Origin of the sequence: Variovorax paradoxus, from assembly GCF_030815855.1 — a bacterium.
GTDB classification, from domain to species: domain Bacteria; phylum Pseudomonadota; class Gammaproteobacteria; order Burkholderiales; family Burkholderiaceae_C; genus Variovorax; species Variovorax paradoxus_M.
In genome coordinates this window covers 4,825,084-4,879,636 of the sequence record NZ_JAUSXG010000001.1, presented here as the reverse complement: position 1 = coordinate 4,879,636, position 54,553 = coordinate 4,825,084, and the positions used below count along the sequence as shown (strand labels likewise).

The window sequence follows — 54,553 nt, the reverse complement described above, 5'->3', positions numbered from 1 at the left end:
GCGGCCATCCTGCGCGGCGGCTCGGAAGCCATCGAGTCGAACAAGGCACTGGCGCTGCTGGTGTCCGAGGCGCTGGCCGAAGCCGGCCTGCCGGTGGATGCAGTGCAGCTGGTGCAGACCACCGACCGCGAGGCCGTGGGCCAGCTCATTGCGATGCCCGAGTTCGTGGACGTGATCATTCCGCGCGGCGGCAAGGGCCTGATCGAGCGCATCAGCCGCGACGCCAAGGTGCCGGTCATCAAGCACCTCGACGGCAACTGCCACGTCTACGTCGACGACACGGCCGAGTTCGAGATGGCGCTGCGCATCGTCGACAACGCCAAGACCCAGAAATACAGCCCCTGCAACGCGGCCGAAGGCCTGCTGGTGTCGGCGACGGTGGCGGAAGACTTCCTGCCCCGCATCGCGGCCATCTTCGCGGCCAAGGGCGTGGAAATGCGCTGCGACCCGGTCGCAGCCCGCATCCTGCGCGCGGACGATGCCGCCGGTTCCAACGCAAGAATCGTCGATGCGGTGGAGTCCGACTGGTCCGAGGAATACCTGGCCGCGGTGATCAGCATCAAGGTGGTCGAGGGCGTCGACGAGGCCATTGCCCACATCAACCGCTACTCGAGCCACCACACCGACGCGATCGTCACGCGCGACCATGTGCATGCGCAGCGTTTCCTGCGCGAGGTCGATTCGGCGAGCGTCATGGTCAATGCGAGCACACGCTTCGCGGACGGTTTCGAGTTCGGCCTGGGGGCCGAGATCGGCATCAGCACCGACAAATTCCATGCCCGCGGGCCGGTCGGCATCGAAGGGCTGACTTCGCTGAAGTACGTGGTGCTCGGGCAGGGCGAAGTCCGCAGCTGAGGCCCGGAAGGCGGACGGACTGAACCAAGTCCGTTGTACGTAGTCTTGTCATTGGGGCGGCCACCCCCAAATCCTACAATTCCGCTCTACCTTTCAAGTACAAAACCAACAAGGCCGCCGCATGGTTCCGCATCTCGTCACCGCCCTGACCGGCCCGATCAACGAACTGGAGCAGCGGGTACTCGACTCCACGCCCGCCATCGAGCGCTGGTTCCGGCTCGAATGGATGGAGCACACGCCGCCGTTCTACAGCGCGGTCGACATCCGCAACGCAGGCTTCAAGCTGGCGCCGGTCGACACCAATCTTTTCCCGGGCGGCTGGAACAATCTCACCAAGGAGATGCTGCCGCTGGCGGTGCAGGCCGCGCAGGCCGCCATCGAGAAGATCTGTCCGGAAGCGCGCAACCTGCTCGTCATTCCCGAGAACCACTCGAAGAACACCTTCTATCTCGCGAACGTCGCCCAACTGGTGCGCATCTTCCACATGGCGGGACTCAACGTGCGCGTCGGGTCGATCGATCCGGCCATCAAGTCGACCAAGAAGATCGCGTTGCCCAACGGGGACACCGTGACCCTGGAGCCCGTGGTGCGCAGCAAGCGCCGCCTCGGGCTCAAGAATTTCGACCCCTGCACCATCCTGCTCAACAACGAGCTCTCGGCCGGCACGCCGGGCATCCTGGAAGACCTGCACGAACAGTACCTGCTGCCGCCGCTGCATGCCGGCTGGTCGGTGCGGCGCAAGAGCAATCACCTGCACAGCTACGAAGAGCTGTCCAAGCGCTTCGGCAAGCTGCTGGGCATCGACCCCTGGCTGATCAACCCCATCTATGCGCGCGCCGAGGGCGTCGATTTTGCCGAGGACCGCGGCATCGACGTGCTGACCAGCCACGTCGATGCGGTGCTCACCAAGGTGCGCCGCAAGTACAAGGAATACGGCATCAACGAGAAGCCCTTCGTGATCGTCAAGGGCCATACCGGCAGCGACGGCCCGGGCGTGATCACGGTGCACGACGCCAAGGAAGTCGAAGGCCTCGTCGGCAAGTCGCGGGGCGCCGCGAGCAGCAAGGTCGCTGCGGGACGGGAACTGCGCGAGCCCGGCGAGGTGATCGTCCAGGAAGGCGTGCTGACCAACGAGCGGGTGCACAACGGCGTGGCCGAACCGGTGGTCTACATGATGGACCGCTATGTGGTGGGCGGCTTCTACCGCGTGCATGCCGAGCGCAACCCCGACGAGAACCTGAAGTCCCCGGGCGCGAGCTTCGTGCCGCTGGCTTTTTCCGAAAGCGCGCATCTGCCGCAGCCCGGCGCCAAGCCCGGCGCGAGCGCGCCCAACCGCTTCTACATGTACGGCGTGGTGGGCCGGCTGGCCATGGTGGCGGCCAGTTATGAGATGGAAGCCACGGATCCGGACGCCGAAATCTACGAATGATTTTCCGCGGCGGCTTGCGGCGGCGGCGGTCGGCGGCAAAATAGCGGCCCCACAGCAAAGGAAACAAAAGGGCGGAGGGATGCGCGCGGCGGCCGGAAATAATTCCACCGCGGCAGCATTTCGGTGCGTGTGACCTCCGGTTACGCGCTTGCAGCCTGCCTTTTTTCCCATCGACTTCGTGTCACCTCCCAAAGCCTCTTCTTCCGCCGCCCTGATCATCGGCGCCGTCGGTGTCGTCTACGGCGACATCGGCACCAGCGTGCTGTACGCCGTCAAGGAAGTGTTCGGCCACGGCCACCTGCCTTTCACCATCGAGAACGTCTACGGCATCCTGTCGATGTTCTTCTGGACGCTCACCGTCATCGTGTCGATCAAGTACGTGGTGCTGGTGCTGCGTGCCGACAACGAAGGCGAGGGCGGCCTGGTCGCCATGCTCGCGCTGGCGTCGCGCGCGGTGGCCGACAAGCCCAAGCTGCGCAACGTGCTGCTGCTGGTGGGCATCTTCGGCACGTCGCTCTTCTATGGCGATGGCGTCATCACGCCCGCCATTTCGGTGCTTTCCGCGGTCGAAGGCCTCGAAGTGGTGTCGCCCCACTTCAAGCACTATGTGATACCGGTCACCCTGGTGGTGCTGTTCTGCCTCTTCGTGGTGCAAAAGCGCGGCACGGCGGGCATCGGCAAGTTCTTCGGACCGATCACGCTGGTGTGGTTCCTGGCCATTGCGGTGCTCGGCGTGTCGCAGATCATTCACCACCCCGAAATCCTCAAGTCGCTGAACCCGTGGTTCGCGCTCAAGTTCATGTGGGACAACCCGGGCACGGCCTTCATCCTGCTGGGGGCCACGGTGCTGTGCGTGACAGGCGCCGAAGCGCTCTACGCCGACCTGGGCCACTTCGGCAAGCGGCCGATCCGCGTGGCGTGGTTCACGGTCGTGATGCCGGCATTGACGCTGAACTACTTCGGCCAGGGCGCACTGCTGCTCGAGAACCCCGAGGCCGTGAAGAACCCCTTCTTCATGATGGCGCCCGAGTGGGCGCTCATTCCTCTGGTGCTGCTGGCCACGGCGGCCACGGTCATCGCGTCCCAGGCGCTCATCACCGGCGCTTTCAGCGTCACGCGCCAGGTCATCCAGCTCGGCTACCTGCCGCGCCTGAACATCGAGCACACGAGCGTGCGCACGGCGGGGCAAATCTACATTCCGCTGGTCAACTGGGGCCTGTTCGCGGCCATCGTGCTCGCGGTCGTGATGTTCCGTTCGTCGAGCAGCCTGGCCGCGGCCTACGGCATCGCGGTGACCACCGACATGCTCATCACCACGGTGCTGACCTTCTTCGTGATCCGCTATGCATGGAAGCTGCCGCTGGCACTGTGCATCGCATCGACCGCGGTCTTCTTCGTGGTCGACTTCCTGTTCTTCGCGTCGAACCTGCTCAAGCTGTTCGAGGGCGGCTGGTTCCCGCTGGTGATCGGCGGCGCCGTGTTCACCTTGATGATCACGTGGAAGGAAGGCCGCCGCCTGATGGGCGAGGTGCAGCGCGCCGACGCGATCGAGCTGAAGGCCTTTCTGGACTCCGTGTTCGAAAGCCCGCCCGCGCGCGTGGAAGGCACGGCGGTGTTCCTTACCGCCGAGCCCGGCGTGGTGCCCAACGCGCTGCTGCACAACCTGAAGCACAACAAGGTGCTGCACGAACAGAACATGTTCGTCACGGTGCGCAACCACGAGGTGCCCTGGATCCCGATGGACAAGCGCATCGAGATCGATGCGCTCGGCCACCATTGCTGGCAGGTCATCGTGCACTACGGCTTCAAGAACGACGTCGACCTGCCGCGCGCGCTCGATCACGCGCGCCTGCGCGGTTGTCAACTCGAGCCGATGGCGACGAGCTATTTCCTCTCGCGCGACGTCGTCATTCCCACGCTGGGCAGCGGCATGGCGCCGTGGCGCGAGAAGCTGTTCGCGCAGCTGCACCACAACGCGAGCGGTGCCGCCGCGTTCCTGGGGCTGCCGAACAATGCGGTGGTGGAGCTGGGCTCGAAGATCGAGATCTGAGAAGACGTGAATGAACCTGCTGCGCGCCCCGATCTCGCATCTGCGGTCCTCACCGTACGCAAGTACGGTTCCGGTCCTCGACGCGAGCTCGGGGCGCTCGCGACGGTTCCTTCACGCCTTCTGAGGGTTCCGGCGGCGCTGCTCATGCGAAGTCCGCGGGGCGATCGGCGGCGAGTTGCTGCATGTGCGAAGCGATCGCGCCCGGGGTGGTGAACCAGATCTCCCCGCGGTCGCGTGCACGCGCCAGGTGCGCCAGCGCCGTTCGCAAATGGCGCAACCGGTATGGCTGACCCACGATGTACGGATGCAGCGCAAGCCCCATCACCAGCGGCTGTGCGCGCGACTGGCCGAGCATTTCGTCGAAGTTGTCGACGATCATCGCGCTGAAGTCCTTGGCATCCATCAAGCGGCCCACGATCATCGGAATGTCGTTGAGCTCCTGCGGATAGGGCACCGACCAGATCGAGCCGCCGCCGCGCGTGCGCATGCGCACCGGCTGGTCGTCGTGGCACCAGTTGAGCGTGTAGCCGTAGCCGGTTTCGGCCAGCAGATCGGGCGTCACGGCGCTTTCCGAAATCCACGGCGACAGCCATCCGGCGGGCGACTGGCCGCTCTCCCGCAGCATGCGCTCGCGGCAGCGCACCAGCAGCGCGCGCTCGTGCGCTTCGTCCCAGCCGCCCTGGCGTTCCGCGTTGCTGTGGCCGTGGCCGATGAGTTCGTCGCCGCGCGCCACGCAGGCTTGCACCAACTCCGGGCAATGGTCGTAGAGCGCCGTATTGATGAGCGCACCGGTGGGCAGCGCCAATGTGTCGAACAGTTCGAGGCAGCGCCACGCGCCCACGCGGTTGCCGTATTCGCGCCAGCCGTGATTCAGTACGTCGGGCTGCGGCGAGGCCGGGCCGATGCAGGCGCCCAGCCCGTCGCCGAACGCAAAGTGCTCGATGTTGAAGCCGAGGTACACGGCCAGCCGCGCCCCGTTCGGCCACGCGTAGCCGGGCCGCCGCGTGATCGGGCTGTAGCCGAAGCGGCCGTGCGAGGGCAGCAGTTCGGGCCAGCGTGCCGTCATATGCAGAGCCTCACAGTACCGCCAGCCCGGCGCGCACCAGCAGCCATTCGGCGCTGTCGTTCCACACGTCCATCTGCACGATGAGCCCGCGGCTCACCACGTAGCGGTCGACATAGCGGTTGCCTTCGAAGGCCGTGCCGTCGGGCCAGGCGCCGTAGAGCGTGCCGAGGCTGTAGACCACCGTTTCGACGGGCGTGCCGCCGGCCACGGTTTCGGTGTGTTCGATCTTCTTCTTCACCCAGGCATAGCGCTTCGCATTGAAGGCCGAGGTGTCGCCGGGTGCCTGCATGGCGCGGTTGCCGGTGAAGCGGATGCGGATGCCGGAGGCGGTGAAGCGAGACGCCGAATCCGGGTCCGGAATCATCACCAGGCGAAGGAATTCATCGACGATTTCGGCGGGTGTGGCAGGGCCAGGCGATGTGGGCGCGTCGGGCGAAGCAAGCAGGTCCATGGGGTTCTCCAGCAGGAGGCCATGCGGTGCATGGCGGGGGGATGACGATGTCGTAGCAATTCCTGCGCCGAATCGGCGGCGCTGGAACTCCGCGGCCCCGGCACAATCGCCCGATGCGTTTCTTCAAGGATCTGAGCCTTTCCGCCTTCACGGCGGGCTTCGTCGCGGTGCTCGTGGGCTTCACGAGTTCGGTGGCCATCGTGTTCCAGGCCGCGCAGGCTTTCGGCGCCACGCCCGAGATCGCGGCCTCGTGGATGTGGGCGCTGGGCATCGGGATGGGCCTGCCATCCATCGTGCTGTCTCTGTGGTGGCGCAAGCCGGTGATGATCGCCTGGAGCACGCCGGGCGCCGCCGTGCTGGCCGTGGCGGCCGGCACCTATGGCATGGGCGAGGCGGTAGGCGCCTTCATCGTCTGCGCCGCGCTGATCGTGCTCGCGGGGGCCACGGGGTGGTTCGAGCGTGTGATGAACAGGATTCCGATGGCCATCGCTTCGGCCCTGCTCGCGGGTGTGCTCGCGCGCTTCGGGCTCGATGCATTCAGCGCGGCGAAAACAGCGTTGCCGCTGGTGCTGCTGATGCTCGGCGTCTACCTGGTCGCGAAGCGGATGCTGCCGCGCTATGCGGTGCCTCTCACGCTGCTGGCCGCCGTGGCCTTCGTGGCGGCACGCGGTGAGCTGAGCGGGGCGGCGGTGCAGTTCTCGCTCACATGGCCGGTGTTCACCATGCCGGTGTTCAGCTGGCAGGCCATCGTGAGCCTGGCCCTGCCGCTTTTCATCGTCACCATGGCCTCGCAGAACCTGCCGGGCGTGGCGACGATCCGCGCGGCCGGCTACGGCGATCTGCCGGTCAGCAAGCTCATCACGATCACCGGGCTTGCGACGCTGGTGCTCGCGCCCTTCGGTGCCTTTGCGCTGAACCTGGGCGCGATCAGCGCCGCCATCTGCATGGGCCGCGAGGCGCATGAAGACCCGACTCGGCGCTACACGGCGGCCGCAAGCTGCGGCGCCATCTACGTGGTGATCGCGTTCTTCGGCGCGGCGGTCACCGGGCTGCTCACGGCGTTTCCGAAGGAGCTGGTGGCCGCCATTGCCGGCCTGGCACTGCTGGGCACCATCGGCAGCGGACTGGCTGGCGCGGTGCGCGACGAGCCGCACCGCGAGGCCGCGGTCATCACCTTCCTGGTCACGCTCTCGGGCGTGGCCATCCTCGGCATCGGCTCGGCCTTCTGGGGCGTGGTGGCCGGCGCGCTGGCACTCGCGGTGCAGCAGGCCGGGCGCACGAAGACAAAGGCCTCCACCGGCAAGGACATCGCCGCTTCCGGCAACATCGCGCCAGACAGCAGCAACATGGCGGCCGCACCCGGCGCCGGAAAGACTCCCTGATGAAAAACATCCTCTTCGTCGCCGACCCGCTCGATCATTTCAAGATCTACAAGGACACCACCTTCTCGATGATGCGCGAGGCGCAGCGCCGCGGCTATCGCATTGCAGCCTGCCTGCCGCAGGACATCCAGTGGGTGTCCGGCGGACGGGTCACGGCCAACGTGCAGCAGATCACGCTCACCGGAGACAGCAAGGCCTGGTACCGCGAGGACATCCGCGAATCGAAGGCGCTGAAGGACTTCGACGCGGTGCTGATGCGCAAGGACCCGCCGTTCGATGCCGAGTACATCTACGCCACGCACCTGCTCGAACAGGCCGAGCGCGAAGGCGCGCGCGTGGTGAACACGCCGCGCGCGCTGCGCGACCATCCCGAGAAGCTCGCGATCATGGAGTTTCCGCAGTTCGTCACGCCCACGCTGGTCACCCGCAGCGCGCAGGCCGTGCGCGACTTCCATGCCGAGCACGGCGACATCATCCTGAAGCCGCTCGACGGCATGGGCGGCATGGGCATCTTCCGCGTGAAGCAGGATGCGCTGAACCTCGGCTCCATCGTCGAGACGCTCAACAAGGACGGCGCCGAAACCATCATGGTGCAGCGCTTCGTGCCGGAGGTCGTGCAGGGCGACAAGCGCATCCTGATCATCGCAGGCGAACCGGCGCCCTTCGTGCTGGCGCGCATTCCGCAAGGCACCGAGGTGCGCGGCAACCTGGCGGCCGGCGGCAAGGGCGTGGCGCAGCCGCTCACACCGCGCAACCGCGAGATCGCCGAGGCCATCGGCCGCGTGCTCGCGCCGCGCGGGCTGCTCTTGATCGGGCTCGACGTGATCGGCGACTCCGTGACCGAGATCAACGTGACCAGCCCGACCTGCTTTCAGGAGATCACCGAGCAGACCGGTTTCGACGTGCCGGCGATGTTCGTCGATGCGCTCGAAGCGCACCTCGCAGCGCCGGCCCGCTGAGGCAGGCCGGCCCGGCATCGGCCGGCCGCGCCGTCAGAAATCGATCGTGCCGCTGACCACGAAGGTGCGCGGTGCGCCCTGCACGAGGTAGTTCGATCCCGGGAAGCCGCCCGCCGACGCCCAATACGATTTGTTGAACAGGTTGTCGATACGCCCGCGCAGCGTCAGCAGCCGCCCGTTGCCGATGTCGACCAGGTAGCGCGCGCCGATGTCGACACGGTTCCACGAGGGCACGACCTGCGTGTTGGCCGCGTTGGCGTATTGCTTCGAGGTGTGCATCAGGCGTGCATTGAGCGCCAGGCCGCGCACGCCCGGCACATCCCATTCGGCGCCGAGATTGAACTGCGTCTTCGGCACCCCGATCGCGTCGCGGCCGTCGGTCGCACCGCCCGGCGTGCGGCGCTGTTCGGCGTCGAGCAGCGTCAGGCCGCCGAGCAGGCGCAGGCCCTTCATGGGCTCGCCGTACACCGAGAACTCGAGGCCCCGGTTGCGCTGCTCGCCGTAGGTGCCGTAGGTCTGGTTCTGGACATAAGGCAGCGGCTGACCGGTGGTGAAGAACGCGATGCCGCCGCCGAGATTGCCGCCGTCGTACTTGATGCCGATTTCCTTCTGCTTCGACGCGTAGGGCGCGAGCACCTGGCCGGCGTTGACGACGCGCTGCCCGCCGGAGGTGGAGGTCGGCGCCACGTCGCCCTTGGTCAGCCCCTCGATGTAGTTCGCATAGAGCGAGAGGTTCGGCGTGGCCTTGAACACGATGCCGGCCACCGGCGTGGTCTTCGACTTGTCGTAGCGGCTGGTCTCGGCGCCGGTGTTGTAGTCGTAGCTGATCTGCTCGATCGACTGGCGCCGCGCGCCGAGGGTGACGAGCACGCGGTCCTCCGCAAAAGACAAGGTGTCCGCAATGGCGAAGCTGCCGGTCTTGACGTCGCCCACGCGAAGCGGGCTGTCCAGCCTGCCGCCCGTGAAGAGATTGGCCGGTGGCGCGAACGACGCGGTGGGCGCGTAAAGGTTGGAAGCAATCACGCTGCCCGACATGGCATAGGCGTTGCGCTCCTCGGCGTCGTAGCGCGCGGCCGAGGCGGTGAGCGTGTGCCGCACCGGCCCGGTCGCGAACTTTGCGCGCAGGCCGATCTCGCCGGTGGCGATCCGGTCCTTGCGCGCATTGTCGAAGCGCGAAGAGAGGCTGTTGCTGAAGGCGTCGCTCAGCGTCAGGGTGGCCAGCGCATTCGCCTCGCTGCTGCGGCGCATGCCGCCCGCCGCCCAGGCGGTCAGGTTGTCGGTGATGTCGACTTCGCCGCGCACGGTGGCGAAGGTGTCGCGTTCGTTCGAGTAGGTCCAGGGCTGTGCATAGTTGCGCTTGGCGTCGGGTGCGCGCGGAATCGGCAGGTCGCCGGCCGGCGTCACGTTCGGGCGGCCACCATCGAGCTGGTGGCCCTGGTAGCCGAGGTCGGCCGAGATCCGGACGTTGCGGTTGCGCCAGTCGAAGCCCAGGCCCAGCGCGCTCAGTTCGCGCTTCTCGTTGTCGATGCCGGTGCCGCCGTCGCGGCGCGCGGCATTGAGGCGGATGCCCGTGCTCTGGTCGGGGCCGAAGCGGCGTGCGATGTCGGCCGAGACGAAGCCCTGGCCGCCCGTTTGCACACCGAAGCCGACGCGCGTGAGCGGCTCGCCCGGCGCCCGCTTGGGCAGGAGGTTGATCGCGCCGCCGATGCCGCTTCCGCCCGGCGCCGCGCCGTTCAGGAAGGTGTTGGCGCCGCGGAAGACTTCCACGCGCTCGAAGAATTCCGAAGCGATGTACTGGCGCGGCAGCATGCCGTAGAGGCCGTTGTACGAGATGTCGTCCGAGTACACGGGGAAGCCTCGCACCATGTACAGCTCCTGGAAATTGCCGAAGCCGCGCGCCTGCCGCACCGAGGGGTCGTTGCGCAGCACGTCGGCCACGCTCTGCGCCTGCTGGTCCTGGATCAGTTCGTTGGTGTAGCTGGTGATCGAGAAGGGCGTGTCCATCACGTCCTGGTTGCCCAGAATGCCGGCCCGCCCGCCGCGCGCCACCTGGCCACCGGCATAAGGCTTGGTCAGGCCCTCGGCCGAGGCATCGGCGCTGGCCTCGACGGTCACGGTGGCCAGCGTGCCGCCAGAGGCGGCGGCCGGCGTGGCGGCAGCGGGTTCGGCCGCGGTGCTCTGGGCAAGGGCTGCTGCGGCGTGAAGGGCGAGCAGCGAGGCGGCCACGGTCGGGCGAAGGCGAAGAAACGGAGCAACGGACATGGGCGGTTCGATCTGAAATACAAATGAGAACCGTTATTATTCGATAGCAGGCCGCGCGGTTTCGGTACTTTCTTGCGCTGTTGTGGAAAAGTGTCGGAGGAAAGTTGTCAGCAGCCCAGGCCTGTCTCGCACCGCCGTAAAGAAGTGCCTGAATGCCGGCAACGCTGCGAATCGGTCATTCGCGCGCCCGGGCCCCCTACGTCAACGGCCGGCAGCAACGAAGATCCGTAATGACCGCCGCGGCTGCCCAATAACTCACAGGGGAGACAGCACCCAGGGGCTCTTTTCATCAGTCATGAGATCTTCGGCGATGCCGATAATTCCACCTAGCGTCATATTCTGACCTGCCCAACTGGCCCGCCCGATGATGTAGCTCTTTGCAAACTGCGGCCAAGAGGAAAAATGCGAGCCCAGTTCTCCGTCGACATGCGCAAGAATGCGGTTTAACTCATCCTGCCCAATGTATTTGCAGTCCAGTGACATCCTTGCAACAGTGACGAGGCGGCCGAGATCCCAGGCCAGTATTCCAGCGCTGTAATCCTTTGGGAGATACGAGCCATTGACTTTGTCTTCGAGAAGGCGAAACACGGATCGCAGATTCTCCAGCATCTCCATCGCGCTCTCCAGAGCCGAGAAAACGAGTTCCTTTTCCTCGCTCGGCTCCTGTGCGGCCACCTGCATGCGCACCGTTTCCGGGGAGCCGTATCGGCCGCTGGCTACCAATGCATCGAGAACCTCTTGGCGCCCCTCTCCTGAAGCACCATCGCTGTAAACCCGAAAAACAATGTCGTAAAAAAAGCGGTGGCCGTAGCGCCCGAGTGACTCCAGAGTTTCAGCAGCTTCCTGAGGCGAGCCTATACACCAGTTCGAGCCGAGCCCCTCGACGAGAGCATCATTGGACAGCCCGGTTGTGTAGCTGTCGCAGTACGCCATGATCTGCTCGGAGTTGATAAGCCCAGCTTTAAGTGCTCGCTGCGCGACCGGATCCAGCGCCGGCCCACTGGGGCAATTCCTGTATTTTTTTCCAGAAACTATCTGGAATAATTTCTTCAAAAATCCCATGGACTATATTTGTTTGAAGGCGGCGTTGACGGCGCGAAGCTTGAGTGCACTCACCAGCGTATCGAAGTCCGAGTCTTTCGCCATGTGAATGGCATCGAACTCATGCTTTTTGGTTCCCATCGACGGCGAACTGATTTCTATTGTCTTCTCTGCGCTCGAGGTTTGGGTTTCCGGAATATCCGTGACGGTGATTTTGTCGATCGCGTCATAATTCACAGTGGTCAATACGCCGGAAAATTTCTTGACGGTCGTGAAGGACATGCTCTTTTCATCGAGAACAATGCTCGCTCCCTGGCTATTGGCCGCGCGCTTCTTGAAAAGCATTGCAACCGTGAGATACGAGACATAAGCCCCCATCAAAATGAGCGCGCCATTGGCCACGCCTGTCGGCAGATGAAGATGCAGGGTTCCTATTTTCAGGTCGGCAATCGGATAAAAAATTGCAGCAATGATAATTGCCGGGCCAATAAGCCCGAAAACGCACTCGAGAATCGAGTATTCCATTTTATAATTGATGGCCTGCATGTAATATATTCCTTTAGTCTTGTTTTGGCCGGGCGGTTGGCCCGGTAGGGAGTCGGTGCTGCAAAAATCGCCCACCTGCGCGGGCATCGTAACAAAACGCGTCAGGATTCCGGCCGTACCTCCAACACGCCGAGCTTCGCGAGGAGGCGACCGGAGGACGTGCCCCAGCCCCCTTCGTTGAGCGGACATGCTCTGGGAGAGGCTTCCCCCGCCTCCAATGCCGCCCACGTCAAAGCCAGAGAATGGTTGAATTTTTCAGCTCTTTCCCGTTCAATGACAGCAAGACAATTCGTGCGCACTACGTGCATCGCGATAGCGGTGAGCTCAAGTCTGGCTGCGTGCGGCTCACGCAATTCCCAGCCGCCTGAGCCAATGCCACCCGCGCCTGCTGCCTACGCCACGGTGATACTGCCGCCGGTCGTGTACGGGTATTACCAAGGCCGCCAGATGTCTGAATCCGATGACGCGTGCGGCGTGCCGGACCTGTTGCGTCTGGCGCTTCAAGATCAGTTGAAAGCGCGGTATGAAGCTGTGCTCCCCGTACGGGACTCCGGCAGGAAGGCCGCCCCTTTGCTGAAGATCGAAATCATGGACACGGTGACCGCCAGCGCCGGCGGCCCCACGATCGTGGTCGCCCATGCGGTGCTTGAACGACCGGGACTGCCGGCTGCGCAATTCAAAGGCCTGCGCCAAGTTCACACCCGATACTCTGAGATCACTGCGGAGACCACCGAATGCAGCGCAATGGACGCAGTGATTCAGGGGTTGGGCGCGGACATTGCGAAATGGATGGGCGAGCCGGTGGACGGCGTGTCTCTGGTGAACGGAGAGTGAGCCCCGTGTGGAAGCTCTGGTGTCTGATCAGCGCTGCGGCGCTGTAGCGCTCGCCGATGGGCTTGATGAACCGCATCGCCGGTAGGTCTGGTGACCGAACGGTCTACTAACCGTTCAGTACGAGCGACCCCTGCGGATATTGCCCGCACATGAAATCGACGAACGCCCGAACCTTCGGCGCGGGAAGTCGCCTGGATGTATGCAGGACCCAGAGCGCGGGCTCCACGCCCGACACCAGGCCCCACTGAACCAGTTCTCCGCGCGTCAGCTGGTTCCATGCGATGGATTGCGGCATCAGCGCGACGCCGGCGCCGGCGACCGCAGCGTCGCGGATCATCAGGAACGAGGAAAGTCTCAGCCTCGGGATCGGCTCCAAAACCAGGCGTCCATCGTCGAGCGTCCAATTCGTGGGTTGGAAGTTTGTTGAAACGATGCCGGGAACTGGGCTGATCTTGCCTGGCGTTGGCATGGGCACAGAGGGCGCGGCCACGACCACCAGCCGGTCCTTGGCGAAGCACCGGCCCACGAGGCTGCTGTCCGGACTCGGATTGATCCGGATTGCGGCATCGAACTGCTCCTCGACGAGGTCGACCAGGCGATCGTCCGCCACCACCTCGCATGTGACCTCGGGGTAGGCCGCGCAGAACTCGGCCGAGATGCGGCCCATCGCCAGCTGGGAGAACAGCACCGGCGAGGCGATGCGCAAGCGTCCGCGCGGTACCGACAAGCCTTCGCGCGCGGATGTCATGGCGTCAGCCACCTCGTGCATCGGCCCTTCGGTGCGGTCCATCAGCAGCTGGCCGGCTTCCGTGAGCTTGAGCCCGCGGGCGCTGCGCTCGATGAGCCGCACGCCGAGCTGCTCTTCCAGCTCCGCGATGCGCCGCGACAAGGTGGCCTTCGATCTCCCGCTCGCGCGGCTTGCCTTTCCGAGCCCTCCGTGGGTGGCGACGAGCGCGAAGTCGGTCAATGCGTTCAGGTCCATGTGTTCCAAATTTGAGACAAGGTGTCTTCATTTTCGCGTCTTCGTTTTGTGTGTGCAACAACCTATCTTCTCCTCATCGCAACTTCGAATGAGGAAATTGAAATGACCACCACGCAACGCGCAGTGCTGATCCGCGCCTATGGCGGTGTTGCCGCCGCCGAGATCGCCGAAATCGCCAGGCCCGCAGCTGGACCGGGCCAGGTCCTGGTCCGCGTTCGGGCTGCCGGCGTGAACGGCATCGACTGGAAAGTTCGTGAAGGCTTCGTCCGAGACGCCTTCCCGCTTCAACTGCCCGCCGTGCTGGGCATCGAACTCGCGGGTGTCGTCGAGGCGGTCGGCCCGGGCGCCTCGCGCTTTCGCGTCGGCGATCGCGTCATGGGGCCGCTGGGCGGCCTGGGCGCCTATGCCGACTTCGTGGCAGTCGACGAGGCGAACCTGGTGCGCACGCCGCACGGCCTCGACGACGTGCACGCGGCCGGCGTGCCTGTGGCGGCCGTGGCAGGCTGGCAGAGCTTGCACCAGGCGGGTCCCATCGCCGCAGGCCAGCGAATCCTGATCCACGGCGCAGCGGGCGGGCTGGGCGGCTATGCCGTGCAGTACGCCAAGCAGGCAGGCGCCGAAGTCTTCGCCACGGCCTCGACCGCGCAGCTCGAATACGTTCGCAGCCTGGGTGCGGACCACGTCATCGACTACCGGACCGAACGCTTCGAATCGGTGGCGCGCGACATCGACCTGGTGCTCGACTACGTCGGCGGCGACGTGCTCGATCGCTCATGGCAGGTGCTGGCGAAGGACGGCGCAATCGTCGGCACGTCCTCGCCCGACATCCTGGCACGCACGCCCCCCGGCCGCCGCGGACTGTGGTTCGTGAACAAGCCGGACACCGCCCTGCTGGAGCAGGTGGCGGCGGAGATCGCCCAAGGCACGCTGATCTCGAAGCTCGGCGAAGTCATGGGCTTCGACGACATCCCCGCGGCCATCGAACGCAATCGCACCGGCCCCCGCATCGGCAAGGCCGTCGCGGACTTCTCGCGCTGACCGACCTCGCCACTCCTTGCCCCTTTCAACCCGTTTTCCCTCAACCCCCTGGAGATTTCCATGAGCATTCTCGTCACCGGTGCCACCGGCACCATCGGTTCCCTCGTCGTCCAAGGCCTGGCCGCGGCCGGTGCCCAAGTCAGCGCATTCGTTCGCACACCTGGAAAGCAGAGCTTTCCGGCCGGCGTCAAGGAGGTCGTCGGCGACCTGACCGACGTGCCCTCCATGCGCGCGGCGCTTTCGTCGGTACGCACGCTGTTTCTGCTGAATGCCGTCACGCCCGACGAAGTGACCCAAGCCCTTGTTGCGCTGAACCTGGCGCGCGAGGCCGGCATCGAGCGCGTGGTCTACCTGTCGGTCATCCATGCGGACAAGTTCACCGACGTGCCGCACTTCACTGGCAAGCACACGGTCGAACGGATGATCGAGAGCCTCGACATCCCGGCGACCATCCTGCGGCCGGCCTACTTCATGCAGAACGAGCGCATGGTCCAGCAGGTGATCCAGGGCTACGGCGTCTACCCGATGCCGATCGGCTCGGCGGGCGTCGCGATGATCGATGCGCGGGACATCGCGGGCACCGCCGCCTTCGAACTGCTGCGCCGCGATCGCGCGCCCGCGCCTTTGCCGCGCATCACGCTGGAGCTGGTCGGGCCCGAGCTGTTGACTGGCGAGTCGGTGGCCAAGACCTGGAGTGCCGCGCTCGGCCGCGAAGTGGCTTACGGCGGAGACGACGTGGCGGCCTTCGAAGCGCAGATGGCCACCTCGGCGCCGTCCTGGCTCGCGTACGACATGCGCCTGATGATGGCCGGGATTCAGAAGTTCGGCATGCGCGGTGCGGAGGGCACGGCCGATCGCCTGCAGGCCATTCTCGGGCGGCCGCTGCGGACATACGCCGACTTCGTCAAGGAAACCATTGCCGCGTCGTAGGCGGCCCGGTTTCAGCGCTGCGCCAGCTGCCCGTCCACGAACACATGCAGTTCGCCGGGCGCAAAAGGTGTCCACGTCTCGTTGGTGGTGAGCGGCGTGGTCACCACCACCGCCACGCGGTCGTTGGGCGTGGTGTGCTGCGCAAAGTCGATCTCGAGGTCCTCGTCCGACAGCTGCGCGGTCACGAAAGGGTGGCGGCGCTCCACGTACCAGAGGTTCGTCGAGGCGTGGGCCCAAAGCGCCTGGCCGTTCGAGAGCATGAAGTTGAAGGTGCCGTGGCCCGCGAGCTGCGGCGCCAGTTCTCGCAGCGTGAGCGTGAGCTCTTCGATGCTCGGCACGCCCGCATGCGACTTGGCCAGCTCCTGCATCAACCAGCAGAAGGCATGCTCGCTGTCGGTGTCGCCTACCGGGTGGAAGTTGCCATGCAGGCGCGGGCGAAAGTCCTTCAGGTCGCCGTTGTGGGCAAACACCCAGTAGCGGCCCCACAGCTCGCGCACGAAGGGGTGGCAGTTCTGCAGGTTGATGGCGCCCTGCGTCGCCTTGCGGATGTGCGCAATGACGTTGCGGCTCTGGATCGGGTAGCGCCGGATCAGCTCGGCCACCGGCGATTCGCTCGCCGGCATGTGATCGACGAAGTGCCGGAGCCCCCGGTCCTCGAAGAAAGCGATGCCCCAGCCGTCGGCATGGTGGTCGGTGCGGCCGCCGCGCTGGGCAAAGCCCGTAAAGCTGAAGGTCACGTCCGTGGGCGTGTTGCAGTTCATTCCGAGCAGTTGGCACATGGCGCTATTAAAGCGCGAGCGCCGGCTGCCCGGTGAACCCGGTCGCCCGTTCAGCGCACGAAGCGGCCTTCGGGCGTGACGCGCACCATTTCGATGAAGCGCGAACCGGTGGTGGCGCCGGTCGAAAAGTCGATGTCCATGCCGGCCAGGCGCAGCTTGAGTGCGCGCAGCGTGGCATGCAGGCGCGCGCGCGTCAGGTCGCGGCCGGTGCGCTTGAGCGCCTCGATCATCACCAGCCCGTTCAGGTAGCCCTCGAAGCTGCCGTAGCCCACCGGCACCTGCGCACGTTCGGCCAGCCGGCGATAGTCGCGCGTCACGACCTCCACCTCGCCCCAGGGATAGGGCGTGACCTGCGAAATGGCGAGCCCGCCGGCTTGCAGCGGAACCACCTTGGCCGTGACTTCGCCCGAGACGACCGACATGCCGTAGAACATCGGCTTGCTGCCGGCGGCATACATGGCCTTGATCACTTCGCCGGTCACCGTGCCGGCCAGGTACATCAGAACGGCCTGGGGCTGGCTGTCGGCAAGCGCCTTGCCGGCGGCGGCGGAGGTCGAGCCGTCGCCCTTCACCGCGACGATCGCGGTCGGCGTCTGCTTGTGGGTGGCCATGGCCGCCTCGATCAGCTTCACCGCCTCGGCGCCGCCGGGGTTGTCCAGGTGGGCGATCGCGATCTTGTTCACCCCAATGGTCGACAGGTGCTCGACCAGGGCTTGTGCTTCACGCGAATTGCTGGCCCGCACGAAATAGGCCGAACCCGCCACGCGTTCGCGCGCGCTGTCGCCGACGCCGTAGCCGCCCACGCTGGGCGCGCCGCTTTGCTGCAGCAGCTTGGCCGCGGCCGAGGTGGTGCCCGAACCCACGCAGCCGAAGAATGCGAACACGCGATGGTCGTTCAGCAGCTTGCCGTAGTTTTCGAGGGCTTTTTCGGGCTTCAGCTCGTCGTCGAGCGCCACCAGCTTGATCTTGCGCCCGCCCACGCCGCCCTGTTCGTTGACGGAATCGAAAGCCAGTGCGGCGCCGTTGTGCACGACCTTGATCTGCGAGCCGAGCGGCCCGCTCAGGACGGCCGAGCTGCCGAGCAGGATCTCGGTGTCCGTGACGCCCGCTTCGGCGGCCTGCGCGGACGAAAGACGGGCCAGGCCCGCGGCAAAGACCGCCGTCGAGGCGACAAAACTTCTGCGTTGCATAAAGACACCCATCCCGTTAGTTAACAAATACTAACAATTAAAAGCGATGGGTGCTTAAGTATTACTAAGTGCTTACCCTTGCTGCGGGGGTTGGCGCAACTGCCAAGCCGCGCAGATGGCAATCGCGCACAGCGCGGCCAGCATCAGGAACACGTCGTCGAAGGCCGCGAGCCGCGCGGGGCTGCTCGTAGCATTGGAAAGCGAATCGCCGTGCGCGGCCAGGCGCCACTCGAGCACGATGGCGCACAGGCTCACGCCGGCCGCCCCGCCCAGCATGCGCAGGAAGTTGATGGCGCTGGCGCCTTGCGGAATCAGCAGCTTGGCCAGTGGCCGCATCGAGCCCAGGTTGAGCGAGGGCAGGATGAAGCCCAGCCCGATGCGCCCGATGATGGCGAACGCCACCAGCAGCCACAGCGCGCTGTCGAGCCTCAGAACCATCATCAGCGCGAAGGAAGTCGCCAGCAGCGCCAGCCCGATGCTCACCAGCAGCCAGGTCGGCTGCCGGTCGGCCAGCCGGCCGACACCGGCAATGGTCACGGCCAGCACGATGCCCGCCGGCAGCAGGATGGTGCCCACATGCGAGGCCGACAGCTTCAGCCCCACTTGCATGTACACCGGCAGCAGGTAGGTGGAGCCGAACAGCGCCGTGCCATAAATGAAGGCGACCACGCTGCCCATGGCGAACTGCCGGTACTGGAACAGCGCGAGGTTCATCAGCGGCGTGCCGCCCGAGGCCGCGAACCGCCGCTGCCACCAGATGAAAGCCGTGAAGGCCGCCAGCGCGCCGGCCAGCAGCAGGACGGCTTCGACGGGCGAGTCGCCGCGCAGTTCGACCAGCCCGTTCAAGAGGCACAGCGTGCCGGCCGTGCCCAGCGCCAGGCCGCGCCAGTCGAGACCGCTGCCGCGCGTGGCCGCCACGCCGCCGGGCGCCGTGGTGGGCACGAACTTGTAGGCCAGCCAGAGCGAGGCCAGGCAGAACGGCACCACCATGAAGAAGATCGAGCGCCAGCCGAACAAGTCGACCAGCACGCCGCCGATGCTCGGGCCGATGGCCGGCGCCAGCACCACGCCCATGCCGAAGATGCCGCTGGCGCGCCCCTGCTCGTGGGGCTCGAAGGCCCGCAGGATGATGATGGCCGGAATGGGCTGCACCACGCCCGCCGCGAGCCCTTCGGCCACGCGCGCCAGCAGCACCAGCGTGAAGTTGTTCGCCAGCCCGCCCGCGACGCCGCCCGCGAGCAGCAGCGCCATGGTGCCGACGTAGGTGCGCCGGTAGCCGTAGCGCGACAGCAGCCAGGGCGTGGTCAGCATTGAAACGGTCATGGCCACCATGAAGCCCGAGCTCACCCATTGCGCGCGCTCCTGGCCCAGCGCGAAGTGATGGCTCATGCCGGGGATCGCCACGTTGACGATGGTCGAGGACATGATCGACGCCATCGTTCCCACCATCACCGAGAGCAGCAGGTACCAGCGGTAGCGCGGGCCATGGCGCTCGCGCATCGTGCCGAGGGAGGGCGGGGCGGGCGGTGCGGCTTCGGGCGGGGGAGTGGGCATCATGAGGCTGCGGCCCGGCGTTCGATGCGGGTCCGTCGTCCTACAAGCATATCGGTCTTTGCGCGAGGGGGCGCCGATGCGACGGCCGCACAATGCACGTGCTGTCCCGCACTGCTTTCGAGAAAACAAAAAACAACATGGCCCCCTTATCCGATCAACCTGCCGTGCATCCCGGCGATCAAAGCGGCGACTTGGCCGGTGCAGCCGATCCGCAGACCCCGCAGGCGGCCCCCAACCTTGCGGCCGAACTGGCCGCGCCCACCGTCAGCCGCGCCTATCGCTGCCAATGCGGCCGGCCGGTGTTCCTGCGCAACAGCCAGTGCCTGGCCTGCGGCACGCCGCTCGGGTACGTGATCGACCGCCTGGGCGTCGTGCCCCTGGCACCTGTCCAAGACCCGCCTGAAGGTGAAGCCGAGGGCGAGCGCGCCGAGCCCGACACCTTCACCGTGTTCGGCAACCCGGATGGCAAAAGGTACCGCCGCTGCGCCAACCTCATGACCGCCGCCAGCTGCAACTGGATGGTGCCGGCCCCGCGCGAGGGCGACGAGCCGTCGTTCAACACCGACGGCCTCGCGCCCGGCTACTGCCTGGCATGCAGCGTCAACCGCACCATTCCAGACCTTTCGGTGGAAAGCAACGGCGAGCTCTGGCGCAAGCTCGAGCATGCGAAGCGCCGGCTCATCTCGCAGCTGCTGGCGCTCGGGCTGCCGGTGGTGAGCCGCCACGCCGATCCGGCGCACGGCCTGGCGTTCGACTTTCTCAGCAACATGCCGGGCAGCCCGCATGTGATGACCGGCCATGAACACGGCGTGATCACTCTCAACGCGGAAGAGGCCGAAGACGCCGTGCGCGAGCGCATCCGTGCCGAGATGCGCGAGCCCTACCGGACGCTGCTCGGTCATTTCCGCCACGAGATCGGCCACTACTACTGGGACCTGCTGGTGCAGCCCACGCGGTGGCTCGACGAGTTCCGCGCGCTCTTCGGCGACGAGCGCGCCGACTACACCGCGGCGCTCCAGCGGCACTACGAACAAGGGCCGCCGCCCGACTGGTCGAACCGCTTCGTCAGCAGCTACGCGAGCATGCACCCATGGGAAGACTGGGCCGAGACCTGGGCGCACTACCTGCACATGGCCGACACCACCGACACGGCGATGAGCTTCGGCGTCGACGCCACCAACGTCGAGCTCGCGAGCGACTTGTTCGACACCGACGACCTGTGGCGGCCGGAGCATCCCGGCGCCGCCAAGTTCCTGGACTTTCTGAACGGCTGGGTGCTGCTGACCAACGTGCTCAACGAGCTCTCGCGCAGCATGGGGCAGCCCGACTACTACCCCTTCGTGCTGCCGCGCAGCGCCGTGGGCAAGCTGCAGTTCATCCATTGCGTGATCACCGAGCAGCGCGACCGGCCGTCGTCCACAGCGGCTGCGCCGGGTGTGCCGCTGCCGCCGGAGTCGCCGCCTCCCGCATCCGCGCCGGACGCCGGACCGGCGCAGTCACAGGCGCAAAGCCAGCAGCAGAACGCAGCGCAGTTCTAAAAGGCCAGCAAAGGCTTCTCAGGAATCGGCAGGCGTGCCTGCGGCGCAGCGGGCGCAAATGCAAGCCTTGCCCCGCATTTCTTGCGGCACTGCCGCCAACGGCGCCTTGCGAAAGTCCGCCGCCATGCACCAGCAAGGCGGTTGCGGCTCACCGGTTTCGCGTGCAACTTCGATGGCGCAGCGGTTCTGCTCGCCGCACACCGGGCAACGCGTTGCGTCGAGCGATTCGAGCACGGATGCCGTGGTCATCGGGCGAGCTCGAACGCCGGAAGCTTCTTTGCCACGGCGACATTGCGCAGCGTGGCGTACACCGGCAGGCCGTTGCGATACGCGGGATAGTCCTCGCCCTCGATCAGCGGCAGCAGGTAGAGCCTGCATTTGTCGGTAATGCCGTAGCCGTCGTCCGAAATGAAATCGCGCGGCATCGGCTTTTCGACATTCGCCACCGCCTCGAGCGGCGCGCTGCCGATGCGGTAGGTGTAGGGCGCATCGGAAGTGCGCTCGATGGTCGGCATCACCGCGTTGCGGCCTTCGAGCGCGAGTTCGACCGCGCGCTGCCCGAGTTCGTAGGCCTGCCGCACATCGGTGGCCGAGGCAATGTGCCGGGCCGCGCGCTGCAGGTAGTCGGCCACGGCCCAGTGGAACTTGTGGCCCAGCGCGTCCTTGACCATCTGCGCCACCACCGGCGCGGCGCCGCCGAGCTGCGCATGGCCGAAAGCGTCGCGCGTGCCTTGCTCGGCCAGGAAGGTGCCGTCCGGGTAGTGGCAGCCTTCGGACACCACCACCGAGCAGTAGCCGTGCTGCTTCACCAGCTCGTCGACCCGCGCGAGAAAGCGCGCCTTGTCGAACTCGATCTCGGGGAACAGCACCACCACCGGAATGCCGTGGTCCGCCGCCAGCCCGCCCGCCGCGGCAATCCAGCCCGCATGCCGGCCCATGACCTCGAGCACGAACACCTTGGTGGAAGTGGCCGCCATCGAACGCACGTCGAACGAGGCTTCCAGCGTCGACACCGCCACGTACTTGGCCACAGAGCCGAAGCCGGGGCAGCAATCGGTCAGTGGCAGGTCGTTGTCGATGGTCTTGGGCACATGGATGGCCTGCAGCGGATAGCCGAGCGACTGCGACAGCTGGCTCACCTTGAAGCAGGTATCGGCCGAATCGCCGCCGCCGTTGTAGAAGAAGTAGCCGATGCCGTGTGCCTTGAACACCTCGATGAGCCGCTCGTACTCGCGCCGGTTCTTCTCGAGCGACTTGAGCTTGTAGCGGCACGATCCGAAGGCGCCCGAGGGCGTGGTGCGCAGCGCCGCAATCGCTTCGGCCGGCTCGGCGCCGGTGTCGATCAGCTCTTCGGTCAGCGCGCCGATGATGCCGTTGCGCCCCGCGTAGAGCTTGCCGATGCGGTCCGGGTGTTTTCGTGCCGTCTCGATCACGCCGCAGGCCGACGCATTGATGACCGAGGTGACGCCGCCCGACTGGGCGTAGAAGGCGTTGAGGATGGGCATGCGGCCATTCTCCCGCAGCCTCAAGTCAGACGCCAGTGGCCGGTTTCAGCGCCCGCCGAGGCCCATCGCGCGCGTGATCACTTCCTTCATGATCTCGTTGGTGCCGCCATAGATGCGCTGCACCCGCGCATCGGCGTACGCGCGCGTGATCGGGTACTCCCACATGAAACCGTAGCCGCCGTGCAATTGCACGCATTCGTCCATCACCTTGCACTGCAGGTCGGTGGTCCAGTACTTGGCCATGCTGGCGGTGGCGGTATCGAGCTTCTCGGCCATCAGCAGTTCGATGCACTTGTCCACGAAGACCTGCGCCACCTGCACCTCGGTCTGCAGTTCGGCCAGCGTGTAGCGCGTGTTCTGGTAGTTGCCCACCGGCTGGCCGAACACCTTGCGGTCTTTCACATAGGCCACGGTCTGGTCGATGGCGGCCTGCGATGCGGCCACCGCGCTGATGGCGATCTGCAGCCGCTCCCAGGGCAACTGCTCCATCAGGCAGACGAAGCCGCGGTTCAGTTGCGCGGCATCGCCGAGCAGTGCGTCGGCCGGCAGCCGCACGTCGTTGAAGAACAGTTCGGAGGTGTCCTGCGCCTTCAGCCCCAGCTTCTTGAGCCGCTTGCCCTTTTCGAACCCCGGTATGCCGCGCTCGACGAGGAACAGGCTGGTGCCCTTCGCGCCCGCGGCCGGGTCGGTCTTGGCCACCACGATCACCAAGTCGGCGTGCCAGCCGTTGGTGATGAAGGTCTTGCTGCCGTTGAGCAGGTAGCTGCCGTCAGGCTGCCGGGTGGCGCTGGTCTTGACCGCCTGCAAGTCGCTGCCCGCGCCGGGCTCGCTCATCGCAATGGCGCCCACCATCTCGCCGCTCGCAAGCCTGGGCAGGTAGTGCTGCTTCTGCGCTTCGGTGCCGTAGCGCAGGATGTACGGCGCCACGATTTCGCTGTGCAGCCCGAAGCCAATGCCCGTGAAGCCGCGGGCCCAGAGCTCTTCGAACTGGATCACCGAATACAGCAGGTCGGCGCCCGCGCCGCCGTATGCCTCGGGCAACGCCATGCAGAGAAAACCGTTCTCGCCGGCCTTGGACCACACGGCGCGGTCCACGTAGCCTTGGTCTTCCCATGCCTCATGAAACGGCGCGATCTCCTTGTCCATGAAGCGGCGGAAGCTGTCGCGAAAGGCTTCGTGATCGGCGCTGAAAAGCGTGCGTTCGATCATGGCTGCCTCAACGCCCGGGGAACGTTGGAGCGCGCTTCTGCAGGAAGGCGCTCACGCCTTCGCGGAAGCTGGGGCGGTCGATCAGCTCGCGCTGGCGTTCGCTTTCGTAGTGCAGCTGTTCGGCCAGGGTGTGCCGCTCGGCGGCTTCGAAGGCCTCGCGCGCCTCGACCACCGCATGCGCAGGCAGGCGTGCGAGACGCTGCGCAACCACGCGTGCTTCCTCGAGCAGCTGTTCGTCGTCGGCGCAAGCCCAGATCAGGCCCCACTGCACCGCGCGTCCCGCGCTCAGGCGCTCGTCGAGCAGCGCCATGCCCATCGCGCGCGCCTTGCCGGCGCGCCGCGGAATGGCCCAGGTGCAGCCCAGGTCCGGCACGATGCCGAGCTTGGGCAAGAAGGGCAGGTAGAAGTAGGCACTGCGCGCCGCAATCGTCACGTCGGCCGCCAGCGCCAATCCCACACCCGCACCCGCCGCGGCGCCGTTGACCGCGGCCACCACCGGCACGGGCAGCGTACGCAGCGTTTCGATCAGCGGGTTGCTGAGCGATTGCATCCATTCGGCCGTCTGGTCGCCGAGCGACTTTCCCTCTTCGGCGGGTGTCATGGCACTGAGGTCGGCGCCCACGCAAAACGCCTTGCCGGCGCCGGTCAGGATCACGGCGCGCACCGCGCGGTCGTCGCGGATGCGCTCCAGCGTGTCGCGCAGTTCGATCTGCAGTTCGCGCGCGATCGGGTTCAGTTTGGCGGGCAGGTTCAGCGTGAGCGTGGCAATGCCGTCGGCCAACTCGTAGAGCACGTAGGGTTGCGGCGCGGTCATCCGAGCCTTTCCACGATGGTGACGTTGGCCATGCCACCGCCTTCGCACATCGTCTGTAGCCCGTAGCGCTTGCCACGCCGGCCGAGCGCATGAATCAGCGTGGTCATGAGCTTGGTGCCCGAGGCGCCCAGCGGATGGCCGAGCGCAATCGCGCCGCCGTTCACGTTGAGCCGTGCCGGGTCGGCGTCGAGCGCTTGCAGCCAGGCGATGGGGATGGGCGCGAAGGCCTCGTTCACTTCATAGAGGTCGATGTCCTGGATGCGCATGCCGGCCTTCTCCAATGCGCGCTGCGTCGCGGGCAGCGGGGCCTCCAGCATGATCACCGGGTCGTGCCCCATCACGCTCATGTGGTGGATGCGCGCGAGCGGTTTCACGCCCAGTGCCTTCAGGCCGCGTTCGTTCACCACCAGCACGCCGCTCGCGCCATCGCAGATCTGGCTCGCGGTGGCTGCGGTGCAGCGCCCGCCTTCGGCGATCAGCTTCACGCCCGCGATGCCCTCCAGCGTGGCGTCGAAGCGTATGCCTTCATCCACCGTGTGCCGTTCGCCGCTGCCCGTGCCGTCGGCCAGCAGGATCTCGATGGGCACGATTTCGTCGTTGAAGGCCCCCTCGCGGCTCGCGGCCATGGCGCGGCGATGGCTTTCGAGCGCATAGCGGTCGAGCTCTTCCTTCTCGATGCCGTAGTTCTTCGCGATCATCTCGGCGCCCGTGAACTGGCTGAACTCCACGCCCGGGTAGCGTTTCTTCATGGCGGGGCTCATGTAGGTGCCCAGGCCTGCCTTGGCCGGCAGCGCGTTGGGCGTGAACATCGGCACGCGCGTCATGCTCTCGACGCCTCCCGCAATCACCGCGTCCATGCTGCCCGACATCACGGCCTGCGCCGCGAAGTGCAGCGCCTGCTGCGACGAGCCGCACTGCCGGTCGACCGAGGTGCCCGGCACCGATTCGGGCAGCTTCGACGCCAGCACCGCGTTGCGCGCGATGTTGGTCGCCTGCTCGCCCACCTGGCTCACGCAGCCGAGGATCACGTCCTCCACCGCTGCTGGATCGATGCCGCTCCTGGCCACCAGTGCGTCGATCACCTGCGCCGCCAGGTCGGCCGGGTGCCAGCCCGCCAGCTTGCCGCCGCGCCGGCCGCCGGCCGTGCGTGCCGCGGCCACGATGTATGCCTCTGCCATGGTCATGTCCTTCTCGAAAAGAAAACAGTGGGAACCGGGTGCCCAACGCAAAAAAGCCGCCCGTCACGACGGCGGCGTTCAATGCCTGGAAGGTCCATGGCATCGAGGTTCGATGCCGGGGGCGCTCAGGTCAAGCCGGGGACAACCCGAGAGAAGGCAGTCGCCAAGGCGACCGGCGGCGCACCGGCGCCGGGAGCGGCATGGCGGCGGGCTGCGCGTCGGAGACGGTGATGCACGAAGCCTGCAGCGCCGAGACCAGCACGCGGCGGTGTTCGGTGCCTTCGAATCGCTCGCCCGGCGCGAGCACGATGTCGCGCGGGTCGTGGTCGAGCGTGACCCAGACCGAGCCGCTGCGGCATTCGATGCCCACGCCGGCGCCGTCGGGAACGGCAAAAATCGAACGGGTCGGCAGACTGACATGAAAGCGGGAAGAAAGGTGTGGGGTGCTCATGGCAAGCTCCATTGCATTCGTGATACGAATGAATATAGTGAGTTGATTCCGCTCTTGCACGCGGTAATTTGGAACTCGTTGCATGCATCCGGAGAATGCGAAAACCCTTAGTGCCGCTGGTGGCGAGCTCCCGCCGCTGGAACTGCTGCGCAGTTTCGAGGCCGCCGCGCGCCGGCTCAGCTTCACGCTGGCGGCCAGCGAGCTGCACCTCACGCAGTCGGCGGTCAGCCGCCAGATCCAGCAGCTCGAAGCCAGCCTGGGCGTGCTGCTGTTCGAGCGCCGGCACCGCGCGCTGGCGCTCACCGAGGCGGGCGGCGTGATGCAGCGCGCCGTGAACGACAGCCTGGAGCGCCTGCGTGATGCCACGGCGCGCGTGCGCGCGAACTCCGCGCCGCGGCAGGTGGCGATCACCAGCACGCCCGGCTTCGCATCGCTCTGGCTCATTCCGAAACTGGCGCGCTTCACTGGCAGCCATCCGCAGGTCGATGTGCGCGTGTCGGCCACACTCGAGGTGCTCGACCTGGAGAGCAGCCGCATCGACCTTGCTGTGCGCTTCGTGCCGATCGGCCGCGGCATCGGCCCGGCGCTGTTCGAGGAATCGGTGATCCCGCTGTGCTCGCCGCAGTTGGCCGCATCGCTGCGCGAGCCGTCGGATTTTTCGAAGCTCACGCTGCTGACGGTGGACTACCCCGACCACAGCGAGGCCCCCACGACCGATTGGGAACCCTGGCTCAAGGTCATGGGGCTCGACGAGCTGCGCATGAAGAGCACGCTGCGCTTCACGCAATATGCCGATGCGGTGGCTGCCGCGGTGGCGGGGCAGGGCGTGGTGATCGGCCGGCTGCCGTTGCTGCGCGAGCTGGTGCGTGACGGCCGGCTCGTGGCACCGCTCGGCGAAGGCGCCGCCTCGCACCGCGGCTACTTCATCGAAGCCTCTCGGCGCGCGGCGGGCAACCCCGACGCGCAGGAATTCGCGCAATGGCTGCGCGAAGAAGCAGAGGCGGCGCAGCGCACCTGAAGAGGCGCGCCGCGCACGCCTGCTGCGAGAAATCAACCCGGCAGCAGCACCTTGTCGACCACGTGGATGACGCCGTTCGACTGGTAGACGTTGGCAATGGTCACCGTTGCCGTGCCGCCCTTGGCGTCGCTCACCATCACATTGCTGCCGCTCATCGTGGCGGTCAGCGTGCCGCCGCTCGCGGTCTTCAGCGTGGCCTTGCCGCCGCCCGCCTTGATGGCGCTCATGAGCGCGGCGCCGTCCATCTTGCCGGGCACCACGTGGTAGGTCAGCACCTTCGTGAGCGTGGGCTTGTTCTCCGCCTTGAGCAGCGTGTCGACCGTGCCGGCCGGCAATGCCGAGAAGGCCGCGTTCGTCGGCGCGAACACGGTGAACGGGCCGGGGCTCTTGAGCGTGCCCACGAGGTCCGCGGCCTTTACCGCGGCGACCAGCGTGGTGTGGTCCTTCGAATTCACCGCGTTGTCGACGATGTCCTTCGTCGGGAACATCGCGGCACCGCCCACCATGGGGTTGGGCGTGGTGGCGCCGCTGCCGCTCATGCCCATGCCGCCCGCGCAAGCGCCGAGCAGGACCGAAACGCCGATGGCGATCACGAGTTTTTTCATTGAGGACTCCTGGTAAGAATGTTCTGGAAGACAGCTGTGGAAACCGCCGGCAGCTCGGAGGCGCGATGCGCTCCAGACCTATACGGGGCGGGGACGCGTTTGGATTCGCGTGTGCTTTGCGCCACATCGGCGCACGCATCACTTGCGCGCCGCACGCGGGCTCGCCAGAATCCGCCCTTCCTTTTTCAGCAACAGTTTTTTTATTCGCGCCCGGCGACGACCAACCTCCCGGGCGGCAACTCACTCAATGAACCGTTTCCTGAACCCCTGACCCGCACACCGACCGCCCCGGCCGGAGGTGCATCCATGCATCCGCCGAGGCCCATCGACAAAGGCCCCGCGCAGCCATTCGCCGGGGCTTTTTTGTTTTTGGAGTGTGCGCACATGAGTGCTCAACGAAAGGCCCGCGACGACGGCAAGCGTCTGGGCAGGTTCTATTTTTCGGTGCCGGGCGCGGCACCTCGCAATCCCGTGCTGGCTGCCATCGCGCGCGGCGAGGCGAACCAGAAGGCAGGCCGCCACTTGCGCACGCATCGCGCGGAGCGGCGTGCGCAGAAGGTCGCCTTGCAGAAGGCCGCGCGCAGCCTCGGGCGCGAGGAATGACGCACCGCAAGGATCAACGCGCCCGGGCTTGTGCGGTCGAAGTTTCGAACAGCGTGCTGGCCGGCCGCGTTTCCGGCAGCACGTAGATCACGGCCTTCGCAGTGCCGAACGATGGCTTCACATGCGCGTCGTAGAACGCGGCAGGCACGTTGATGCAGCCATAGGAGATGCGGTTGTCCGCCGGGGTTGGCGTGGCCAGGCGTTCCAGCCGGCGCTCGGCCTTGTTGGTCGCGCGAACCCGGTGCATCGACACGGCCGCGTCGTAGTCGACCCAGACGATGTCTTCACCCGAAAGGTTGCGGCCCGGCTCGCTCACGAACCGGCCCGCGGGCGTGGTGCGCTCGTCGTCGCGGATGTCGGCCATCTGCCGCTCGCCGATGCCGGGCACCGAGTGGTCGCCCTTCGCAAGGCCCAGCAGGATGGGCGAGGACGCCCGCCGCTTGCCGTCCGCATCGAAGATGTGGACCGTGGCGGCTTTCTTGTCGACGATCGCGAACGGCGTGCCCTGGTTGTCGCCGGTCGCGCGCACCCAGCCGGCCACGGTTTCTGTGTCGCGGGAAACCGCCGGCGACGAATGCGCCGGCGGCGCCACGATCAGCAGTGAAGCGAGCGCCGCGACAGCGATGCCGGAAGCGAAGCCGCGACTACGGCGCTCGGAGCCGACCGACATCGCGCGTTCAGTTACGGTCGGCACGCGCCACGCGAGTCGAACGCTGGGTATCGCCCTGCGCGCTCATGTCCTGGCTGGTGCTGGGCGACGTTGTGGCCTGGTTCGTCGTGGTGCCGCCGGTCGAGCCCGACATCGTGCCTTGATTGGTGGCGGGCGTGCCTGTGGTGCCCATCGGGGTGTTCTGCTGCGTCTGCTGGCCGGCAGCGGTGGCCGGATTCGGTGAGCTGGTGGTCGGCGGATTGCCCTGTGCAATGGCGAAACCTGCGGCGCTGGTGAGGGCAATGGCGGCCATGGCCATCTTGATCGAACGGGTCATGTTTATCTCCTTGGATGGAATGAGTGAATCGATCGCTCGATGGAGCAACCGATGCCCAAACTAGCCTTGGTACACGCCCGCGTGGTCGGTGGGCCGCGCGGCCGGCTGTAGGACGACCGGCGAGGCGCGCCGGCGTGATTGACTTGCACGGCCGAAGTCTTGGGCCGACGCGGCCACGGGGCCGCGCCGCCGAAAAAGCGCAGGCGCCTCAGGCCCCCGCCTTCACCTTCAGGCGCCACGCATGCAGCAGCGGCTCGGTATAGCCGCTCGGCTGCTCGATGCCCTTGAATACCAGGTCTTGCGCAGCCTTGTAGGCGGCCGAGGTCGCGAAGTTGCCGGCCATCGGCTGGTACACGGGGTCGCCCGCGTTCTGTTCGTCGACCACCTTGGCCATGCGCTGGAAGGCCTCGTCGACCTGCGCCTTGGTCACCACGCCGTGCAGCAGCCAGTTGGCGATGTGCTGGCTCGAGATGCGCAGCGTCGCGCGGTCTTCCATCAGGCCCACGTTGTGGATGTCGGGCACCTTGGAACAGCCCACGCCCTGGTCGATCCAGCGCACCACGTAGCCGAGGATGCCCTGCACGTTGTTGTCGATTTCCTGCTGCTTCTCGGCATCGGTCCAGTTGGCAGCGGCCGCGATCGGCACTTGCAGCAGCGCGTTCAGGATGTTGTCGCGCTCTGCGTCGGCATCGACCTTCTCGAGCTCCTGCTGCACGGCCGTGACGCTCACCTGGTGGTAGTGCAGCGCATGCAGCGTGGCGGCGGTGGGCGAGGGCACCCAGGCGGTGTTGGCGCCGGCCTTGGGGTGCGCAATTTTCTGCTCGAGCATGGCGGCCATCAGGTCGGGCATGGCCCACATGCCCTTGCCGATCTGCGCCTTGCCGCGCAGGCCGCACGAGAGGCCGACCAGCACGTTGTTCTTTTCGTAGGCGCCGATCCAGGCGCTGGCCTTCATGTCGCCCTTGCGGATCATCGGGCCGCCGTGCATGGCGGTGTGCATCTCGTCGCCGGTGCGGTCGAGAAAACCGGTGTTGATGAAGGCCACGCGCGCGGCGGCTTCGGCGATGCAGGCCTTGAGGTTCACGCTGGTGCGGCGCTCCTCGTCCATGATGCCGAGCTTCACCGTGTTGGCGGGGAGCCCGAGCAATTGCTCGACGCGGCCGAACAGCTCGCTGGCAAAGGCCACTTCGGCCGGGCCGTGCATCTTCGGCTTGACGATGTAGATGCTGCCGGTGCGCGAGTTGCCCTTGCGCTTCAGGTCGGTCATGGCGATGGTGGTGGTCACCACGGCATCGAGGATGCCTTCGGGAATTTCCTTGCCGTCCGCGTAGAGCACGGCCGGGTTGGTCATCAGGTGGCCGACGTTGCGCAAGAACATGAGCGAGCGGCCATGCAGCTTCACGGGCTGGCCGTCGGCGCCGGTGTATTCGCGGTCGGGGTTGAGGCCGCGCGTGAAGGTCTTGCCGCCCTTGGCGACTTCTTCGGTGAGCGTGCCTTGCACGATGCCGAGCCAGTTCGCATACGCGAGCACCTTGTCGGCCGCATCGACCACGGCCACCGAGTCTTCGAGGTCGAGAATGGTCGAGAGCGCGGCTTCGAGCACGAGGTCGCTCACGCCGGCCGCGTCGCTCTTGCCGATGGGCGTGCTGCGGTCGATGCGGATGTCCAGGTGAATGCCGTTGTGCTTCAGCAGCACCGACGAGGGCGACGCTGCATCGCCCTGGTAGCCGACGAAGGCAGCAGGGTCGCGCAGCGTGGTGCTGCTGCTTTGCAGTGCGATGTGCAACTGCCCGCCCTTCACGCTGTAGCCGGTCGCCATCTTGTGCGAACCGTTTTCGAGCGGCACGGCCTGGTCGAGCACTTCGCGCGCGAACGCGATCACCTTGGCACCGCGCACCGGGTTGTAGCCCTTGCCCTTTTCTGCGCCATCGGTTTCGGGAATGGCATCGGTGCCGTAGAGCGCGTCGTACAGCGAACCCCAGCGCGCATTGGCTGCGTTGAGTGCGTAGCGCGCGTTCAGGATGGGCACCACCAGCTGCGGGCCGGCCTGCAGTGCGAGCTCGGAATCGACGTTGGCCGTGGTGGCCTTCGCGCCCTTGGGCTGCGGCAGCAGGTAGCCGATCTTCTCGAGGAATGCGCGGTAGGCCGGCATGTCGGCGATGGGACCGGGGTTCTTCTTGTGCCAGGCGTCGAGCTCGGCCTGCAGGCGGTCGCGTTCGGCCAGGAGCGCAATGTTCTTCGGAGCGAGGTCGCTCACGATGGCGTCGAAGCCCTTCCAGAAGACGTCGCTGGCCACGCCGCTGGCGGGCAGGACCTTGTCTTCGATGAAACGGTGAAGTTCGGTCGCAACCTGGAGTCCGTGGGCGGTGGTGCGGGCAGTCATGTTTTTTCTCCTGGAGAACGATTCAATGTGGGCGGAACAGAAGGCGGTGTCTGTCAGAACAGCGCTGCGCCGTGGTTCCATGCAGGGACTTTATTCGATACTTTGCTGGCCTGTAAGAGCCGAAAGCGTGATTTATCAGTGACAAAAATGAGGGTAATCGTGAGCCCTCTGCGCCTGATCCGTCGCGTTTTCAGATCATTCCGCTGAGTTGGCGCGCGGAGGCGCACACCGGCTCGATGTGGCGCTCTTCGTAGCGGTGCGCTGGCATGGTCAGCGTCACCGCCGCGGCCAGGCTGCCGTCGGCATGGAACACCGGCGCCGAAATGCCGGCCAGCTCGGCCGTGCGGTCGCCCACCAGCGCGCAGTAGCCCTGGGCGCGAATGGTGTCGTACAGCTTGCGCTCCTTGGCACTGCGCGGGCGCTCGGCTTCCGGGCCGAAGGCGATCAGCACGCGCGCACCGGCGCCTCGGTCGTTCGGCAGCAGATCGCCCGCGCGCACATGGTCGCGCACCACATGCGACGAATCGACGCGGAACTGGCACAGCCGCACCCAGCTGTCGCCCTGCGCCTGCCGCACGTGGTACGCCGCGCTCTCGCCGGTGGCCGCGGCCAGCGTGCGCAGCACCGGCGGCACGATGCGGTCGAGGGAGAGCGACGCCGCATAGAGGCCGTGCAGCCGCGCGATCTCCGCGCCCAATGCATAGCGTCCGTCGTCCTGCCGGCGGATCAGCCGCGCATGTTCGAGCGAAGCCAGAAGCCGCAGCACCGTGCTCTTGTAGAGCTGCGTGCGCTCGGCGAACTGCGCCAGCGACAGCGCCTCGTCGCCGGGCTGGAAGGCCGAGAGCAGGCTCAGCGCGCGGTCGACCGCGGCGGCGCCGCCGGGGGCGGCATTGAGGTCGGAAACCGATTCGGTCTGGGCTTTGCGGGGCATGGGGGCAACTTGACAGTGAAAGTCGATTGGCGGTCTAATTCTGTTTAATGGAATTTAGTTCTGTGAGATAGAACTGTCAAGTGACCGATTACCCACACCCGATTGCCTGATCGCTACAAGGAGACGAAACCCATGACACCCCCCGACGTCCTCATCAGCGAGGTCGGCCCGCGCGACGGCCTGCAGTCGGTCAAGGCGACCATGCCCACGGCCGACAAGCTGCGCTGGATCGATGCGCTTTACGCCGCCGGCGTGCGCGAGATCGAGGTCGCCTCCTTCGTGCCCGCGAAGCTGCTGCCGCAAATGGCCGACGCCGCCGAGGTGGTGCGCCATGCCGTCACGCTGCCGGGCCTCGTCGTGATGGCGCTGGTGCCCAACCGGACGGGCGCAGAGGCCGCGCTCGAGGCCGGCGTGCACAAGCTCACGATGCCGGTCTCGGCCAGCGTGGCGCATTCGCTCGCCAACGTGCGCAAGACGCCGACCGAGATGGTCGAAGAGGTGCGCGCCATCTCCGAGCTGCGCCGCGCCATCGCGCCGCAGGTGAGGCTCGAAGCCGGCATCTCCACCGCCTTCGGCTGCACACTGCAGGGCCTGGTGCCGGAAGACGACGTGATCCGCCTCGCCGTGCAATGCATCGAAGCCGGCGCTGAAGAGGCCGGCCTGTCCGACACCGTGGGCTATGCCAACCCCGCGCAGGTGCGCCGCCTCTTCAAGCGGCTGCGCGCCGAACTCGGCCAGCACGCCGGCGCCGCCCACATGCACAACACGCGCGGCCTCGGCATTGCGAACTGCCTGGCCGCGTGGGACGAGGGCGTGCGCACCTTCGACGCCTCGCTCGGCGGTCTCGGCGGCTGCCCCTACGCGCCCGGCGCCTCGGGCAATGCGGTCACCGAAGACTTGGTCTTCATGTTCGAGGCGATGGGCATTCGTACCGGCATCGACATTCAAAAACTCATTGCGGCGCGCGCGCCGCTCATGGCCGGCCTGCCCGGCGAACCGGTCTACGGCATGACGCCCGAGGCCGGCCTGCCCAAGGGCTTCGTCCAAAAGGAAACCACCGCACATGGCTGAATCCCAAGCTTTGCCAAGTCCTCTGCCGTATGCCGGCATCCGTGTCGTCGAGTTCACGCACATGGTGATGGGCCCGACCTGCGGCCTGCTGCTGGCGGACCTCGGTGCCGAGGTGATCAAGGTCGAGCCCATCGAGGGCGACAGCACGCGCCGCCTGCTGGGCTCCGGCTCGGGCTTCTTCCCGACCTTCAACCGCAACAAGAAGAGCATCGCGCTCGACCTCAAGACACGAGAGGGCGTGGAGGCCGCGCTGCGCCTCGTCGCCACGGCCGACATCGTGAGCGAGAACTTCAAGCCCGGCACCATGAAGAAGCTGGGGCTCGACTACGGCGGCCTGAAGCAGCTCAACCCGCGCCTCATCTACGTGAGCCACAAGGGCTTCCTGCCCGGCCCCTACGACCACCGCACCGCGCTCGACGAGGTGGTGCAGATGATGGGCGGCCTGGCCTACATGACGGGCCGTGCGGGCGACCCGCTGCGCGCGGGCACCAGTGTGAACGACATCATGGGCGGCATGTTCGGCGCCATCGGCGCGATGGCCGCGCTGCGCCAGCGCGAGCTCACGGGCAAGGGCTGCGAGGTGCAGTCGGCGCTGTTCGAGAACAACGTGTTCCTGGTCGCGCAGCACATGATGCAGTTCGCCGCCACCGGCAAGGCGGCCGACCCGATGCCCAGCCGCATCTCGGCCTGGGCCGTGTACGACGTGTTCACCGTGAAGGACGGCGAGCAGATCTTCCTCGCGGCCGTGAGCGACAAGCAGTGGGCCATCTTCTGCAAGGCCTTCGGCCTGGAAGAAATGCTGGCCGATCCGCGCCTGAAGACCAACAACGACCGGGTGCTGGCGCGCGACTGGATGATGCCGATCCTGCGCTCGCATCTGGCTGGCTATAGCGCGGCCGAGCTCAGCGCGGTGTTCGAGCAGAACGAGCTGCCCTTCGCGCCCATCACCAAGCCGCAGGACCTGTTCGACGATCCGCACCTGAACGCCACCGGCGGCCTCGCGCCGGTGCGCATGAACGACGGCCACATGGCCAAGGTGCCGCTGATGCCCTTCACGCTCGACGGCGAGCGCCCCGGCATCCGCCTGCAGCCGCCGCGCATCGGCGAGCACACCGGCGAGCTGCTGCGGGAGGTGGGCTACAGCGAAGAAGAGATCGCCGCGTTCAAGACACACAACATCACCCTCGGAGATTGATTCATGCCTTCCATGTCGCGGCGTGCCTTGCCCGTTTTGTTCCTCTGCGCCGCGACCGCGGCCTGCCTCCCTGCCCTGGCGGCAGACACTGCATGGCCTGCCAAGCCGGTGCGCCTGGTGGTCCCCTATGCTCCCGGCGGCACCACCGACTACGCTGCCCGCCAGATCGCGCAGAAACTCACCGAGCAGACCGGCATCTCGTTCTATGTGGAGAACAAGGCCGGCGCGAGCGGCACGATCGGTTCCAGCCTCGTGGCCAAGTCCGCGCCCGACGGCGGCACTTTCCTGATCAACGACACCACCTACGCGATGCTGCCGCACCTCTTCAGGAAGCTGCCGTGGGAGCCTGCCGATCTGGTCCCGGTGACGACGATCGTCGATGCGCCGCTCGTGCTGGTGGTGGGGGCGAATTCGCCGTACAGATCCCTGGATGCATTGATTGGCGCTGCCCGCAAGAACCCCGACAAACTGACCTTCGGCTCGGGCGGCGTCGGCAGTTCCACCCACCTGGGTGGCGAACTGCTCAAGCAGAACGGCAAGCTGGCGCTGACCCATGTCCCCTACAAGGGCGCGGGTGAAGCGATGCTGGGGGTGGTGTCGGGGCAGGTCGACGTGCTGGTCACTGCCGCACCCACGGCCATTCCGCAAGTCAAGGGCGGCAGGGTGCGAGCCTTGCTCGTGACGTCGCCGCGGCGCCTCGCCGCGCTGCCCGACGCACCTACCAGCGCGGAGGCGGGCTTGAAGGAGTTCACCGCCACCAACTGGTTCGGCATCGCTGCGCCCAAGGGCACGCCGCAGCCGATCGTCGACAAACTGCAGGCCGAAGTGAAGAAGGCGCTGGCCTCGCCGGACCTCGTGCAGCGGTTTGCAGAGCAGGGTGCCAGCCCCGGCGGGCTGCCGTCAGCCGACTTCGGCAAGCTCGTGCACAGCCAGACGCAGACCTGGGGGCAGGTGATCAAGGCCGCAGGCGTGCAGCCCGAGTGACCTCACCGGAGACCGCCCAGCCATGTGGAACCTGAGTTTCCAACCCCCCGAGGTCATCGAAGCGCGCGTGCTCACGCGCCTGCCCGATGCGTTTCGCACGCCGCGCCGCACCGATTGGGTCGATGCCAACAAGCCTGGCCACATGATGGACAGTTTTCTCGAGGGGCCGGTGTTCGATCGGGCCGGAAACCTGTACGTCACCGACATCCCGTACGGACGCATCTTCAGGATCGCGCCCGCGTCGCTCGAATGGGAGCTGGTGACCGCGTATGACGGCTGGCCCAACGGCCTCGCGATCCACGCCGACGGCGGCCTCTGGATCGCGGACTACCGGCGCGGCATCTTGCGGCTCGATCCGGCCGATGGGAGCATCGAGACCGTGCTCGGCCATCGCAACAGCGAGTCCTTCAAGGGGGTGAACGACCTGGGCTTCGACCTCGGCGGGAGGCTCTATTTCACCGACCAGGGCCAGACCGGCCTGCACGATCCGACGGGCCGCGTCTACCGCTGGCATGCCAGCGACGACCGCCTCGACCTGCTGCTGGCCAATGCGCCCAGCCCCAATGGCGTGGCGACGAGTGCCGACGGCAAGGTGCTGCTTGTTGCCGTCACCCGCGGCAACCAAGTCTGGCGCGCGCCGCTGCTGCCCGACGGCAGCCTTTCCAAGGTGGGCGCGCTGCAGACCTTCTTCGGCACCAGCGGCCCCGACGGGCTGGCGGCCACGGCCGACGGCGGACTGGTCGTGGCCCATGCCAGCCTGGGCGGGGCCTTTGTGCTGAACGCGCGCGGCGAGGTCACGCACGTGGTCCGCGGCCCGGCGGGATGCAACACGGTGACCAACGTCGCCTTCCGGCCCGGCACGCGGCAGCTCGTGCTCACCGATTCGGCGACGGGCAGCGTGCTGGAAGCCGACCTGCCGATGGACGGGGCGCAACTCTATTCGCATTCCGCGGATTCGCGGCGCTAGGCGGCGTTCGCGGCATCGCGGGCTATAGTTCCGCCGCCATGGACCGCCTGAAGCAACTCGAATCTTTCGTCTCGGTGGCGACCCGCGGCGGTCTCACGGCCGCGGCCAAGGCCGAGGGCGTGGCGCCCGCGATCATGGGGCGGCGCCTCGATGCGCTCGAGGCGCGGCTGGGCGTCAAGCTGCTGGTGCGGACCACACGGCGCATCACGCTCACGCACGAGGGCAGCGCCTTCCTCGAAGACTGCCAGCGCCTGCTGACGGAGTTCGCCAACGCCGAGGCCAGCGTGAGCGCCGGCGGCATCAAGGCCAGCGGCCACTTGCGCGTCACGGCGCCGGCGGGCTTCGGCCGCCGCCACGTGGCGCCGCTGGTGCCGCGTTTTCATGCGCTGCATCCGGAGGTCACCATCTCGCTCAACCTGAGCGACCGCGTGGTCGACGTGCGCGGCGAAAGCTTCGACTGCGCGGTGCGCGTGGGCGACATGCCCGACTCGTCCCTGGTGAGCGTGCGGCTGGCCGACAACCGCCGCCGCTGCGTCGCCACGCCGGAATTCGTGCGCCGCCACGGCATGCCGAAGCACCCGGGCGAGTTGTCGCGTTTCGCCTGCCTCACGCTGTCGAGCGATGCCTCTCAGACCCGCGGCTGGGCGTTCCACGTTCCGCGCACCCTGACGGGCGCGGGCCTTCCCGCCGAAGAGGGTGAGGGCGGCGAAGAATTGATCTACCTGCGGCCCGAAGGCCCGCTCGATTGTTCCGACGGCCAGGTGCTGCACGACTGGTGCCTGGCCGGCCACGGCATCGCGTGGCGCAGCACCTGGGAGGTCGAGGCCGAGATCGACGCCGGCCTGCTGGTGCCGCTGCTCGACGAATTCGCCGCGCCGCCCAACGGCATCTATGCGGTGTTCACGGGCACCAAGCACCTGCCGCTGCGGGTGCGGCTGTGGCTTGATTTCCTCAAGGAGCAATACGGACGCCCCGAATTCTGGGGCGGAAGGGGCTAAAGCACGCGAGCGGCGGCACAATGCGCAAGCATTTGACTCCCTTGAAGAAGAAAGCCATTCGATGACCCTGGAAGCCATCCTCGCCTACCTGCACCTGCTCGCCATCCTCACGATGGTCGTGTTCATTTCGAGCGAAGCGGCGCTGTGCCGCGTGCAGTGGCTCAATGCCGCCGTCGTCGAGCGGCTCGCCAAGGTCGACCTGGTCTACGGCATGGCCGCCATTGCCGTGCTGGCCACCGGCATCGCACGCACGGTGTGGGGCATCAAAGGCACGGCCTGGTACTGGACCAATCCGCTCTTGCACGTGAAGCTCGGGCTGTTCATCATCGTCGGCGTGCTCTCGATCTTCCCGACGCTGACCTACTTTCGCTGGCGCAAGGCGCTGCGCGCCAACGGCACACTGCCGGCCGAGGCCGACATCCGCAAGACGCGCAAGCTGGTGATGGTGCAGGCGCACCTGATCGCGCTGATTCCGCTGGTCGCCGTGTTCCTGGCGCGCGGCTTCGGCAAGTAGGGCCGGCATGGAGCGCGCCGGCATCCAGCTCCTGTTTGCCGGCACCATCTTCAGCAGCGCGTTCCTGCTGTTTCTCGTCCAGCCGCTGATCGCCAAGCAGATCCTGCCCTGGTTCGGCGGCTCGGCCGCCGTGTGGTCGATCTGCATGGTGTTCTTCCAGGTCGTGCTGCTCGCGGGCTATGCGTATTCCGACTGGGTGACGCGCCATCTTCGCGTGCGGGTGCAGGCGGCATTGCATGTGGGCCTTCTGCTCGCGAGCCTGGCGTTCCTGCCGCTCGTGGTTGCGGCGCGCTGGAAACCCACGGGCGCTGAAGACCCGACATGGCTGATCCTGGGCCTGCTGCTCGCGACCATCGGCCTTCCTTACTTTCTGCTGTCGACCACCGGGCCACTGGTGCAGTCGTGGGTGGCGCGCACGCCCTGGAGCGCGCGGGTGTACCGGTACTTCTCGCTGTCGAACCTGGCCTCGCTGCTGTCGCTCCTGAGTTATCCGGTGCTGATCGAGCCGCGCAGCTCGCTGCTGCGGCAGGCGCAGGGATGGTCGTGGGGCTATGGCGCGTTCGCGGTGCTTTGCGCGGGCACGACCTTGCTCGTGGCGTACCGCTGGCCGGAGGCAGTGTCGCCATCGCAAGCCGCCTCGGACCGGGCCATCGACCACGCGAAACCGCCGCGATGGTCCGACGGCCTGCTTTGGCTCCTGTTGCCGGCCCTGGCGTCGTGGTTGTTGCTCGCCGTGACCAACCACATCACCCAGAACGTTGCCGCGGTTCCGTTTCTCTGGATCTTGCCGCTGTCGCTGTACCTGTTCACTTTCGTGCTGTGCTTCGAAAGCGACCGCTGGTACCGGCGCGGCGTCTTCCTGCCGTTGGCGGCGGCTGTGCTGGTGCTGTGCGCCTTCGGCCTGCAGCACCACGTCGGCTCGGCTGTACGCACGGGGCTGCCCCTCTACGTCGGCGGCTTGTTCGTGCTGTGCATGTTCCTGCACGGGGAAACCGCCAGGCTGCGTCCGGCGCCGCGCTATCTCACGCGCTTCTACCTGATGCTTTCGCTCGGTGGTGCCATCGGCGGTGCCATGGTCGGGCTGGTTGCGCCGCACGTGCTGCCGGCGTATTACGAGCTGGGCATCGGGCTGATCCTGACGGCGCTCGCGGCGGTGGCCGTTCTGCGCCACCGGCTTTGGCTGCGGGTTTCCAGCGTGGCACTGGCGGCCTGTTGCGTCTTTTTCCTGGTGGCGCAGATCCGCAGCGACAGGGCCGACGCACGCCATCTGATGCGCAACTTCTACGGCGCGCTGATCACCTTCGACGTGCGGCGCGCCAACCCTGCAAACAACGCGCGTCTGCTGTCACACGGTTCCATCAAGCATGGCGAGCAGTTCCTCGATCCACGGCGCCGAAGCGAACCCACGACCTACTACGGCGCCACCGCGGGCATCGGCCGGGCCATCGCCGCTGCGCCGGACGGGCCGCGTCGGGTCGGGCTGATCGGCCTCGGCGCCGGCACGCTCGCAAGCTATGGCCGCAGCGGCGACATCTATCGCATCTACGAGATCAATCCGCAGGTCTTCGAGTTGGCGGACAGCGAATTCACCTTTCTGCGCGACAGCCCCGCGCGCATCGAGCGCGTGCTCGGCGATGCGCGGTTGGCGCTGGAGCGCGAGCCGCCGCAGGGCTTCGACCTGCTCGCGGTCGACGCGTTCTCGGGCGACGCGGTACCGGTGCACCTGCTCACGGCCGAGGCGATGGACGTCTACCTGCGCCACATGAAACCGGGCGGCGTCGTGGCCTTTCACGTGACAAACCGCTATCTCGAGCTGGCACCGGTGGTGGCGCGGATCGCCGAGGCGAAAGGCTTGCACGCTGTGTTGGTAAGCGACGACGCGAAAGATTCGAAGTGGCTCGACCCGACCGACTGGGTGCTGGTGGCGCGCGATCCGGCTGTGCTGGCGCGCGAACCCCTGCGCGCCGCGGCTTCGCCCATTGCGCTTCCGGCAAACACCCGCCCCTGGACCGACGATTTCAACAACCTGCTGGGTGTGCTGAAGTAGTGAAGCGCCCATGAAAAAGCCCCGCCGGCGCGACGCGCCTGCGGGGCTTGTTCAAAAAAGGAGGGTCAGGCCTTCGCGCTGAGGCATTCCTTCATGAAGGCCTTGCGGGCGTCGCCCTTCAGGGTCTTGGCCTTGTCGTCGGCATTGCAGGTCTTCATCTTTTCCTGCTGGGTCTGTTTGGCGGTCATGGCGGGCTTGGCGCTCAGGCAGCTCTTCATGAAGGCCTTGCGCTCGTCGCCCTTCTTGTCGCCGGCGTCCTTGTTGCAGGTCGTCATCTTGCTTTGCTGGGCCGTGGGGGCCTTGGCCGCCGGCATGGCGGGGGTGGCCGGCGTCGCGGGCGTGGCCGCCGGAGCGACGACCACAGGCGCCGGCGCCTTGTCTTGTGCCTGTGCGGCGCCAAAGGAAAGACAGGCGCCCAGGGCGACCAGGGAAAGGAGCTTCTTCATGGTGATATGTCCTTGCAAGGTTGAGGTGTGACAGGGTGCCCCGCCCCGGGGCCGACCATCCTAACGGCCGAAGACACCCATCCGATGACCATCGCCGTCGCCGCCCGGGTTTGCCCCCGGTAAAATCCGCAGATGCTATTGGTCAAACAGGAGCTGCTCGCGGCGCTCGCGAACACGCTCGAATCCCTCTCGCCCGGCGCCGGCTCCAAAGCCGCGTTCGAGTCGCCCAAGGTGGCTGCCCATGGCGATTTCGCCAGCACGGCCGCCATGCAGCTCGCCAAACCGCTCGGCCGCAAGCCCCGCGAACTGGCCGAAGAGCTCAGCGCCGCGCTGCTCGCCACCCCCGTTTTCGGCCAGTGGGTCGAAGCCATCGAGATCGCCGGCCCCGGTTTTCTCAATATCCGCCTCAAGACGTCCGCCAAGCAGCAGATCGTGCGCGAGGTGCTGGATGCGGCCGACGCTTTCGGCCGGCAGCCCGCCACCGGTGAAAAGGTGCTGGTCGAGTTCGTCTCCGCCAACCCGACCGGTCCGCTGCACGTCGGCCACGGCCGCCAGGCCGCGCTCGGCGACGCCATCTGCAACCTGCGCGCCTCGCAGGGCGACACCGTCTGGCGCGAGTTCTATTACAACGACGCCGGCGTGCAGATCCAGACGCTGGCCAACAGCACGCAACTGCGCGCCCGCGGCTTCAAGCCCGGCGATCCCGAATGGCCGAGCGGCGAAAAGGCGCCCGCCTACAACGGCGACTACATCGCCGACATCGCCGAAGACTTCAAGCAGAAGAAAACCGTCAAGTCTCATGAGCGCGAATACACCGCGAGCGGCGACATCGACGACCTCGATTCCATTCGCGAGTTCGCCGTGGCTTATCTGCGCCGCGAGCAAGACCTCGACCTGCAGGCCTTTCGCGTGCGCTTCGACAACTACTACCTCGAGTCCAGCCTCTACACCAGCGGCCGGGTCGAGGCCGCGGTGCAGAGGCTCGTGGCGGCCGGCAAGACCTACGAGCAGGACGGCGCCCTGTGGCTCCGGTCGACCGACTACGGCGACGACAAGGACCGCGTGATGAAGAAGCAGGACGGTACGTACACGTACTTCGTGCCCGACGTCGCGTATCACATCGCCAAGTGGGAGCGCGGCTTCCACAAGGTGGTCAACATCCAGGGCACCGACCACCACGGCACCATCGCGCGCGTGCGCGCCGGCCTGCAGGCCGCGGGCGTCGGCATTCCCGAGGGCTACCCCGACTACGTGCTCCACACCATGGTGCGCGTGATGAAGGGCGGCGAAGAGGTCAAGATCAGCAAGCGCGCGGGCAGCTACGTCACCTTGCGCGACCTGATCGAATGGACCAGCACCGATGCCGTGCGCTTCTTCCTTTTGAGCCGCAAGCCCGACACCGAATACACCTTCGACGTCGACCTGGCCGTGACCAAGAACAACGACAACCCGGTGTACTACGTGCAATACGCCCACGCGCGCATCTGCTCGGTGCTGGCCGGCTGGGGCGGCGACGCCGCCACGCTCAAGAACGTCGACCTGTCGCCGCTCGAAAGCCCGGCCGCGCAGGCGCTGATGCTGCTGCTCGCCAAGTACCCCGCCATGCTGACGGCCGCCGCGAAGGATTTCGCGCCGCACGACGTGACTTTCTATTTGCGCGAACTCGCCGCCAGCTATCACAGCTACTACGACGCCGAGCGGATTCTGGTCGATGACGAGCCGGTCAAGCTCGCGCGGCTCGCGCTCGTCGCCGCCACTGCGCAGGTGCTGCACAATGGCCTCGCGATTCTCGGCGTCAGTGCGCCGAGCAAGATGTGAAATCACCATGAAGAAGACAACCAGACAACGCGGCAACATCGTCATCGGCCTCATCATCGGCCTGGTGCTGGGGTTGGGGGTCGCGCTGGGCATCGCGGTCTACGTGACCAAGGTGCCGATTCCGTTCGTGACCAAGACCCAGCGCGGCGGCGCCGAGCAGGACGAGGCGGAGGCCCGCAAGAACCGCGACTGGGACCCGAATGCACCGCTCGCGGGCAAGGCCGGCGCGCCTGCCAAGCCGCCTGCGGCCGCATCGGGCCCGGTGGCTCCGGCCGGCGGCGACACCACGGCCGTGGCGCCGGGCACACCACCGCCGGCGCCGCCGGTCCCGGTGGTCGTGGCTCCGCCCAAGCCCCCGCGCGCGGCGCCGGTGCCGGCCGAAGCCAACTCCCTGCCGCCGTCGAACGATCCGCTGGGCGATCTCGCCCGTGCGCGTGCCGGCGGCAACAGCGGCAGCACCACCACGGCTTCGGCCGCGCCGAGCAGCGGCAACAACAGCGCGGCGCCTTCGGGTCCCGATCCGTTCATGTACTTCGTGCAGGCCGGCGCCTTCCGCACCACCGACGACGCCGAGGCCCAGCGCGCCAAGCTGTCGCTCATGGGCGTCGAAGCCCGGGTCACCGAGCGCGAGCAGGCGGGCCGCACGGTCTACCGGGTGCGCGCCGGTCCGTTCAACAAGAAGGACGACGCCGACCGCCTGAAAGAGCGGCTCGACGGCGGCGGCCTCGAATCGGCGCTGGTTCGCGTCCAGCGCTGAAATAATCTTTAAGCTTCGGCGCGTGGCATGGGCCGCCGTCAAGATGGCCTTGGTCATGCCGCATGCGGGAACTCCGCGCGGCGCGCCGGCTCTGTCTGCCGTACCCAACAGGAGAACTCTTTCAATGAAACGTCGTGACTTTTCGCTGGCCGCCACCTCGCTCGGTCTGATTTCGCTGGCCGGCAATACGGCGCACGCCCAGGCGCGCGCGCCCAAGGCCGGCACCGAGTACCTGGTGCTCGACAAGCGCGTGCCGGTCGACGCAACCGGCGGCAAGGTCGAGGTGATCGAGTTCTTCTCGTACAACTGCCCGCATTGCAACGATTTCGAGCCCCAGCTCGAAGCCTGGCTCAAGACGGCGCCGAAGGAAGTGGCTTTCCGCCGCGTGCCGGTGCCGTTCGTGGGCAACGACGTCGAAGCCAAGCAGCGCCTGTACTACGCGCTTGAAGCCATGGGCAAGGTCGACGAGTTCCAGCCGAAGGTTTTCAACGCCATTCACAAGCAGCGCCAGAACGTCAACGGCGATGCCAACATCATTGCCTGGGCAACCGCCAACGGCCTCGACGGCGCCAAGTTCAAGGAAGTTTTCACCTCCTTCAGCGTGGCCAGCAAGGCGAAGCGCGCCACGCAGCTGACCGAAGCCTACAAGGTGGCCGGCGTCCCGGCACTGGCCGTGGCCGGCCGCTGGTATGTGGACGGCGAACTCGCCGGTAACATGACGAAGGCGCTTCAGGTCACCAACTACCTGATCGGCGAAGCCAAGAAGGGCTGACCCGCGCCCACCCCGTTGAGGGGGCAAAACCAACGGCCCGGCGCAGCCGGTTCCGCGGTGTTCCCGGATGGGATGTCAAGCCCGCTTTTGGCGGGCTTTTTCGTCTGTGCGTGCGGGGCTGACGCGATCCGCCGCATACAATGCAGAGCAAGTTTCGTGCCTCTATGACATTGCACTCCTATACCCACACCACCCCCCTTCTTCGTCGCATCGGCCGGTTGGCCATCGGCGCGCTGTTGCTGGCCGGCCTCGCCTCGGGTGCTCTGGCCGAAACCGCCGACCGCAGCAAGCCGATGAACATCGAGTCGGACGCCATGCGCTACGACGACCTGAAGCAGACCAGCGTGTTCACCGGGAACGTGCTGGTCACGAAGGGCACCATCATCATCCGCGGTGCACGCATCGACGTGCGCCAGGACGCCGAGGGCTACCAGTACGGCGTGGTCACGGCGGCGCCGGGCAAGCGGGCCTATTACAAGCAGAAGCGCAATGCGCCCGACGAGTGGATCGAGGGCGAGTCGGAAGTCATCGAGTACGACAGCCGCGCCGACAACGTCAAGTTCATCCGCAACGCCGTCATGCGCCGCCTGCTCGGTGCCACCCCGAACGACGAAAGCAGCGGCGCGCTCATCGTCTACGACCAGAGCAACGACACCTACACGGTCAACGGTTCCACCGTGCCGCCGAACACCGGGGTGAATGCGCCTTCGGGCGGACGCGTCAGGACCATCCTCACGCCCAAATCCGCAACGGCGCCCGTGCCCGGCGCTCCCGCACCTGCCGCCGGCGCACGGCCCGCGCCGGCAGCGCCCCAGCCGGCGCCCGGAGCCGGCCTGCGCCCGAGCACCACACTCAGCGACAGCGAAGGGGAAGGGCGCAAGTGATCGAAACCGCCGGAACCCAGAACGCCGACGGCACGCCGGGCAGCCGCCTGGTGGTGCGCGGCCTGCAAAAAAGCTACGGCAGCCGCAAGGTCGTCAAGGATGTCTCGCTCAACGTGCAGAAGGGCGAGGTGGTCGGGTTGCTCGGCCCCAACGGCGCCGGCAAGACCACGTCGTTCTACATGATCGTGGGCCTGGTGCGGGCCGATGCGGGCGAGATCACCATCGACGGCGAACCCATTGCGCACATGCCGATTCACCGGCGCGCCCGCATGGGCCTGAGCTACCTGCCGCAGGAAGCCTCGATCTTCCGCAAGCTCACGGTGGAAGAAAACGTGCGCGCCGTGCTCGAGCTCCAGCGCGAGCCCGACGGCAACGGCAAGCCCGCGCCGCTGACCAAGCAGCGCATCGAGGAGCGCCTGTCCGGGCTGCTGGCCGACCTGCGGGTGGACCACCTTCGCGATTCCCCCGCGCTCGCGCTTTCGGGCGGCGAACGGCGCCGGGTCGAAATTGCCCGCGCGCTCGCCACGCAGCCGCGCTTCATCCTGCTGGACGAGCCCTTTGCCGGTATCGACCCCATCGCGGTGATCGAAATCCAGCGGATCATCAGCTTTCTGAAGGAACGCGGCATCGGCGTGCTCATTACCGATCACAACGTGCGTGAAACGCTGGGCATCTGCGATCACGCGTTCATCATCAGCGACGGGCATGTGCTGGCACAAGGCACGCCCTCGGAGATCGTCGACAACGCCGAGGTACGCAGGGTGTACCTGGGCGAGCACTTCCGGATGTAAGGGAGGAGTCGGTCTCCATGAAGCAAGGGCTGTCCCTTCGCGTTTCGCAGCATCTGGCGCTCACGCCCCAGCTGCAGCAGTCGATCCGGCTGCTGCAGCTTTCCACGCTCGAACTGAGCCAGGAGGTCGAGCAGATGCTCGACGAGAACCCGTTTCTCGAACGCACCGCGGAAGAAGCGGCGCGTGAGGAATTCGGGCTTGACGCCGTCGATACGCCGGTACCGCGCGACGAGGCCGGTGAGGCGGCCGAGGGCGAGTTCGCCTCGGCCCCCCTCAGCAGCGCGACGACCGCTTCCAGCGAAACCTCCTCCACGGCCGAGGCCGACGTTCCGGCGGCCGATGCCGCCGAGCGCGAGCCCGACTGGGAAGGCGACGGCACCGTCGACATGGCGCCCGACGACAGCGAATGGGGCAGCGATGCCCCGGCGCGGCAAAACAACCTGGGCGACGACGAACGCGCCGACGCCACCGAGCTCGCGCGCAGCCAGGAGTCGCTGCAGTCCTTTCTGCACCGACAGGCCCTGAGCCTGCGCCTGAACGAAAACGACTGCGCCGCGCTGCGCTTCCTGATCGAATCGCTCAACGACGACGGCTACCTCGAAGATTCGCTGCCGGCGCTGGCCTCGGGCCTCGCGGGCGACGACAACGACCAGTTCGACGAACTGGTGCATCACTTCCAGGTGGCACTCGGCCTGTTGCAGAGCCTGGAGCCGGCCGGCGTCGGCGCGCGCGACCTCGGCGAATGCCTGAGCATTCAGCTGCGCGCGCTGGCCAGCGACAGCGAGACCGAGGAACAGGCCCTCGTCCGCAAGACCGCCATTGCCATCTGCAAGCAGCCGATGGAACTGCTCGCGCGGCGCGACTTCAAGCGCCTGGCCACGCTCACGCGCACCAACGAAGACCTGGTGCGCTCGGCGCTGCAGGTCATCTCGCGCCTCGAGCCCAAGCCGGGCCGCCGTTTCGTCGATGTCGAGCGCAACATCGTGATTCCCGACGTCATCGTCACCAAGATCGGCCGCGGCACCAACGTCAAGTTCCGCGTCATGCTCAACCCCGAGGTGATGCCGCGCCTGCGCGTGCACGACATCTACGCCGGTGCGCTCAAGTCGCACAAGGGCGAGGGCAGCCAGGCGCTGTCGCAGCGGCTGCAGGAGGCGCGCTGGTTCATCAAGAACATCCAGCAGCGCTTCGACACCATCCTGCGCGTGAGCAATGCCATCGTCGAGCGGCAGAAGAGCTACTTCGTGCACGGCGAGCTCGCGATGCGCCCGCTGGTGCTGCGCGAAATTGCCGACGAACTCGGGCTGCACGAATCGACCATCTCGCGCGTGACCACGGCCAAGTACATGTCCACGCCGTTCGGCACGGTCGAGCTCAAGTATTTCTTCGGCTCGGCGCTCGGCACCGAAACCGGCGGCAACGCCTCGAGCACCGCGGTGCGCGCGCTGATCAAGCAGTTCGTGAGCTCCGAGAGCATCAAGAAGCCGCTGTCGGACAGCCAGATTTCCGAGATGCTGAAAGAGCAGGGCATCGAGTGCGCGCGGCGCACCGTGGCCAAGTACCGCGAGGCGCTGCGCATCGCACCGGCGAACCTGCGCAAGGCCTTGTAGGCCGAACCTTATAAGCCGGACGGTGCCCCTCAGCCGCCCCGCACGCCCGACAGCAGCTTGATGCCCAGCAGCACCATCACGCCGCCCGCCGCGCGGTCGATCCAGGCCTTGTAGCGCAGGTAGGCCGACCGCGGCGCCGCCGACGAGAGCGCCAGCGCGACGATCGAATACCAGCCCGTCTCGATGCAGAAGATCACGGCCGGCACCGCAAGCGCCAGCGCCAGCGGCACATCGCGCGGCATGAACGCCGCGAAGATGCTGGCGTACACGACGGCGGTTTTGGGGTTGCTGACCTGCGTGCCCATGCCCAGCAGAAACGCGCGCCATCCGTTGCCGCGGCTGCCGGCCGGGCCCTGTTCCTGCGCGACGGGCAGCGGCTCGCGCGCGCCGCGCCAGATGCGGATGCCCAGGTGGACGAGGTAGGCGCCGCCGAGCAGCTTCACAGCGAGGTACAGCGCGGGAACCGCGAGGAACGCCGCTTGCAACCCCACGAGCGCGGCGATTGCAAACACGAGGCCACCGGCGCCCATGCCCAGTGCCGCGGCCAGCCCGTCGCCGCGCGACGAGGAGACGGCGGTGCGCGCGACCATGACGAAGCTCGGGCCGGGGCTCATGGCGCCGACGATCATCGCGCCCGCAATGCCCAGGAGTGGAACCGTGATGTCGTTCATGAATTCGATGGCTGTAGGTTGATTCGGTCCACTATATAGAGCCGCGCGGCGAGGGCGGCGACAATGGCAACCCCAGCCGGCCGATGATGATGGCGAACCCCTTGTGAACGATCTTTCTCTTTTTCTGCCTTGCGCCGCCGGCGTCGAGGAACTCCTTGCGCAGGAAGTCCATGCGCTGACGGGCCGCGTCGGGCAAGACCTGCTCACGCTGCGTGGCGGCGTGCGGGTGCGCGCCGAATGGCGCGATGCGCTCAAGCTCAACCTGCACAGCCGGCTCGCGCAGCGCGTGCTGGTCGAGGTGGCCCATGCGCCCTACCGCAGCGAAAACGACCTGTACGCCATCGCGAACGGCGTGGCCTGGGAGATCTGGTTCACGCCGAAGCAGACCTTCAAGATCGAGACCACGGCGCAGCACAGCCCGCTGCAGAGCCTGAATTTCGCCACGCTGCGCATCAAGGATGCCATTGCCGACCGCTTTCGCGCCAAGGCCAACGGCGTGCGCCCGAGCATCGAAACGCAGTGGCCCGACTGCCGCGTGTTTGCGCACCTGACCACCGACCACTGCACGCTGTACATCGATACCTCGGGCGAACCGCTCTTCAAGCGCGGCTGGCGGCAGGACAAGGGCGATGCGCCGCTGAAGGAAACCCTGGCCGCCGCGATGCTGGCCGCCAGCGGCTGGTGGAACCCCGAAACCGGCGCGGTGGCCGACGAGCCGCTGTACGACCCGTGCTGCGGCAGCGGCACCATCGCCATCGAGGCGGCGCAGATTGCGCGCGGCATCCCGGCCGGATGGCTGCGGCGCTTCGGCTTCGAGAAGCTGCTGCCGTTCCAGGCGCATGTCTGGGACGCCATCAGGAAAGAAGCCGAGTCCGCGGCAACTGCGCGAGACGTCGCCATCTTCGGCTCCGACGTTTCGCACCGCATGGTCGACTTTGCCGAACGCAACGCGGAGCGCGCCGGCGTCGCCGACGCCATCGAATTCCGCGGCGGCGATGCACTGCAGCGCATGCCGCCGGCCGAGGGCGGCGTCATCATGCTCAACCCGCCGTACGGCGAGCGGATCGAAGTAGGCGGTGTCGCACGCTTCGGCGCCCGCGAGGCCGCGCAGACGCCCGGCAACGGGGAGCCGCGCGGCGAAGGCAGTGAGAACGGCGAAAGCGGCGACGGTGGCGAGTTCTTTCCGCAGCTCGCCACGCACTGGAAGAAGAACTACGCGGGCTGGACCGCCTGGGTGCTCACGCCCGACCTGAAGCTGCCCAAGCAGATGCGGCTCAAGGAATCGCGCCGCGTGCCGATGTGGAACGGGCCCATCGAATGCCGGCTGTTCCGCTTCGACATGGTGGCCGGCTCGGCCAGGAAGTAGCGCTTCGCGGCTTCGGCTCTTCAGCGGCTACTTGGTGCTGGTGCCGACGCTGCACGCAGCGTTCACCGTTCTGGCCGCCAGGTCGCCCGGCGCGCCGGCGAAGTTCATCGGCCGGACATCGGCTTCCTCGAACGCCCGCACCGCGATGGGCTCGCCGACGAAATTCGGCTGCTCGAAGTAGGTGGCACTCACGTAGCGCGCGCTGCGGGCTTCGCAATCGACACTCGCCTGCGCGATGAACGAGCGGAACTTGATTCCGTCGCGGCTGGTGCGGGCCTCCGCGAGGCTGAGGCGCACCGCCATGAGCCGCTTGGTTCCGTTCACCACCACGCTGGTCGGATCAACCTGCACGTAGCTGTTGGCCGCTTCGCCGGGCGAGCCTGTCAGCGTGAGCCACTCGGCCCGGGCCAGCGGACCGGCGAGCAAGGCGAGGAACAGCAGTGAAATTCGTTTCATCGGAGATTTCGAAGGGGACTGCGCACGAACCTGATGTAGCCGATTGTGACGGCGCCGCGATGCTTTCAGCGCGAGCCGAGTCCGCATGGTGCAACATCGGGGTATTCCAAACGCACAAATTTCCTTTCAAGAAGCGGCCAGCGCCGCGTCCGGCGCTTTCGTCGTCATCGACACCAACGTCGCGCTCGACTTGCTGGTGTTCGACAACCCCGATTGCCTGCCGCTGGCCGCCGCCCTTGCCGCCAGCGAGCTGCGCTGGCTCGCGACCGCCTCCATGCGCGACGAACTGGCGCGGGTGCTCGGCTACCCGCTCATCGCGGCCCGCCTGGCGCGCAGGAACCTGGCGCCGCAAAGTGTGCTGGCGGCCTTCGACGACCGCGTGCACCTGGTCGCCGAAACGCCGCCGCGCGCCCCGTGCGTCTGCAAGGACCCGGACGACCAGGTCTTCATCGACCTGGCGGTCGCCCGGCGCGCACGGCTGCTCAGCAAGGACCAGGCGGTGCTGACGATGCGCAAGCGGCTCGCCGCGCAGGGCGTGGTGGTGCAGGCGGTGCTGGCGCTCTAGCGACGGGCGGAAGAAGCCGCCCCGGCACCGTGCCACCGCCCCAGGAGCCGCGCCACCGCGCGCACGCGCTGCGTGTCGCGGCCCCAGCGCCGGCTGGCCGGCAGGCGCTGCGCCCAGGTCATGCGCCGGGCCGCCTCGGCGATGCGCGCGCGAACTTCCGCGCTGACCTCGGCCAGCGCGGCGTGCCAATGCACACCGGCAGTTTCCGGCGCGGCCGCTTCCAGCATCATGGCCGTGGAGTGCAGGTAGCTGAGCCAGTCGCGCGCCTGGCACTCGGCCAGCGTCATGACTTCGGCGGGGTCGTCCTCGAAGTCGATGTAGCCGATGACCCCGTCGGGGCACTGCACCAGGTTGCGGTCGAAGGCCTGGCTCAGGTGCTGGCCGTGCACGTGCACTTTGGCAATCGCGGCCAGCCCGTCTCGCCAGACGGCCAGCAGCGCGGCCGGCCCGGCCGCGGCGGCCTGGTCGAGTTTTTCTTGCAGCACGACCGTGTGGCGGCCGCTTTGGCCCAGGTCGGAAATCAGCAGCCCGTCGGGCTGTTGCGCCAGCACCGCGGGCACGCGCAGGCCGGCGGCCGCCAGTTGCCGGAGGCGCCGGGCCTCCGTAGCGATGGCGGCCTCGCCGCCCGGATTGGGCACCGGCTTGATGATGTCCAGCCGCGCCATGCGCGCGACCGCCGCCATCACGCGGTAGCCCCACTTGCCATGGCGCGGACCGGCTTTCTTGAGCCAGACGCGCTCGCTGCCCAGGCGATGGCTGGCCACGTTCTTCTGCTGCTTCGGCAAGGTGGTGCGCAGGAATTCGGCGTAGTCGCCCGGCGCCGGCACGAACGGCTGCGCGTCCAGGGGCGCGGGCGCGGAGGCCGCACCCTTGGCGCTCTGGAGCCGCGCCGAAGCGCCGCGTCGCAAGGGGTTCATGCGGCGAGCGCGAGACTCGACACCAGGCCGTGCGGACCCTGTGTCACGGGCTGGAAGCTCTCGGCGCTGGCCAGCGGCCAGTAGGTTCGGAACACGTTGTGCTGCTTGTCGAGCGGGCCGAGAAGGGCGCCCGGCTGCACCTGCATCACCAGGTTGCTCAAGAGGCGCACCTCGGTGTCGGAAATGCGCCGCACGATGTGGTGCGCGGTGATCTGCTGCGGATGGTCGAGCCCGGCGGCCTGCACCAGCTCCTGCAGCGCATGCAGGGTGCTGCGGTGGAAGTTGCGCACGCGGTCGGCCTTGGTCGGCACCACCAGCGCCTGCTGGCGCACCGGGTCCTGCGTGGTCACGCCCGTGGGGCAATGGCCGGTGTGGCAGCTTTGCGCCTGGATGCAGCCCAGCGCCATCATGAAGCCGCGCGCCGCGTTGCACCAGTCGGCGCCCAGGGCCATCATGCGCGCCACGTCGAACGCCGTGATCACCTTGCCGGCGCAGCCCAGCTTGATGCGGTGGCGCAGGTTCACGCCGATGAGCGTGTTGTGCACCAGCAGCAGGCCTTCCTGCAGCGGCGCGCCCACGTGGTCGCTGAACTCGACCGGCGCGGCGCCCGTGCCGCCCTCGGCACCGTCGACCACGATGAAGTCGGGCGTGATGCCGGTCGCCTGCATGGCCTTGACGATGGCGAACCACTCCCACGGATGGCCGAGGCAGAACTTGAAGCCGGTCGGCTTGCCGCCCGAAAGCTCGCGCAGCCTGGCGATGAAATGCATCATCTCGATCGGCGTTCCGAACGCGCTGTGCGACGAGGGCGACACGCAGTCCACGCCCACCCGCACGCCGCGCGCGGCCGCGATCTCGGGCGTGACTTTGGGCGCGGGCAGCACGCCGCCGTGCCCGGGCTTGGCGCCCTGGCTCAGCTTGATCTCGATCATCTTGACCTGCGGATCACGCGCGTTGGCGCTGAAGCGCTCGGCGTTGAAGCTGCCGTCGTCGTTGCGGCAGCCGAAATAGCCCGAGCCGATTTCCCAGATCAGGTCGCCGCCGTGCACACGGTGGTGCTGCGAAATCGAGCCCTCGCCGGTGTCATGCGCAAAGCCGCCCATCTTCGCGCCCTGGTTGAGCGCAAGGATCGCGTTGGCCGAGAGCGCGCCGAAGCTCATGGCCGAGATGTTGAACACGCTCGCGCTGTACGGCTGGGTACAGACCTGCGCCGGGTTGGCCTCCGCCGGCTGCGGCGTGCCGCCGATCACGATCCGGAAATCGTGGTTCTCAAGCTTGGTCGGCTGCATCGAGTGGTTGATCCACTCGTAGCCCGCAATGGTCACATTGAGCTGCGTGCCGAAAGGGCGGTTGTCGGGTTCGCCCTTGGCGCGCTGGTACACCAGCGAGCGCTGCGCGCGCGAGAAAGGCGCCGCCTCGGAATCGCTCTCGATGAAGTACTGGCGCATTTCCGGCCGGATGAACTCCAGCAGAAAGCGCAAATGTCCGATGACCGGGTAGTTGCGCAGGATGGCGTGGCGCGTCTGCCGCAAGTCGTGCACGCCGGTTGCGCTGAGCGCCGCAAAAACCGCCAGCGCCACCCAGGCGGCCCACAGGTGCGGGGACACCAGCACGGCAGCCAGGCTGGCCGCCAGGCCCGCCACGCACAGCGCAAAGGCGCTGTAACGCGCCGGAAACGGAATAATCGTGGACATGGAAATGAAGTGACTCCGGAGCCTGCTGCATCATAGAGGGCTGCCCCGAACTTGCCATGATGACCACCAACGACACCCCCCAGGCCGCAGCGGCCGCTTCCGCCCCCCTCGGCCCCGACGATTTCGACGCGCTCGACCAGGCGCTCGACGCCATGCGCGAGCACGACGAGGAAATTCCCCAGTGGGAGTTCTGCGAAGGCTTCATGGCCGCGCTGATCTGCACCCGCCGGCCCATCGAGCCTGCCGAATACTGGCCCGTGCTGCTGGGCGAGAGCTTCGTGCCGGCCCAGCACATGGAATTCGTCTGGAACTGGAAGCGCCGCTGGCTCGAAATCGAAGAAGGCCTGGACGCCGACGTGCAGTCGCTCGAAGACGAGCGCAGCTGGCAGCCTGAAGTGCTCGACACCCGAGGCGCCATTGCCTCGCTGCCCGAAGAAGAGCGCGCCGAGATCGAGGGCGAGGAAATCCCTTCGTTCGCGCAGGTCTGGGCGCTGGGCTTCATGTACGCGGTCGAGAACTGGCCCGAAGACTGGGCCGCGCCGCGCGACAAGGAAGCCGCACAGATGCTCGACGACGCGCTCGACAACATCGTGGCGCTCACCGAAGACGACAAGGCCAAGCCCACGCTCTCGATGTTCAGCGACGACGCCCCGCCGAGCGTCAGCCAGCAGCGGCTGGACGATTTCGGCGCCGCCATCTGGGCCGTGTACGACCTGCGCCAGCTCTGGAAGAGCCTGGGCCCGAAGGTCGAGACGATCCGCAAGGAAGCGACGCCTGGCCGCAACGATCCGTGTCCCTGCGGCAGCGGAAAGAAATACAAGAAGTGCCACGGTGCCTAGCAGCGGCTGCGCCCCCGCACCGCTGACGCCACGCGCCGCGTGGGTCATGGTGCTGGCGCTTTGCGCCGGGGTGGCGTTGAGCCAGGCGTTCCGAACGGTGGGCGCCATCATGGCGAGCCCGCTGCAGACCGATTTCAGGCTGTCGGCCCAGGCGCTCGGCATTTTCTCGGGCGCTTTCCATTTCGCCTTCGGCGCGATGCAGCTCTTCATGGGCATCGGCATCGACCTGCACGGCGTGCGGCGCACGGTGCTCGTCGCGTTTCCGGTCGCCATTGCGGGTGCGCTGCTCTCGGCGGTGTCGCCGACCTATGGGGTCCTCGTGGCAGGGCAGGCGCTGATCGGCATCGGCTGCGCGCCGGCCTTCCTGGTGTGCACCGTGTTCATCGCGCGGCACTTCCCTGCGGCGCGCTTTGCCACGGTTTCAGGCCTGGTGCTCGCCATCGGCGGGTTCGGCATGCTGGCCACCGGCACCCCGCTCGCATGGCTGGTGCAAGCGTATTCATGGCGCGCGGGTTTTCTGGTGCTGGCCGCGGCCTCGGCGCTGGCGTGGCTCGCCATCTGGCGCTGGGTGCACGAGCCCGTGTCGGCCGTGCCGAAGGCGAATGAATCCATTCCCGAGGCC

At 67.0% G+C, this 54,553-nt stretch carries 53 protein-coding genes (2 of these 53 running past the window's edge); 28 read left to right on the top strand and 25 right to left on the bottom strand.

What is annotated here, in order from left to right; translation table 11 throughout:
* The 3 genes from QFZ42_RS23270 to QFZ42_RS23260 all read left to right on the top strand — a co-directional run.
* Positions 1-855, top strand: partial view of a glutamate-5-semialdehyde dehydrogenase gene (locus QFZ42_RS23270; RefSeq protein ID WP_307703235.1) — the 3' portion only. It extends 438 nt beyond the left edge of the window; only the last 855 of its 1,293 coding nucleotides appear in the window; its start codon lies off the left edge, out of view; its stop codon occupies positions 853-855.
* A gap of 121 nt (positions 856-976) precedes the next feature.
* Positions 977-2,284 (top strand): glutamate--cysteine ligase, encoded by a 1,308-nt coding sequence (gene gshA / locus QFZ42_RS23265; RefSeq protein ID WP_307703234.1) that lies wholly within the window; start codon positions 977-979, stop codon positions 2,282-2,284.
* 178 nt (positions 2,285-2,462) lie between these two features.
* Positions 2,463-4,334: a potassium transporter Kup gene (locus QFZ42_RS23260; protein WP_307703233.1), complete on the top strand. Its 1,872-nt coding sequence runs from the start codon at positions 2,463-2,465 to the stop codon at positions 4,332-4,334.
* A gap of 142 nt (positions 4,335-4,476) precedes the next feature.
* Here QFZ42_RS23260 and QFZ42_RS23255 read toward each other — a convergent pair whose 3' ends face one another.
* Positions 4,477-5,400, bottom strand: coding sequence for a polysaccharide deacetylase family protein (locus tag QFZ42_RS23255; RefSeq protein ID WP_307703232.1), 924 nt, complete (start codon positions 5,398-5,400; stop codon positions 4,477-4,479).
* A gap of 10 nt (positions 5,401-5,410) precedes the next feature.
* Positions 5,411-5,851 (bottom strand): nuclear transport factor 2 family protein, encoded by a 441-nt coding sequence (locus QFZ42_RS23250; protein ID WP_307703231.1) that lies wholly within the window; start codon positions 5,849-5,851, stop codon positions 5,411-5,413.
* 113 nt (positions 5,852-5,964) lie between these two features.
* Between QFZ42_RS23250 and QFZ42_RS23245 the strand changes: the two genes are divergently transcribed.
* A complete protein-coding gene (locus QFZ42_RS23245; RefSeq protein WP_307703230.1) occupies positions 5,965-7,233 on the top strand; it encodes a benzoate/H(+) symporter BenE family transporter in 1,269 nt (422 codons plus the stop codon).
* Positions 7,233-8,192, top strand: a complete 960-nt coding sequence (gshB, locus tag QFZ42_RS23240; RefSeq protein WP_307703229.1) for a glutathione synthase — start codon at positions 7,233-7,235, stop codon at positions 8,190-8,192. The genes QFZ42_RS23245 and gshB overlap by 1 nt, the downstream gene beginning before the upstream one ends.
* A gap of 33 nt (positions 8,193-8,225) precedes the next feature.
* Here the strand turns inward: gshB and QFZ42_RS23235 are convergent, their stop codons facing one another.
* The 3 genes from QFZ42_RS23235 to QFZ42_RS23225 all read right to left on the bottom strand — a co-directional run bounded on the left by QFZ42_RS23235 (position 8,226) and on the right by QFZ42_RS23225 (position 12,041).
* Complete coding sequence (locus QFZ42_RS23235) at positions 8,226-10,454, bottom strand: TonB-dependent receptor (RefSeq protein ID WP_307703228.1); 2,229 nt, start codon at positions 10,452-10,454, stop codon at positions 8,226-8,228.
* A 255-nt stretch (positions 10,455-10,709) separates the two neighbouring features.
* On the bottom strand, positions 10,710-11,516 hold the full coding sequence (locus QFZ42_RS23230) for a DUF1266 domain-containing protein (protein ID WP_307703227.1): 807 nt from the start codon (positions 11,514-11,516) through the stop codon (positions 10,710-10,712).
* A 3-nt stretch (positions 11,517-11,519) separates the two neighbouring features.
* On the bottom strand, positions 11,520-12,041 hold the full coding sequence (locus QFZ42_RS23225) for a hypothetical protein (RefSeq protein WP_307703226.1): 522 nt from the start codon (positions 12,039-12,041) through the stop codon (positions 11,520-11,522).
* A gap of 447 nt (positions 12,042-12,488) precedes the next feature.
* On the opposite strand from QFZ42_RS23225, the gene QFZ42_RS23220 reads away from it, so the two are divergent.
* Entirely contained in the window at positions 12,489-12,875 is a 387-nt protein-coding gene (locus QFZ42_RS23220; protein ID WP_307703225.1) for a hypothetical protein, read from the top strand.
* Between the two features lie 106 nt (positions 12,876-12,981).
* On the opposite strand, the gene QFZ42_RS23215 is transcribed toward QFZ42_RS23220, so the two are convergent.
* Entirely contained in the window at positions 12,982-13,857 is an 876-nt protein-coding gene (locus tag QFZ42_RS23215; RefSeq protein ID WP_307703224.1) for a LysR family transcriptional regulator, read from the bottom strand.
* 102 nt (positions 13,858-13,959) lie between these two features.
* Between QFZ42_RS23215 and QFZ42_RS23210 the strand changes: the two genes are divergently transcribed.
* Both QFZ42_RS23210 and QFZ42_RS23205 read left to right on the top strand, forming a co-directional pair.
* Positions 13,960-14,895 (top strand): NADP-dependent oxidoreductase, encoded by a 936-nt coding sequence (locus QFZ42_RS23210; RefSeq protein ID WP_307703223.1) that lies wholly within the window; start codon positions 13,960-13,962, stop codon positions 14,893-14,895.
* A 60-nt stretch (positions 14,896-14,955) separates the two neighbouring features.
* Positions 14,956-15,825 (top strand): NmrA/HSCARG family protein, encoded by an 870-nt coding sequence (locus QFZ42_RS23205; protein ID WP_307703222.1) that lies wholly within the window; start codon positions 14,956-14,958, stop codon positions 15,823-15,825.
* A gap of 11 nt (positions 15,826-15,836) precedes the next feature.
* Here QFZ42_RS23205 and QFZ42_RS23200 read toward each other — a convergent pair whose 3' ends face one another.
* From QFZ42_RS23200 to QFZ42_RS23190, 3 genes are all read right to left on the bottom strand, one after another.
* The gene (locus QFZ42_RS23200) at positions 15,837-16,604 is read right to left on the bottom strand and encodes a class II glutamine amidotransferase (protein WP_307703221.1); all 768 of its coding nucleotides are present in this window, start codon (positions 16,602-16,604) and stop codon (positions 15,837-15,839) included.
* A gap of 50 nt (positions 16,605-16,654) precedes the next feature.
* Entirely contained in the window at positions 16,655-17,794 is a 1,140-nt protein-coding gene (locus tag QFZ42_RS23195; RefSeq protein WP_307703220.1) for an ABC transporter substrate-binding protein, read from the bottom strand.
* A gap of 72 nt (positions 17,795-17,866) precedes the next feature.
* On the bottom strand, positions 17,867-19,348 hold the full coding sequence (locus QFZ42_RS23190) for an MFS transporter (RefSeq protein WP_373423406.1): 1,482 nt from the start codon (positions 19,346-19,348) through the stop codon (positions 17,867-17,869).
* A gap of 137 nt (positions 19,349-19,485) precedes the next feature.
* Between QFZ42_RS23190 and QFZ42_RS23185 the strand changes: the two genes are divergently transcribed.
* Positions 19,486-20,886 carry a zinc-binding metallopeptidase family protein gene (locus QFZ42_RS23185; protein ID WP_307703218.1) on the top strand — a complete coding sequence of 467 codons (1,401 nt, stop codon included), beginning with the start codon at positions 19,486-19,488 and terminating at the stop codon, positions 20,884-20,886.
* Positions 20,887-20,904: 18 nt separating this feature from the next.
* Here the strand turns inward: QFZ42_RS23185 and QFZ42_RS23180 are convergent, their stop codons facing one another.
* The 6 genes from QFZ42_RS23180 to QFZ42_RS23155 all read right to left on the bottom strand — a co-directional run bounded on the left by QFZ42_RS23180 (position 20,905) and on the right by QFZ42_RS23155 (position 26,043).
* Positions 20,905-21,135, bottom strand: a complete 231-nt coding sequence (locus QFZ42_RS23180; protein WP_307703217.1) for a cysteine-rich CWC family protein — start codon at positions 21,133-21,135, stop codon at positions 20,905-20,907.
* Positions 21,132-22,391 carry a 6-phosphofructokinase gene (locus QFZ42_RS23175; protein WP_307703216.1) on the bottom strand — a complete coding sequence of 420 codons (1,260 nt, stop codon included), beginning with the start codon at positions 22,389-22,391 and terminating at the stop codon, positions 21,132-21,134. Before QFZ42_RS23175 ends, QFZ42_RS23180 begins: the two co-directional genes overlap by 4 nt.
* Positions 22,392-22,436: 45 nt before the next feature.
* The gene (locus tag QFZ42_RS23170) at positions 22,437-23,600 is read right to left on the bottom strand and encodes an acyl-CoA dehydrogenase family protein (protein WP_307703215.1); all 1,164 of its coding nucleotides are present in this window, start codon (positions 23,598-23,600) and stop codon (positions 22,437-22,439) included.
* Positions 23,601-23,607: 7 nt separating this feature from the next.
* Positions 23,608-24,414: an enoyl-CoA hydratase-related protein gene (locus tag QFZ42_RS23165; RefSeq protein WP_307703214.1), complete on the bottom strand. Its 807-nt coding sequence runs from the start codon at positions 24,412-24,414 to the stop codon at positions 23,608-23,610.
* Complete coding sequence (locus tag QFZ42_RS23160; RefSeq protein WP_307703213.1) at positions 24,411-25,592, bottom strand: acetyl-CoA C-acetyltransferase; 1,182 nt, start codon at positions 25,590-25,592, stop codon at positions 24,411-24,413. The genes QFZ42_RS23165 and QFZ42_RS23160 overlap by 4 nt, the downstream gene beginning before the upstream one ends.
* 130 nt (positions 25,593-25,722) lie before the next feature.
* Positions 25,723-26,043 (bottom strand): DUF2917 domain-containing protein, encoded by a 321-nt coding sequence (locus QFZ42_RS23155; protein WP_307703212.1) that lies wholly within the window; start codon positions 26,041-26,043, stop codon positions 25,723-25,725.
* Positions 26,044-26,125: 82 nt separating this feature from the next.
* Between QFZ42_RS23155 and QFZ42_RS23150 the strand changes: the two genes are divergently transcribed.
* Entirely contained in the window at positions 26,126-27,061 is a 936-nt protein-coding gene (locus tag QFZ42_RS23150) for a LysR substrate-binding domain-containing protein (RefSeq protein ID WP_307703211.1), read from the top strand.
* Positions 27,062-27,093: 32 nt separating this feature from the next.
* On the opposite strand, the gene QFZ42_RS23145 is transcribed toward QFZ42_RS23150, so the two are convergent.
* Positions 27,094-27,606 carry a fasciclin domain-containing protein gene (locus QFZ42_RS23145; protein WP_307704293.1) on the bottom strand — a complete coding sequence of 171 codons (513 nt, stop codon included), beginning with the start codon at positions 27,604-27,606 and terminating at the stop codon, positions 27,094-27,096.
* A gap of 444 nt (positions 27,607-28,050) precedes the next feature.
* On the opposite strand from QFZ42_RS23145, the gene QFZ42_RS23140 reads away from it, so the two are divergent.
* Positions 28,051-28,269 carry a hypothetical protein gene (locus QFZ42_RS23140; protein WP_307703210.1) on the top strand — a complete coding sequence of 73 codons (219 nt, stop codon included), beginning with the start codon at positions 28,051-28,053 and terminating at the stop codon, positions 28,267-28,269.
* Positions 28,270-28,282: 13 nt separating this feature from the next.
* Here the strand turns inward: QFZ42_RS23140 and QFZ42_RS23135 are convergent, their stop codons facing one another.
* The 4 genes from QFZ42_RS23135 to QFZ42_RS23120 form a co-directional block, all read right to left on the bottom strand.
* Entirely contained in the window at positions 28,283-28,939 is a 657-nt protein-coding gene (locus tag QFZ42_RS23135) for a L,D-transpeptidase (protein WP_307703209.1), read from the bottom strand.
* Positions 28,940-28,946: 7 nt separating this feature from the next.
* Positions 28,947-29,255, bottom strand: a complete 309-nt coding sequence (locus QFZ42_RS23130) for a proteophosphoglycan ppg4 (RefSeq protein WP_307703208.1) — start codon at positions 29,253-29,255, stop codon at positions 28,947-28,949.
* Between the two features lie 208 nt (positions 29,256-29,463).
* Positions 29,464-31,638, bottom strand: coding sequence for a malate synthase G (locus tag QFZ42_RS23125; RefSeq protein ID WP_307703207.1), 2,175 nt, complete (start codon positions 31,636-31,638; stop codon positions 29,464-29,466).
* A gap of 190 nt (positions 31,639-31,828) precedes the next feature.
* Entirely contained in the window at positions 31,829-32,569 is a 741-nt protein-coding gene (locus QFZ42_RS23120; protein WP_307703206.1) for an IclR family transcriptional regulator, read from the bottom strand.
* A 132-nt stretch (positions 32,570-32,701) separates the two neighbouring features.
* Between QFZ42_RS23120 and QFZ42_RS23115 the strand changes: the two genes are divergently transcribed.
* From QFZ42_RS23115 to QFZ42_RS23085, 7 genes are all read left to right on the top strand, one after another.
* Complete coding sequence (locus QFZ42_RS23115) at positions 32,702-33,640, top strand: hydroxymethylglutaryl-CoA lyase (RefSeq protein ID WP_307703205.1); 939 nt, start codon at positions 32,702-32,704, stop codon at positions 33,638-33,640.
* A complete protein-coding gene (locus tag QFZ42_RS23110) occupies positions 33,633-34,835 on the top strand; it encodes a CaiB/BaiF CoA transferase family protein (protein WP_307703204.1) in 1,203 nt (400 codons plus the stop codon). The genes QFZ42_RS23115 and QFZ42_RS23110 overlap by 8 nt, the downstream gene beginning before the upstream one ends.
* A 3-nt stretch (positions 34,836-34,838) precedes the next feature.
* Positions 34,839-35,819, top strand: coding sequence for a Bug family tripartite tricarboxylate transporter substrate binding protein (locus QFZ42_RS23105; protein WP_307703203.1), 981 nt, complete (start codon positions 34,839-34,841; stop codon positions 35,817-35,819).
* Between the two features lie 22 nt (positions 35,820-35,841).
* A complete protein-coding gene (locus QFZ42_RS23100) occupies positions 35,842-36,786 on the top strand; it encodes an SMP-30/gluconolactonase/LRE family protein (RefSeq protein ID WP_307703202.1) in 945 nt (314 codons plus the stop codon).
* 38 nt (positions 36,787-36,824) lie between these two features.
* The gene (locus tag QFZ42_RS23095) at positions 36,825-37,784 is read left to right on the top strand and encodes a LysR family transcriptional regulator (protein ID WP_307703201.1); all 960 of its coding nucleotides are present in this window, start codon (positions 36,825-36,827) and stop codon (positions 37,782-37,784) included.
* A 61-nt stretch (positions 37,785-37,845) separates the two neighbouring features.
* On the top strand, positions 37,846-38,298 hold the full coding sequence (locus QFZ42_RS23090; protein WP_307703200.1) for a DUF2214 family protein: 453 nt from the start codon (positions 37,846-37,848) through the stop codon (positions 38,296-38,298).
* 7 nt (positions 38,299-38,305) lie between these two features.
* On the top strand, positions 38,306-40,345 hold the full coding sequence (locus QFZ42_RS23085; RefSeq protein ID WP_307703199.1) for a fused MFS/spermidine synthase: 2,040 nt from the start codon (positions 38,306-38,308) through the stop codon (positions 40,343-40,345).
* A 65-nt stretch (positions 40,346-40,410) separates the two neighbouring features.
* On the opposite strand, the gene QFZ42_RS23080 is transcribed toward QFZ42_RS23085, so the two are convergent.
* Entirely contained in the window at positions 40,411-40,791 is a 381-nt protein-coding gene (locus tag QFZ42_RS23080) for a PsiF family protein (RefSeq protein WP_307703198.1), read from the bottom strand.
* Positions 40,792-40,923: 132 nt separating this feature from the next.
* Between QFZ42_RS23080 and argS the strand changes: the two genes are divergently transcribed.
* The 6 genes from argS (at position 40,924) to QFZ42_RS23050 (ending at position 47,423) form a co-directional block, all read left to right on the top strand.
* Complete coding sequence (gene argS, locus QFZ42_RS23075) at positions 40,924-42,609, top strand: arginine--tRNA ligase (RefSeq protein ID WP_307703197.1); 1,686 nt, start codon at positions 40,924-40,926, stop codon at positions 42,607-42,609.
* A 7-nt stretch (positions 42,610-42,616) separates the two neighbouring features.
* The gene (locus tag QFZ42_RS23070; protein WP_307703196.1) at positions 42,617-43,366 is read left to right on the top strand and encodes an SPOR domain-containing protein; all 750 of its coding nucleotides are present in this window, start codon (positions 42,617-42,619) and stop codon (positions 43,364-43,366) included.
* Positions 43,367-43,490: 124 nt separating this feature from the next.
* Positions 43,491-44,138, top strand: coding sequence for a thiol:disulfide interchange protein DsbA/DsbL (locus QFZ42_RS23065; RefSeq protein ID WP_307703195.1), 648 nt, complete (start codon positions 43,491-43,493; stop codon positions 44,136-44,138).
* A gap of 164 nt (positions 44,139-44,302) precedes the next feature.
* Complete coding sequence (lptA, locus tag QFZ42_RS23060) at positions 44,303-45,022, top strand: lipopolysaccharide transport periplasmic protein LptA (protein ID WP_307703194.1); 720 nt, start codon at positions 44,303-44,305, stop codon at positions 45,020-45,022.
* Positions 45,019-45,813: an LPS export ABC transporter ATP-binding protein gene (lptB, locus tag QFZ42_RS23055; RefSeq protein WP_307703193.1), complete on the top strand. Its 795-nt coding sequence runs from the start codon at positions 45,019-45,021 to the stop codon at positions 45,811-45,813. Before lptA ends, lptB begins: the two co-directional genes overlap by 4 nt.
* A 17-nt stretch (positions 45,814-45,830) precedes the next feature.
* Positions 45,831-47,423: an RNA polymerase factor sigma-54 gene (locus QFZ42_RS23050; RefSeq protein ID WP_307703192.1), complete on the top strand. Its 1,593-nt coding sequence runs from the start codon at positions 45,831-45,833 to the stop codon at positions 47,421-47,423.
* A 29-nt stretch (positions 47,424-47,452) separates the two neighbouring features.
* Here QFZ42_RS23050 and QFZ42_RS23045 read toward each other — a convergent pair whose 3' ends face one another.
* Positions 47,453-48,094 carry a LysE family translocator gene (locus QFZ42_RS23045; RefSeq protein WP_307703191.1) on the bottom strand — a complete coding sequence of 214 codons (642 nt, stop codon included), beginning with the start codon at positions 48,092-48,094 and terminating at the stop codon, positions 47,453-47,455.
* 103 nt (positions 48,095-48,197) lie between these two features.
* On the opposite strand from QFZ42_RS23045, the gene QFZ42_RS23040 reads away from it, so the two are divergent.
* The gene (locus QFZ42_RS23040) at positions 48,198-49,460 is read left to right on the top strand and encodes a THUMP domain-containing class I SAM-dependent RNA methyltransferase (protein WP_307703190.1); all 1,263 of its coding nucleotides are present in this window, start codon (positions 48,198-48,200) and stop codon (positions 49,458-49,460) included.
* A gap of 27 nt (positions 49,461-49,487) precedes the next feature.
* Here the strand turns inward: QFZ42_RS23040 and QFZ42_RS23035 are convergent, their stop codons facing one another.
* Positions 49,488-49,916: a surface-adhesin E family protein gene (locus QFZ42_RS23035; protein WP_307703189.1), complete on the bottom strand. Its 429-nt coding sequence runs from the start codon at positions 49,914-49,916 to the stop codon at positions 49,488-49,490.
* A gap of 85 nt (positions 49,917-50,001) precedes the next feature.
* Here QFZ42_RS23035 and QFZ42_RS23030 point away from each other — a divergent pair, with 85 nt between their 5' ends.
* The gene (locus QFZ42_RS23030) at positions 50,002-50,481 is read left to right on the top strand and encodes a putative toxin-antitoxin system toxin component, PIN family (RefSeq protein WP_307703188.1); all 480 of its coding nucleotides are present in this window, start codon (positions 50,002-50,004) and stop codon (positions 50,479-50,481) included.
* Here QFZ42_RS23030 and QFZ42_RS23025 read toward each other — a convergent pair.
* Both QFZ42_RS23025 and QFZ42_RS23020 read right to left on the bottom strand, forming a co-directional pair.
* On the bottom strand, positions 50,478-51,398 hold the full coding sequence (locus tag QFZ42_RS23025) for a hypothetical protein (RefSeq protein WP_307703187.1): 921 nt from the start codon (positions 51,396-51,398) through the stop codon (positions 50,478-50,480). The two genes, QFZ42_RS23030 and QFZ42_RS23025, sit on opposite strands and share 4 nt — an antisense overlap.
* On the bottom strand, positions 51,395-53,092 hold the full coding sequence (locus tag QFZ42_RS23020) for an FMN-binding glutamate synthase family protein (protein ID WP_307703186.1): 1,698 nt from the start codon (positions 53,090-53,092) through the stop codon (positions 51,395-51,397). The genes QFZ42_RS23025 and QFZ42_RS23020 overlap by 4 nt, the downstream gene beginning before the upstream one ends.
* Positions 53,093-53,148: 56 nt before the next feature.
* Here QFZ42_RS23020 and QFZ42_RS23015 point away from each other — a divergent pair, with 56 nt between their 5' ends.
* Together QFZ42_RS23015 and QFZ42_RS23010 are read left to right on the top strand one after the other, a co-directional pair.
* Positions 53,149-53,931: a UPF0149 family protein gene (locus QFZ42_RS23015; protein ID WP_307703185.1), complete on the top strand. Its 783-nt coding sequence runs from the start codon at positions 53,149-53,151 to the stop codon at positions 53,929-53,931.
* Positions 53,932-53,977: 46 nt separating this feature from the next.
* Positions 53,978-54,553, top strand: the start of a protein-coding gene (locus QFZ42_RS23010; RefSeq protein ID WP_307704292.1) for an MFS transporter. It continues 612 nt past the right edge of the window; only the first 576 of its 1,188 coding nucleotides appear in the window; the start codon lies at positions 53,978-53,980; the stop codon falls past the right edge of the window.

What these genes read in the sequence shown, in the direction of transcription:
- QFZ42_RS23175 (WP_307703216.1), bottom strand. Translation starts at nt 22,391, where the DNA reads ATGCCCATCCTCAACGCCTTCTACGCCCAGTCGGGCGGCGTCACCTCG.
- QFZ42_RS23015 (WP_307703185.1), top strand. Translation starts at nt 53,149, where the DNA reads ATGATGACCACCAACGACACCCCCCAGGCCGCAGCGGCCGCTTCCGCC.
- QFZ42_RS23045 (WP_307703191.1), bottom strand. Translation starts at nt 48,094, where the DNA reads ATGAACGACATCACGGTTCCACTCCTGGGCATTGCGGGCGCGATGATC.
- QFZ42_RS23195 (WP_307703220.1), bottom strand. Translation starts at nt 17,794, where the DNA reads ATGCAACGCAGAAGTTTTGTCGCCTCGACGGCGGTCTTTGCCGCGGGC.
- QFZ42_RS23145 (WP_307704293.1), bottom strand. Translation starts at nt 27,606, where the DNA reads ATGGGCATGAGCGGCAGCGGCGCCACCACGCCCAACCCCATGGTGGGC.
- argS (WP_307703197.1), top strand. Translation starts at nt 40,924, where the DNA reads ATGCTATTGGTCAAACAGGAGCTGCTCGCGGCGCTCGCGAACACGCTC.
- QFZ42_RS23020 (WP_307703186.1), bottom strand. Translation starts at nt 53,092, where the DNA reads ATGTCCACGATTATTCCGTTTCCGGCGCGTTACAGCGCCTTTGCGCTG.
- QFZ42_RS23135 (WP_307703209.1), bottom strand. Translation starts at nt 28,939, where the DNA reads ATGTCGGTCGGCTCCGAGCGCCGTAGTCGCGGCTTCGCTTCCGGCATC.
- QFZ42_RS23185 (WP_307703218.1), top strand. Translation starts at nt 19,486, where the DNA reads ATGGCCCCCTTATCCGATCAACCTGCCGTGCATCCCGGCGATCAAAGC.
- QFZ42_RS23250 (WP_307703231.1), bottom strand. Translation starts at nt 5,851, where the DNA reads ATGGACCTGCTTGCTTCGCCCGACGCGCCCACATCGCCTGGCCCTGCC.
- QFZ42_RS23090 (WP_307703200.1), top strand. Translation starts at nt 37,846, where the DNA reads ATGACCCTGGAAGCCATCCTCGCCTACCTGCACCTGCTCGCCATCCTC.
- QFZ42_RS23065 (WP_307703195.1), top strand. Translation starts at nt 43,491, where the DNA reads ATGAAACGTCGTGACTTTTCGCTGGCCGCCACCTCGCTCGGTCTGATT.
- QFZ42_RS23085 (WP_307703199.1), top strand. Translation starts at nt 38,306, where the DNA reads ATGGAGCGCGCCGGCATCCAGCTCCTGTTTGCCGGCACCATCTTCAGC.
- QFZ42_RS23230 (WP_307703227.1), bottom strand. Translation starts at nt 11,516, where the DNA reads ATGGGATTTTTGAAGAAATTATTCCAGATAGTTTCTGGAAAAAAATAC.
- QFZ42_RS23115 (WP_307703205.1), top strand. Translation starts at nt 32,702, where the DNA reads ATGACACCCCCCGACGTCCTCATCAGCGAGGTCGGCCCGCGCGACGGC.
- QFZ42_RS23035 (WP_307703189.1), bottom strand. Translation starts at nt 49,916, where the DNA reads ATGAAACGAATTTCACTGCTGTTCCTCGCCTTGCTCGCCGGTCCGCTG.
- QFZ42_RS23190 (WP_373423406.1), bottom strand. Translation starts at nt 19,348, where the DNA reads ATGCCCACTCCCCCGCCCGAAGCCGCACCGCCCGCCCCGCCCTCCCTC.
- QFZ42_RS23200 (WP_307703221.1), bottom strand. Translation starts at nt 16,604, where the DNA reads ATGTGCCAACTGCTCGGAATGAACTGCAACACGCCCACGGACGTGACC.
- QFZ42_RS23030 (WP_307703188.1), top strand. Translation starts at nt 50,002, where the DNA reads ATGGTGCAACATCGGGGTATTCCAAACGCACAAATTTCCTTTCAAGAA.
- QFZ42_RS23130 (WP_307703208.1), bottom strand. Translation starts at nt 29,255, where the DNA reads ATGACCCGTTCGATCAAGATGGCCATGGCCGCCATTGCCCTCACCAGC.
- QFZ42_RS23170 (WP_307703215.1), bottom strand. Translation starts at nt 23,600, where the DNA reads ATGATCGAACGCACGCTTTTCAGCGCCGATCACGAAGCCTTTCGCGAC.
- QFZ42_RS23210 (WP_307703223.1), top strand. Translation starts at nt 13,960, where the DNA reads ATGACCACCACGCAACGCGCAGTGCTGATCCGCGCCTATGGCGGTGTT.
- QFZ42_RS23100 (WP_307703202.1), top strand. Translation starts at nt 35,842, where the DNA reads ATGTGGAACCTGAGTTTCCAACCCCCCGAGGTCATCGAAGCGCGCGTG.
- QFZ42_RS23025 (WP_307703187.1), bottom strand. Translation starts at nt 51,398, where the DNA reads ATGAACCCCTTGCGACGCGGCGCTTCGGCGCGGCTCCAGAGCGCCAAG.
- QFZ42_RS23125 (WP_307703207.1), bottom strand. Translation starts at nt 31,638, where the DNA reads ATGACTGCCCGCACCACCGCCCACGGACTCCAGGTTGCGACCGAACTT.
- QFZ42_RS23225 (WP_307703226.1), bottom strand. Translation starts at nt 12,041, where the DNA reads ATGCAGGCCATCAATTATAAAATGGAATACTCGATTCTCGAGTGCGTT.
- QFZ42_RS23155 (WP_307703212.1), bottom strand. Translation starts at nt 26,043, where the DNA reads ATGAGCACCCCACACCTTTCTTCCCGCTTTCATGTCAGTCTGCCGACC.
- QFZ42_RS23095 (WP_307703201.1), top strand. Translation starts at nt 36,825, where the DNA reads ATGGACCGCCTGAAGCAACTCGAATCTTTCGTCTCGGTGGCGACCCGC.
- gshA (WP_307703234.1), top strand. Translation starts at nt 977, where the DNA reads ATGGTTCCGCATCTCGTCACCGCCCTGACCGGCCCGATCAACGAACTG.
- QFZ42_RS23105 (WP_307703203.1), top strand. Translation starts at nt 34,839, where the DNA reads ATGCCTTCCATGTCGCGGCGTGCCTTGCCCGTTTTGTTCCTCTGCGCC.
- QFZ42_RS23215 (WP_307703224.1), bottom strand. Translation starts at nt 13,857, where the DNA reads ATGGACCTGAACGCATTGACCGACTTCGCGCTCGTCGCCACCCACGGA.
- QFZ42_RS23220 (WP_307703225.1), top strand. Translation starts at nt 12,489, where the DNA reads ATGTCTGAATCCGATGACGCGTGCGGCGTGCCGGACCTGTTGCGTCTG.
- lptA (WP_307703194.1), top strand. Translation starts at nt 44,303, where the DNA reads ATGACATTGCACTCCTATACCCACACCACCCCCCTTCTTCGTCGCATC.
- QFZ42_RS23255 (WP_307703232.1), bottom strand. Translation starts at nt 5,400, where the DNA reads ATGACGGCACGCTGGCCCGAACTGCTGCCCTCGCACGGCCGCTTCGGC.
- QFZ42_RS23140 (WP_307703210.1), top strand. Translation starts at nt 28,051, where the DNA reads ATGAGTGCTCAACGAAAGGCCCGCGACGACGGCAAGCGTCTGGGCAGG.
- QFZ42_RS23205 (WP_307703222.1), top strand. Translation starts at nt 14,956, where the DNA reads ATGAGCATTCTCGTCACCGGTGCCACCGGCACCATCGGTTCCCTCGTC.
- QFZ42_RS23245 (WP_307703230.1), top strand. Translation starts at nt 5,965, where the DNA reads ATGCGTTTCTTCAAGGATCTGAGCCTTTCCGCCTTCACGGCGGGCTTC.
- QFZ42_RS23070 (WP_307703196.1), top strand. Translation starts at nt 42,617, where the DNA reads ATGAAGAAGACAACCAGACAACGCGGCAACATCGTCATCGGCCTCATC.
- QFZ42_RS23050 (WP_307703192.1), top strand. Translation starts at nt 45,831, where the DNA reads ATGAAGCAAGGGCTGTCCCTTCGCGTTTCGCAGCATCTGGCGCTCACG.
- QFZ42_RS23150 (WP_307703211.1), top strand. Translation starts at nt 26,126, where the DNA reads ATGCATCCGGAGAATGCGAAAACCCTTAGTGCCGCTGGTGGCGAGCTC.
- gshB (WP_307703229.1), top strand. Translation starts at nt 7,233, where the DNA reads ATGAAAAACATCCTCTTCGTCGCCGACCCGCTCGATCATTTCAAGATC.
- QFZ42_RS23180 (WP_307703217.1), bottom strand. Translation starts at nt 21,135, where the DNA reads ATGACCACGGCATCCGTGCTCGAATCGCTCGACGCAACGCGTTGCCCG.
- QFZ42_RS23235 (WP_307703228.1), bottom strand. Translation starts at nt 10,454, where the DNA reads ATGTCCGTTGCTCCGTTTCTTCGCCTTCGCCCGACCGTGGCCGCCTCG.
- QFZ42_RS23165 (WP_307703214.1), bottom strand. Translation starts at nt 24,414, where the DNA reads ATGACCGCGCCGCAACCCTACGTGCTCTACGAGTTGGCCGACGGCATT.
- QFZ42_RS23080 (WP_307703198.1), bottom strand. Translation starts at nt 40,791, where the DNA reads ATGAAGAAGCTCCTTTCCCTGGTCGCCCTGGGCGCCTGTCTTTCCTTT.
- QFZ42_RS23110 (WP_307703204.1), top strand. Translation starts at nt 33,633, where the DNA reads ATGGCTGAATCCCAAGCTTTGCCAAGTCCTCTGCCGTATGCCGGCATC.
- QFZ42_RS23160 (WP_307703213.1), bottom strand. Translation starts at nt 25,592, where the DNA reads ATGGCAGAGGCATACATCGTGGCCGCGGCACGCACGGCCGGCGGCCGG.
- QFZ42_RS23120 (WP_307703206.1), bottom strand. Translation starts at nt 32,569, where the DNA reads ATGCCCCGCAAAGCCCAGACCGAATCGGTTTCCGACCTCAATGCCGCC.